The sequence below is a fragment of the Sphingopyxis sp. Geo48 genome (genome assembly GCF_949769155.1).
Taxonomy (GTDB): Bacteria; Pseudomonadota; Alphaproteobacteria; order Sphingomonadales; family Sphingomonadaceae; genus Sphingopyxis.
This window is the reverse complement of the sequence record NZ_CATKPA010000003.1, coordinates 109,656-166,740: the sequence shown is the minus strand read 5'-3', so window position 1 is coordinate 166,740 and position 57,085 is coordinate 109,656. Positions and strand designations below refer to the sequence as shown.

Sequence of the window (57,085 nt, the reverse complement as noted above, 5' to 3'; positions counted from 1 at the left end):
GACGGTGACCCTGCAGGACCTGGCCGAGGGCTTTTCGGCGGTCGGCGTGCCGGTGTTCGTCGCCGACGTGAAGGGCGACCTTGCCGGCATGGCGATGGCGGGCAGCCCGACATCGAAGATGCACGAGATTTTCGCCGCGCGCGCCGCCGAGATCGGCGACAGCGATTGGGCCTATCACGACAATCCGGTGATCTTCTGGGATCTGTTCGGCGAGCAGGGGCATCCCATTCGCACGACGATTTCGGAAATGGGACCGCTGCTGCTCGCGCGGCTGATGGGGCTCAACGAGGTGCAGGAAGGCGTACTCGCGATTGCCTTCCGCGTTGCCGACGAACAGAATCTGCTGCTGCTCGATCTGGGCGATTTGCAGGCGATGCTCGCCTGGTGCGCCGAGAATGCCGACGAACTGACGACCAAATATGGCAATGTGTCGAAGGCCACGGTCGGCACGATCCAGCGACAGTTGCTGACGCTCGAAAGCCAGGGCGGCGACCATTTCTTCGGCGAGCCCGCGCTCGACATCCAGGACATGATCCGCACCGACGAGAATGGCCGCGGCTACCTGAATATCCTCGCCGCCGACAAGCTGATGGCCAGCCCGAAGCTCTATGCGACCTTCCTGCTCTGGCTGCTGTCCGAAATGTTCGAGACGCTTCCCGAGGTCGGCGATCCCGACAAGCCGAAGCTCGTCTTCTTCTTCGACGAGGCGCATCTGCTGTTCGACGACGCGCCGCCCGCGCTGACCGAGAAGATCGAGCAGGTCGTGCGCCTGATCCGTTCGAAGGGCGTCGGGGTCTATTTCGTGACGCAGAACCCGATCGACGTGCCCGAGGATGTCGCGGCGCAGCTCGGCAACCGCGTCCAGCACGCGCTGCGCGCCTTCACCCCGCGCGACCAGAAGGCGGTCAAGGCAGCGGCCGACACCTTTCGCCCCAACCCCAAGGTGAATGTCGAGCGCGAGATCACCGAGTTGAAGGTCGGCGAGGCGCTCGTCTCGTTGCTGATGGCCGACGGTGCGCCCTCGCCGGTCGAGCGCACGCTGATCAAGCCGCCCTGCTCGCGCGCCGGCCCGCTCGACGCGAAGGAGCGCGCGATCATCCAGTCGATCTCGCCTGTTGCGGGCAAATATGACACGGCGGTCGACCGCGAAAGCGCCGAGGAACTGCTTGCCGCCAAGGCCGAGCAGGCGCAGGCGGCGGCGGTCGAGGCGAAAGCGCAGGCCGAGGCCGACAAGCAGGCCGCGATTGCCGCGAAGGAAGAGGCGAAGCGCAAGGCCGCCGAGGAGCGCGTGCGGCTGCAACAGGAAAAGGCGGCGGCGCGCGAGGCTGCGAAGCCGTCGATGGCCGACAAGATGATCCAGTCGGCGGCGCGGTCGGCGGCGACCAGCCTCGGCCGACAGGTCGCGGGCAAGTTCGGCGGGCAGCTGATGCGCGGCATTTTGGGCAGTCTGTTCAAATGAGCGAGGCGGCGGCGATGGAAGCGAGCCTGATCGCCGCCGCCGGCGCGGATATACGCCTGCCGCTGTTCGAGAGCTTCTTCGCGGCCTTTCCCGAGCGGCGCGCGAGCTTCATCTCGGTCGATGCCGCGTCGCGGCGAATGACCGACGAGACGTTCGAAATGATGCTGGGCCTCGCAAAGGGCGAGGCCTGGGTCTGGCCGCTGGTGACCGAACTGGTGTTCACGCACCGCAGCTATGGCGCGTTGCCGATCGCCGAATATGACGCCTTCATCGACATGACAGTCGAGGAGCTTGGCAGCGCGGCCGGGAGCGAATGGACCGCAGAGGCCGCCGCGGCATGGCTGCGCCACGCCGCGGCGCTGAAAGCCATGATCCGCAAGGCGCGCAGCGAATGGAAGAGCGCGATGCCCGCGGGAGCGCCGCAGCTCGCCGAATAGCGATTCCCGTCATCCGCGCGAAGGCGCGGATGACGGGATCGGCCACCCAACCCTAGTTGCCCTTCAGCCAAGCCGCGATTTCGCCCTTGATGCGCGGGCGGCTGGCGCCGCGTTCCTTCAGGCTGGCGATCGTCTTGTCATAGGGCTTGCGGGCGTCGGCGGGCAGCGGCGCCGCAATCGCTTCGAGCTTCGCGATCATCGCCGGGTCGTTCGACCAGGCGGCCAGCGCGGCGACGAAGCGCGCGCGCGACGCGGCGTCGATCAGCCCGTCGACCGCGGCGCGGTTCGCCTGCGCGAAGTCGACCGCCAGTTCGGGGTGGGTGCGCGCGACCGTGCTGATGATCGCGGCGCTGACGGTCTTGCCCGGCTCGTCGGTGAGCGCGAGCGCCAGTGCGCGCTTCGCGAGCGCGGGATCCTTGGCATTGCCGAGCCTCGTGTAGAAGGCGCTGCGTTCGACCGCCGATTTCGATGCTTTCGCCATCGCGCGCAGCTTGTCCCATTCGGCCGCACTGGCGTTGGCTGCGACGATGCCGATCCAGCGCGACTTCAGCGGGCCGTCGAGCGCGGCGGGATCGCGGTCGAGCCATGCGAAGCGGCGCCGCGCCTCCGCCAGCACCGCCGGGTCGCCCATCGCGCCGAGCGAATCGAGCAGGTCGGAGCGCAGGATCGCGTCGAGCGCCGGCTCGCCGGGACGCGGGTCGAAGCCGAGGCGCGCCATCGCGGGCGACAGCGCGGCGCTGGCGCGCGCGGCGACCTGTCCCCGCAGCGCGGGCTGGTCGTCGAAATAGTCGTAGAGGATTTCGTAGCGGCCGGCGGCTTCGGCGAGCACCTTCTGGTTGGCGTCCTTCGGCGTCGCTGCGAGCAGGCCGAGCGCGGCGCCCATCGGCTGGTAACCGGCGTTGGCGAGCGCGAAATTGTCGCCGAGCAGCCCGAGCTGGTCGATCGGGGCGAGCGCCGCGAACCGGCCGCGCAGGGCGGCGAGCGCCGCGGGCGAATAGAGGGTGCGATAATAGCCCGCCTGCCCGGCGTTGATCAGCACCGGTCCGCAGCCGGGCAAGGTCAGCGTACCGGCGCCGCCCGACACCACCTGCCGCGCGATCCCGCCCTCGCCCGCCTGCGCGAGCACGGGCACCTGCCAGCGGCGTCCCTGCGCCTCGATACTGTCCTTGCGGTCGCGCGAAAATTCGCCCTGCGTCAGCGCGACGGTCGTGGTGCCGCCCGTGCAGCTCACCGCGCCGACGCGGAGCAGCGGGATGCCGGGCTGCCCGGTGAAGTCGTGCGCGATCGCCGTCAGGCCCTTGGCGCCTGCGGCCTCGACCGCGTTCCACAGGTCATCGGTGCGCGTGTTCGCATATTTATGCTTCGCCATGTAGGCGCGGAGGCCATCGCGCCACACATTCTCGCCCGCATAGGATTCGAGCATCGTGATGACGGCTTCGCCCTTTTGATAGGTGATCGCGTCGAAAGCCTGATTGGTATCCTCGACGGTGCGGATCGTCTGGACGATCGGGTGCGTCGTCGCGAAGGCGTCGAGCCCCATCGCGCGCTCGCGCCCGCCGACGCGGTCCAGCAGCGGTTGCCAGTCGGGATGGAAGTGGTCGGTCGACTTGGTTTCCATCCAGCTCGCAAAGCCTTCGTTGAGCCAGAGGTCGTCCCACCATGCCATCGTGACGAGATCACCGAACCACTGGTGCGCGACCTCGTGCGATTGCGTCGTGTAGATTTCCTGCCGCGTCGCATCGCTGGTGATCTTCGGGTCGTCGAGCAGGATGCGTTCGAAGGTGAAGATCGCGCCCCAATTTTCCATCGCGCCGAAGAATTGCGACTGGCCGGGCCCCGCGACATTGTCGAGCTTGGGCAGCGGATAGGGCTGACCGAAATAGTCGCTGTAGTAGGTGAGCAGCGGGCCGAGGCTGTCGAGCGCAAAGCGCGCCTGCTCGCCCGAGCCCTTTGGCGAGACGATGCCGACCTCGGCGCCGCTTTCGCTCTTCGCCGCGAGGCGTTCGAACTGGCCCGTCGCGAAGAAGAGGAGGTAGGACGACATTTTGGGCGAGGTCTGGAACACCACCTTTTTCCGCCCGCCTTGGGCCGGGGTTTCGCTTGCCACCGGCATGTTGCTGACCGCGAGGTCGCCCTCGGGCACGGTCACCGCGAGGTCGAAGGTCGCCTTGTAGCTCGGCTCGTCGAAGCTGGGGACGAAGCGGCGCGCGTCGGGCGCCTCGAACTGGGTGAAGAGCCCGCGCACCTCCCTGCCCGTCGCCTTGTCGGGATAGTCGAGCGCGAAGAGCCCGTTCGCCTGCGTGTTGATGACGCCGGTGTAGGCGGTGGTCAGGCGATAGCGGCCGGGCGCGAGCGGCGCGGGGGCAGTGAAGGTCGCGGTCTGCGCCGCGGCATCGGTCGCGACGGTCAGCGGAACCGCCTTGCCGTCGGCGCCGGTGAGCGTCGCGCCGGCGAAGGCGAGGTCGAGCGCGTTGAGCGTCAGCGTCGCCGACGCTTCATAGAGCTCGATGTCGATCGCGGCCTCGCCGGCGAAGGTCAACGCCTGCGCATCGGGGGTCACGCTGATCGCATAATGCAGTGGGCGCGCGATTCGGGGCAGCTGGCTGGGGACGCTGGCGTCGAGCGGGGCGCCGGTGAAGGCGGGCGCGGCGGCGACTGGCGCGGCGGGGGCGATTCCAGGCTGCGCGGCGCAGGCGGCAAGCCCGAGCGACGAGACGGCGGCGACGAGCAGATGGCGAGTCGGATATTTTTTCATGATGGCGATCCCCGATATGGTTTGCGCGCGCCTAAGCCCACGCCCCGCTTTGCGCAAAGACAAGTTTCGGTGGATTCGCGACAAGTCTCGACAGACGACAGGAGTTGGGGCAGTTTTGGTTTCATGACAAAACCTATATTGCCCGGAGAGGTATCCGCCGCCGTCGTCAACCCGGTTGCCTATGGCGATTGGGAACCCCTTCACGAGCAGCTCGCGTGGGCGCGCGCCAACGCGCCGCTCGCGGTGGCCGAAAACCCCGATCACGATCCCTTCTGGCTGGTGACGCGGCACGCCGACATCATGGCGATCAGCCGCGATCCGCAGCGCTTTGCGAACGGCATCCGCCCGACCGTGCTCACCAACCGCGACGGCGAAGCCCTGGCGCGCGCCGCGACGCCCAACAATGACGGCCACCTCATTCGTTCGCTGGTGCAGATGGATGCGCCCGACCATATGAAATACCGCCTGCTGACGCAGAGCTGGTTCATGCCGAAGAATCTGAAGATCGTCGAAGACCGCATCCGCCTTATCGCGCGCGAGACGGTCGACCGGATGCTGGAGGCAGGCGGCGAGACCGATTTTGCCCGCGACGTCGCGGCGCATTATCCGCTGCGCGTGATCATGGATATTCTGGGCGTTCCGCCCGAGGACGAGCCGCGGATGCTGATGCTGACGCAGCAATTGTTCGGATCGACCGATCCCGAACTCAACCGCAACAAGGTCGAGATCACCAGCGCCGAGCAGGCGATCGCGATGCTGCATTATGTGATCGCCGATTTCGAGACCTATTTCCGCGAACTCACGGCCGACCGCCGGACGAATCCGCGCCAGGATATCGCGACGGTGATCGCCAACGCGATGGTCGGCGGCGAGCAGATCCCCGACCGCGAGCTCGCCGGCTATTATATGATCATCGCGACCGCGGGGCACGACACGACGAGCGCCTCGACCGCGGGGGCGATCATGGAGCTGGCGAAGAACCCGGCGCTCTTCGAACGCTTTCGCGATGCCGGGACCGACAAGGCGGGGCTGATCGAGGAAGCGATCCGCTGGACGACCCCGGTGCAGCATTTCATGCGCAGCGCCCGCGAGGACGTCGAGATCGGCGGGCAGACGATCCCTGAAGGCGACTGGCTGATGCTGAGCTATGTCTCGGGCAACCGCGACGAGGAGGTTTTCGCCGATCCCTTCACCTTCGACCCCGACCGCGACAAGAACCCGCAGATCGCCTTCGGCTTCGGCGCGCATGTCTGCCTCGGCCAGCATCTCGCGCGGATGGAAATGCGGATTATGATGGAGGAGCTGTTGCCGCGGCTGAGAAGGCTGGAACTGGCGGGCGAGCCGGCGCGGGTCGAATCGGTGTTCGTCGGCGGGCTGAAGCGGCTGCCGATCCGGTTCGAGGCGGCTTAGACGGAGCGTCGGCGGGTAGTTCAGCGCGGCAGGCGGTCAATCGGGTGGTTGCGCGCGGCCGAAGGTGGTGACGGTCGGCCAGTCGCCGCCGGTCTCGATCCGTGCGTCGATGCCATAGACCGCGCGCAGCAGCTCGGGCGTCAGCACGTCGCGCGGCGTGCCGTCGGCCAGGATCGTGCCCCGGTCGATGACAAGCAGCCGGTCGCAGTAGCGCGCCGCCATGGTGAGATCGTGGAGCACTGCGATCACCAGCTTGCCCGTGTCGGCCTCGGCGCGGAGCAATTCCATTACGTCGATCTGGTGGCCGGGGTCGAGGCTGGCGAGCGGCTCGTCGGCGATCAGCGCCGGCGCCTCGACCGCGAGCGCGCGCGCGAACAGTGTCCGCGCGCGCTCGCCACCCGAAAGCTCGGTCGCGATACGGTCCCTGAGATCGAGCACATCGGCGCGCGCCATCGCGCGTTCGATTGCGGCGACGTCGCCGGCGGCGATCCGCGACATCGGCGCGAGGTGCGGCAGGCGGCCGAGGCCGACGAGCCGCTCGACGGTGAGCGGCCAGTGCAGGGTCTGGCCCTGCGGCAGATAGGCGATGCGGCGCGCGAGCCCGGCGCGAGGCAGCGCCGCCACATCGTCGCCGTCGATCCGCACGGCGCCGGTCGCGGGGACGAGAGCGAGCATCGCGCGCGCCAGCGTCGACTTGCCCGCGCCATTGGGGCCGACGATGCCGGTCAGCGTGCCTGCGGCGAACGCGGCGCTGACGTCGCGGACGACGGGGCGGCGGCCGAGCGCGACGCCGACCCGATCGAGCGTGAGCGTCACCATATCCGCTTCTCCCGCATCAGATGGACAAGGAATATCGGGACGCCGAGGAAGGCGGTGACGACGCCGAGTTTCAGCTCATTCGTCGTCGGGATGATCCGCACCCCGATGTCGGCGAGCACCAGCAGCGCCGCGCCGCCGATCGCCGAGGGCAGCAGGGTCGCCGAGGGGCTGCGGTCGGTGAGCGGCCGCATCAGGTGCGGGACGATCAGCCCGACGAAGCCGATCGCGCCCGCTACCGCGACGGCGCCGCCGACCCCGATCGCGGTACCGACAAGCAGGCGGAGCCGGAGGCGGCGGATATCGACGCCGAGCGCCTGCGCGGCATCCTCGCCCAGCGTCAGCGCGTCGAGCGCACGGCTGTTCCAGAGCAGCATCGCCGCGCCGATGGCGACGCACGGCAGCGCGATCCAGACATGCTCGAACGACCGGTTTTCGAGGCTGCCGAGCAGCCAGGTCATGATCTCCATCGCCGCGAAGGGATTGGGCGACAGGTTGAGCGCGAGGCTGGTTCCGGCAACGGCGAGCGTGCCGACCGCGAGCCCGGCGAGGATCAGCGTCAATGGACTTTCCGAACGCCCGGCGAGCGCGAAGAGCACGGCGAGCGACAGCAGCGCGCCGCCGATCGCAAGCAGCGGCAGCGCGGCGGGGTGGATTTGCGCGAAACCGAAATAGAGCGCGGCGACCCCGCCGAGCGCGGCGGCGTTCGAGGTGCCGAGCACCGAGGGCTCGGCAAGCGGGTTGCGCAGATAGCCTTGCAGCGCTGCGCCCGCGAGGCCGAGGATCGCACCGACGACCAGCGCCAGCACCGTGCGCGGCAGGCGCAGCTCGAAGAGGATCGTGGTCGCGATCGTATCGCCATGACCCGATGCGGCGGCAAGCAACCGGCCGACCGACAGGTCGACGGGGCCGAACAGCAGCGAAGCGATCGCGGCGGCGAGCGTCAGCGCGGCGAGCAGCGCGAGGAGCAGCGAGCGGCTCATTGGCCGCCCCGGTCGATCGCGGCGATTTGCGCGATGATCGCGTGCGCGGCGCTCGCATAGCCGGGACTACCGCACACGGTCCAAGCCTCCGGAATGCTGATGCGCGGAATGTGCTTCAACGCGGGATGATGGAGCATTTCGCTGCCCTGGTCGGTGACGGTGTCGGTCGCGCTTTCGACGATCAGGAAATCGGGCTGCGCGGCGACCATCTCCTCGAGGCTGAGCTGCGACAGCGGCGGCTTGCCGAGTTTTCGGGCGAGGTTGACGAGACCGGCGCGGTCCATCAGTTCGTCGACCAGCGTGCCCGTACCGGTCATATAGCCGCGCCGCTGGTAATAGGCCGCGACGCGGCCGCGCCCGGGCTTCGGCAGGCCCGCGAGCTCGGCCTGCATCCGCGCGACGAGCGCTTCGCCGCGGCCGATGTGGCCGACCGCCTTGGCCGTCTGCCGGATCGAGACGTAGATCTGGTCCAGCGTGGTCGCGTTGTCGACATCGAGCAGCGGGTAGGTCTGGCGCGGCAGCGCGGCGAGCGCGGCGCTGCGGCTCGCGGGCATCCCCACGACAAGGTCGGGATCGATCGCGAGGATCTGCTCGGCCGAATTGCTGAGCAGCGGCAGGCCGCGCGCCGTGATGGCGGCACCCGACATTTCGGGATCGATCGCGTTGCGCGTCAACCCCGCGATCTGGCGCCGGTCGGCGAGCGCAAGGACGAGCTGGTCGGTGCAGAGGTTGATCGAGACGATGCGGTCGGGCGCGGCCGGCGCGGCCGGCGCCTTGGGCGCGCTCGCGGGCACTGCCGCCCAGAGCGCACCCGCGCCGGTCGCCGCCAACAGCGCACCGAGGGCCAGGCGGGTGTGCCTCAAAACCCGAAGCCCGCCTGCGCGCGAACATTCGGTTCGCGGAACGGACGCTTTAACGGCGCCGTTTGGGGGATGAGTCTGCAGCGTCGGTCAACGCCGGGGCGTTGCGGCTTCATCGTCAGAAGCTCAGCCGCACGCCGCCATAGGCAGCGCGTCCGGAGCCGACGAAGCTGAAAACCTCCTCATAATCCTCACCCAGCAGATTCTCGACGCGCCCGAAGACCGAGATCGCGCCGCTGACCTTGTAATCGAGGCCGAGGTTCACGAGGACATATTCCTTCAGCGCGACGGTAACCGGAATATAGCTCGGGTCGATATAGGCGCTGTCGGTGGCGCGGCCGTTGTAGCGCAGCGTCAGCGTCCCCGCGAGGCGCTGGTCGGCGCTGGTGACGGTGGTGTTGAAGCTCGCGACATGCTTCGGGCGGCGGATTTCGGCGACGCCATTCTCGCGCGATTTCAGCCAGGTATAGGCGAGGTCGAAGCGGAGCTGGGGGATCGGCTGCGCGCTCGCGAAGGCTTCGATGCCGTGCTGCTTGCTGTCGGTCGCGCGGTTCGACGGGGTCGCGACGAAATTCGGCGGCGGATAGTCGGTGAAGATCTCGTCGGTCAGCTTCGAATCGAACCAGGTGACGCCGAGCGTCGCCCAATTGTCGGCGCCGAAGCTCTGTTCGACCCCGGCCTCCCAGCCCTCCGACTTTTCGGGCTTGAGGTCGGGGTTGCCGATGTAAACGCCGTCGATGAAGCCATAGAGCTCGTAATAGCCGGGGTTTTTGACCCCGGTGCCATAGGCGGCGCGGATGCGGGTGCCGGTCGGCAGGCGATAGCTGCCCTGCACGCGCCAGGTCGTCGCATTGGCAAAACGGTTGTTGTCGTCGTGGCGCACCGAGGCGCCCAGCGAGAAGGCGTCGCCGATCAGCTCATATTGGCCGACGATGCCGAGATTGTCGGTGTGGCGCTTGCCCTGAAAGGCGAAGGGGCTGAGGCTGCGGAAATTCTCCCGCTCGACGTCGACCGCGGCGGTCAGCCGGTGGGTAAGCGCCGCGGTCCCGAGCGACAGGCTGGACGTGAAGCTGCCCTTGTAGCGCTGGCCCTTGTTGCCATAGTCGAGCCCGACGCTGGTATAGCTCTTGCGCGTCGCGTCGGCGAACTGGCCCGAAAGCGTGCTCACCCAGCGGCCGTCGAGCGCGCTGAACTGCGCCGAGAGCAGGCCGTAGAAGGCCTCGTTCGTGTAATGCACGCCGGGGCTGTCGACCGTATAACCGAAGAGCGGGCTCGTCGGATCGAACTCGCTGTTGTTGGTATCGGCGTCGGTATAGCTGTAGCGGAGCACGCCGGTCAGCTCGAAGGCCTCGCCCGGAGCCCAGCCCAGCTTCGCGGTCGCACCGACGCTGTCCGATCCGACGTCGCGGGTGCCACCGCGCGCGGTCGCATAGCCGTCGGTGCCATAGTAGGAGCCCGACAACGCATAGTCGAAATCGCCCAATGCGCCCGCGGCGCGGGCGCCGCCGCTGATCGTGCCGAAGCTGCCGCCCTCGATGCGCGCGGCATAGCCCGGCGCCTCGCGGCCCGACAGGGTAATATAGTTGATCACGCCGCCGATCGCGTCGGAGCCGTAGAGCGACGATTGCTGGCCGCGCAGCACCTCGATCCGCGCCGCGGGGTCGGCGATCAGCGTGCCGAAATCAAACTCGCCCTGGAAGGGGTCGGCGGCCTCGATGCCGTCGATGAGGACGAGGACGTGATTGGCCTCGGTGCCGCGGATGCGGATCTGCGTCTGGCCGCCGACCGCGCCGATGCGGTTCACGGCAACACCCGGAACGTCGCGCAGGACGTCGGAGACGATGCGCGTCTGGCGCGCCTCGAGCGTATCGGGGGCGATGACGGTTACGGAGGCGCCGAGCTTGTCGGCCTCGATCCCCTCGCCCGATCGCGACGCGGAAACGATGATTTCCTCGCCCGGCCGGTCGGCGATGTCGCCGGTTTCGGCAAGGGCAGGCGTCGCCGCCAGAGTAAGCACGGAAATGGAAATGCTCTTCAACATGGGAATCCCCCGCACGCCAGCAACGAAGGCGGGGCCTGCCGGGCACGTCCTGCGACCGGCCGGCGCAGGGAGCGGGGTGGCGTAAAGAGCCCACGCATCCTGCACCGCGGCGGACCCGCCGCCTGGTCGTCGCTCGACGGAATATCCCGTGCCCCGGTCTTTCCCTGGACCAAAGGCATTGAGCGACCCACGCCGGCAGGTCTCCTGGCTCGCGGGTCATCGCTTGATGCACGCCTTCCCGGGCTGGGCCCAGTGGCTGCCCCGGACGGGTCCGGGGCGGTGCATCGCGCTCACCGCTTACAGTTGCAGGGACAGCCTCGGCTTCGAAGGGCGGCGCGTGCCATCCTTCCTACCGCGTTCCCTATTAAGCCCCTATCGGGGCACCGGCGCGATCATGCGAGGCCAAGGCCCCGCGCCGCCGCCCATAGCGCGATAGCATATTTTGGCAATCGGCTTTCTTATTCGGGTGCGGGCAGGCACCAGGCGCGGCAGAAGGTTTCGACCGCATCGTCGACCTCGGCCGCGAGCCGTTGGGGGTCGTTCCCCCCGGGCAGGCAGAGCAGCGCGAACTGATAGACGCCCGACTGGCAGAGGCCCGAGAAATGCTGCACCGCGCGCATCGGATCGCCCATGCGGATCTCGCCGCGCGCCATCTTGTCGGCGACCCATTCGGCGGCGCGCGCTTTGCCGCGCCGCGGGCCGCGGTCGTAGAAGGTCTCAGCGAGGTGCGGGAAGCGGTCGGCCTCGCCGACGACTAACCGATAGAGCGAAAGCAGCGGGGTCGCGGTGAGTTTGGTCATCAATATGGTGCCGAAGCCGCGGAGCACGTCGGGCACGGGCTGGTCCACCGGCAGGTCGATCGTGAGCATATGGCCGTATTGCTCGACGATGTCGTCGACGACCGCCTCGAACAATTCCTCCTTCGACGGGAAATAGCTCCAGAGCGTGGTTTTCGACCCGCCAACCTTGCTGGCGATCGAGGACATTGTGGTGCCTGCATAGCCGTTCGCGAAAAAGGCCTCGCGCGCCGCGTCAACGAACGCCTTGCGGCGCGCGGCGGCGGCATCGTCGAGGGTGGCCGTACTGGCTGGTATCATTTCGATTGACAACTGAATCTCCAAGGTGCAATGGCGCATGATACCAGCTAGTATCATTGGATGCCATGCCTAATAGGATTCTCCCCTCCGCCCTTGTGCTGAGCCTGCTTGCGGGCTGCGCCAGCGTTCCCGATCTCGGTCCCAGACCGGCCCCGGCTGCCGCCGAGTCGCTTGAATCGTCAGCGACTTTTGCCGATGCACGGGGTGCCTGGCCCGTCGAGGGCTGGTGGCAGGCTCTTGGCGATCCGCAGCTCGACGCGCTGATCGCCGAAGGGCTGAAGGGCTCGCCCGATATCGCGACGGCCGCCGCGCGCGTCCGCGCCGCCGAAGCTATGGCGCAGCAGGCGGGGGCGGCGCTGCTTCCGCGCGCCGGGGTCGAGGGCAGCGCGGGCGGCGTCCAGCAGAGCAAGAATAACGGCATCCCGCCGCAATTCGTGCCCGACGGCATTCAGGACACCGGCCATGTCGCCGCGACCTTCGGTTTCGATCTCGACCTGTGGGGCAAGAACCGCGCGGCGCTCACCGCCGCGACATCGGAGGCCGAGGCGGCGCGCGTCGACGAAGCGCAGGCGCGGCTGATGCTGACCACCGGTATCGCTTCGGCCTATGCCGACCTTGCAGGCTATTACCGGGCGCTCGATGTCGCAGAGGAAGCGGTTCGCGTGCGCAGCGCGAGCGCCGATGTATCGGCCAAGCGCACGCTGGCGGGGATCGAGAACCAGTCGGCCGAGCGGCAGGCCGAAAGCCGCGCCGCGGCGGCACGCGGCGATATCGCGGCGCTCGACGAGGCGATCGCGACGACGCGCAACCGGCTCGCCGCGCTCGTCGGCGCGGGCCCCGACCGCGGCCGCGCGATCACGCGGCCGACGCTTGCCTCGCCCGATATCGACCTGCCGCCGCAGGCGGGCATCGACCTTGTCGGACGCCGGCCCGATATCGTCGCGGCGCGGCTGCGCGCCGAGGCGGCGGCGAAGCGCATCGACGTCGCGAGGGCCGATTTCTATCCGAATATCAACCTCTCGGCGCTCGTCGGGTTCCAGTCGCTCGGCCTGTCGAAGCTGTTCGACAAGGGATCGGACTATGGCAATGGCGGCGTCGCGATCAGCCTCCCGATCTTCGACGGCGGGCGCCTCGCGGGCCGCTATCGCGGCGCCCGCGCCGAATTCGACACGGCCGTGGCGAATTACGACCGGACACTGATCGCGGCGCTGCGCGACGTTGCCGATATCGCCCAGAGCCGCGCCGCGACCGAGCGGCAATTGGGCGACCGGCGCGCGGCGCTCAAGGCGGCGACCGACGCGGCGCAGCTTGCGGGGCTCCGCTATCGCGCGGGCCTATCGACCCAGCTGCCGCAGCTCACCGCCGAAGACAGCATGGCCCAGCTCGCGCGGCAGGTCTCCGACCTCGAAGCGCGCAGGCTCTCCCTCGATATCGCCCTGATCCGCGCGCTTGGCGGCGGTTACCAGACAAACGCAGGAGAATGACGATGGCCGACGATACGGCTGCGGCTACCCCCGAAACGCTTGAGGAAAATGTCGCGCAGCCCGAAAAGCGCAAGCGACTGCTCAGGATTCTCGCCATCGCCATCGTGGCGATCGCGGCGCTCTGGGGCATCTGGTATTTCCTGACGCAAGCGGGGCGCGTGTCGACCGACAATGCCTATGTCGGCGCCGATTCGGCGACGGTGACCGCGCTCGTCGCGGGCCCGGTCAAGGATGTCCGCGTCAGCGGCACGCAGGTGGTGAAGAAGGGCGACATCCTCGTCATCCTCGACGATGCCGACCAGCGGATTGCGGTCGCCGATGCCGAGGCCGCGCTGCGCCAGGCGCGCCAGCGCTATGGTCAGGCGAGCGCGACCGCCGATGCGGCGCGCTCGCGCGTCGCGGCGCGCGGCGCCGATATCGCGCAGGCGCGGGCGCGGCTTCGCGACGCCGACGCGGCGGTTGCCAAGGCGCGCGCCGAACTGGCGCGGCGCGAAAGCATCGCGGGCACCGGCGCGGTCTCCGCCGAGGAACTGACGACCGCGCGCACCGCGCTCGCCTCGGCAATCGCTGCGCGCGACCTTGCGGCGGCGGGAATTTCCTCGGCCGAAGCAACGCGTGGTTCGGCGAGCGGCGATCTCGGCGCCGCCGAGGCGGTGGTGCGCGGCACGACGATCGACACCGCCCCCGACGTCGCCGCAGCGCAGGCGCGGCTGGAGAAGGCCAAGCTCGACCTCGCGCGCACCGTGATCCGCGCGCCGGTCGACGGCGTCGTCACCAACAAGCAGGTGCAGGTCGGCCAGCGGATCGCCGCGGGCGCGCCGATCATGGTGATCGTCCCTGTCGCGACCGCCTATGTCGACGCGAATTTCAAGGAAAGCCAGTTCAGGCGCATCCGCATCGGCCAGCCGGTCGAGCTGACCTCGGACTATTATGGCGGCGATGTCGTCTATCGCGGCAAGGTGATCGGCATCGCGGGCGGCACCGGCGCGGCCTTCGCGCTGATCCCGGCGCAGAACGCGACCGGCAACTGGGTCAAGGTGGTGCAGCGCCTGCCGGTGCGCATCGCGATCGACCCCCGCGATCTGAAAGAGCATCCGCTGCGCGTCGGGCTGTCGATGGAAGCAGTGATCGACACGCGCGGGAAATGAGCTGAAGCATGGCTAGCGCCGCCGCCGTATCCGCCATTCCGGCCGAACCGCAACCGCTGACGGGCGTGCGGCTCATCGTCGCAGCCTTCGCGCTCGCGCTCGCCAATTTCGTCGTCGTGCTCGACACGACGATCGCCAATGTCTCGGTCCCGCATATCGCGGGCGGCCTTGCGGTGTCGCCGACGCAGGGGACATGGGTCATCACCAGCTATGCGGTCGCCGACGCGATCAGCGTGCCGCTGACCGGCTGGCTCGCGATGCGGTTCGGCACGGTGCGATGGTTCATGGTCTCGATCGTCGGCTTTGGCATTTTCTCCTTCCTATGCGGCGTTTCGCGCACGCTCGACGCGCTGGTGCTCTTCCGCGTGCTGCAGGGGCTGTCGGGCGGACCCTTGATGCCGCTGTCGCAGATTCTGTTGCTGCGTATCTTTCCCAAGGAAAAGGCCGGCGTCGGCCTTGCAATCTGGGCGATGACGACGACCACCGCGCCGATCCTCGGTCCGATCCTCGGCGGCACGATCAGCGACAACTGGACCTGGCCTTGGATCTTTTTCATCAACCTGCCGGTCGTTGCGATCTGCGCATTCGGCGTCTTCACCTTGCTTACGCCGTTCGAGACGAAGCGCGCAAAGGCGCGGATCGACGTCATCGGCCTGATCCTGCTCGTCATGTCGGTCGGGGCGTTCCAGATCATGCTCGACACCGGGCGCGAGCATGACTGGTTCGAATCGACGTGGATCGTCGGGCTCGCAATCGTCGCCGCGATCAGCTTCGCCGCCTTCGTGATCTGGGAGCTCACCGACGCCAATCCGGTCGTGAACCTGCGCATCTTCCGCTTTCGCGGCTTTACCTTCGCGACCATGGCGATCTCGCTCGGCTTCGGCGCCTTCTTTGCGCAGGTCGTGCTGACGCCCTTATGGCTCCAGCAGGTCGCGGGTTATACGGCGACCGAGACCGGCTTCATCGTTGCCTGGCTCGGCGTGTTCGCCGTCCTGCTGTCGCCGGTCGCGGCGGGCCTGATGACGAAGGTCGATGTCCGCATCACCATCTCGGGCGGTATCCTCTGGATGGCGTTCATGTCGATCCTGCGGGCGAGCTGGAACGCCGATGTCGGTTACTGGACGCTGGCGCTACCGCACATATTGCAGGGGATGGGCATGCCCTTCTTCTTCGTCGGACTCACCGCGCTCGCGCTGAGCTCTGTGCCCGCGCAACACCAGACGTCGGCCGCCGGGTTGATGAGCTTCCTGCGCACGCTGTGCGGGGCGATCGGGACCGCGGTCGCAACGACCGCGTGGGACGATGCCAGCCGCACCTCGCGCTCCGAACTCGTGTCGTCGCTGAACAATCCCGAGGCGGCGATGACCTCGCTGCAGAATGCCGGGCTCACGCTCGAGCAGGCGCGGGCCGCGATCGAGCGCCTCGTCGATGTCCAGGCCTCGACGCTCGGCGTGCTGCACCTGTTCCTCGCGGCGGCGGTGGTATTCGTGCTGGCCGCGATAGCGGTGTGGTTCGCACCGCGCCCGAAGCAGATATCGATGGGCGGCGGGCACTAGCCGCTATCTGGCGAACAATTGTCCAACGTCGGCGAAGGCCTTGAACTCCAGCGCATTGCCCGCCGGGTCGAGGAAGAACATCGTCGATTGTTCGCCCGGCTGGCCGGCAAAGCGCGTGTGCGGTTCGATGACGAATTCGACGCCATGGCCTTTCAGCCGGTCGGCAAGCGCCTGCCAGTCGGCGGGCGGCAGCACGACGCCGAAATGCGGCACCGGCACCTCATGCCCGTCGACCGGATTGTGCCCCGCGACCGCCGTGCGCCGTTCGACGCGGTGCGCGACGATCTGGTGGCCATAGAGGTTGAAGTCGATCCAGTCCGCGGCGCTGCGCCCCTCGGGGCAACCCATCACCGTGCCGTAGAAATGGCGCGCGGCGGCGAGATCGTCGACGGGAAAGGCGATGTGGAAGGGGGCGAGGTTGCTCATGCGGTCGCTTGTGGCGTGCCGTGCGCCGAAATGCCAGCGTCGGGCTTGGGCTTTCGGGCGCATCATGCTAGGCGCCGCGCCCATGCTGACGATCAACGGCCTAACCGTGCGCCTCGGCGGGCGCACAATCCTCGACCGCGCGAGCGCGAGCCTGCCGCCGAAGAGCCGCGTCGGGCTGATCGGGCGCAACGGCGCGGGCAAGTCGACGCTGATGAAGGTGATGATCGGCCAGCTCGAAGCCGACGAGGGCGGCATCGAAATGCCGCGCCGCACGCGCGTCGGCTATATCGCGCAGGAAGCGCCGAGCGGGACGGCGACGCCGTTCGAGACGGTGCTGGCGGCGGACACCGAACGCGCCGAGCTGCTGGCCGCATCGGAAACCGAGCAGGATCCCGACAGGCTCGCCGACATCCACGAGCGGCTGATCGCGATCGACGCCTATACCGCGCCGGCACGCGCCGCGCGTATCCTGATCGGGCTCGGCTTCGACGAGGAGATGCAAGGCCAGCCGCTCGACAGCTTTTCAGGCGGCTGGAAGATGCGCGTCGCGCTCGCCGCTTTGCTCTTCTCGAACCCCGACCTGCTGCTGCTCGACGAGCCGTCGAACCACCTCGATCTCGAAGCGACGATGTGGCTCGAAAGCTTTCTGCGCGCCTATCCGGGGCAGCTCGTCGTGATCAGCCACGAGCGCGACCTGCTCAACAATGTCGTCGACCATATCCTGCATCTCGAAGGCGGTAAGGTGACGCTCTACGCCGGCGGCTATGACGCGTTCGAGCGCCAGCGCGCCGAGCGCGCGGCGCAGCTTGCGGCGGCAAAGGCCGCGCAGGACGCGCAGCGTGCGAAGCTGCAGGACTATGTCGCGCGCAACAGCGCGCGCGCCTCGACCGCGAAACAGGCGCAGTCGCGTGCGAAGCAGCTTGCCCGGATGCAGCCGATCGCGTCGATCGCCGAGGACCCGAGCCTCGTCTTCGACTTCCCGAGCCCCGGAGACGAGCTGAAGCCGCCGCTGATCACGCTCGACCTCGCGAGCGTCGGCTATGCGCCGGGCAATCCGGTGCTCTCGCGCCTCAACCTCCGCATCGATCCCGACGACCGCATCGCGCTGCTCGGCCGCAACGGCAATGGCAAGACGACGCTCGCGCGGCTGCTCGCGGCGCAATTGAAGCCCGAGGATGGCGCGATGGCCTTCGCCGGCAAGATGCGCGTCGGCTATTTCACCCAATATCAGGTCGAGGAACTCGACGGCAGCGACACGCCGCTCGGTCATATGACGCGCGTGATGGCGGGCAAAACGCCCGGCGCGGTGCGCGCGCAACTGGGGCGCTTCGGCTTCACCGGCAACAAGGCGACGACGGAAGTCGGCAAACTGTCGGGCGGCGAACGCGCGCGGCTCGCACTCGCGCTGATCACGCGCGAGGCGCCGCACCTCCTGATCCTCGACGAGCCGACCAACCACCTCGACGTCGATGCGCGCGAGGCGCTGGTGCAGGCGCTCAACGGCTTCGACGGCGCGGTGCTGATCGTCAGCCACGACCGCCATATGCTCGAGCTTAGCGCCGACCGGCTGGTACTCGTCGACAATGGCACCGCGCGCGATTTCGACGGCAGCATGGACGATTATGTCGCCTTCATCCTCGGCAAGAGCGCCGCGAACGACGATGCGAAGCCCGCCGCCAGATCGAAGGACGCCAAGTCTGCGCGGCAGGAAGCCGCGAAGGCTCGCGAGGCGCAGGCGGTGCTGCGCAAGACCGCGAAGGACCATGAGGCGCGCGCCGCAAAGCTCGCGCAGCAGATCAGCGCGATCGACCGCGCGATGTTCGACCCCGCGAGTGCCGAACCCGCGCTCGCGAAGCTGACGATGGGCGACCTGTCGCAGCGCCGCGGCAAGCTCGCGTCTGAGCTGGAAGGCGTCGAGGCGGCATGGATGGAAGCGCTCGAGGCGATCGAGACGGCGGCGGCCTGATCGGATCCTTTGGGGGATTGCTCTGGATCGCGGGACGGACGACGATGACGGTCCGTTCCGGGATCGAATCATGGAGGAAGAGCCCCGATGTTTCTTGCGACCCTGTTGCTGGCCGCCAATCCCGTCGCCAAGGTTCCGCCCCCGGTGACGACTGCGCCGCGGCCGATCACTTGCAGCGACGATTGCATCTCGCCGGTCGAGGCGGTGACCTATGCCTCCTATCTGGCGCCGAAAGCCGGGATCGCCGGCACCTTCCGGATGGAAGTGAAAGCGGTTGGCGAGCAGAAGGGTATCTACTACCTCAATTCCGAAACCGATTATCGCGACCGCAACTGCCTTACCATCGCAATCCCCGCAGCGGTGATGGCAGAGCTCGCCGAAGGCGAGGGGCTGGCGGCGGCGGAGAAACGCTTCAAGGGCCGGACAATCATGGTGCGTGGCGTCGCGCAGCGGGTGAAGATCGCCTTTTTCGATGACAGTGGAAAGCCGACCGACAAATATTATTACCAGGTCCAGATACGGATCGGGCAGGCCGCCCAGATCGGCCCGCGTGTGAGGCAGCGAGGTGGCTTCACCTATGATGGGCCGGCATCGGCCCAGCCTTGACTTGCCGGGGCGATATGGCGATAATAGTTTCAATTGAAACTAGATGGGATTGATTGCCATGGCCGACCTGTTCGAAAACCCGCTGGGCCTCGATGGCTTCGAGTTCGTCGAATTCTCGGCGCCCGATAAGGGCATTCTCGAGCCCGTTTTCGAACGCATGGGCTTCACGCTGATCGCGCGCCACCGCTCCAAGGATGTCCAGCTGTGGCGGCAGGGCGGCATCAATCTGATCGCCAATTACGAACCGAAATCGCCCGCAGCCTATTTCGCCGCCGAACATGGTCCGTCGGCATGCGGCATGGGCTGGCGCGTGCGCGACGCCGCAAAGGCCTATGAAGAAGCCATCGCGCGCGGCGCCGAGCCCGTTGAGGGCAAGACCGGACCGATGGAGCTTCGCCTGCCCGCGATTCGCGGCATCGGCGGCTCGATCATCTACCTCATCGACCGGTATGGCGACGACCTCAGCATTTACGACATTGATTTCGTCTATGAGGAGGGTATCGATCGTCATCCCGAGGGCGCCGGGCTGAAGGTGATCGATCACCTGACCCACAATGTTTACGGCGGCCGCATGGCGCATTGGGCCGCCTTCTACGAGCGCATCGCGGGCTTCCGCGAAATCCGCTATTTCGACATCAAGGGCGAATATACCGGCCTGACCTCGAAGGCGATGACCGCGCCCGACGGCAAGATCCGCATCCCGCTCAACGAAGAGGGCGCGGGCGGCGGGGGCCAGATCGAGGAATATCTGCGCGCCTATAATGGCGAGGGCATCCAGCATATCGCGTTCGCGTGCGACGATCTTTACGCGGCGTGGGACAAGCTCAAGGCTCTCGGCAACCCGTTCGCTCCGGCACCCCCCGCGACCTATTACGAGATGCTGGCCGACCGCCTGCCGGGTCATGGGGAGCCGGTCGAGGAACTCCAGTCGCGCGGCATCCTGCTCGACGGATCGACCCAGGACGGCGACCCGCGCCTGCTCCTCCAGATCTTCGGCCAGACCGTCATCGGCCCGGTCTTCTTCGAATTCATCCAGCGCAAGAAGGACGAGGGTTTCGGCGAGGGCAATTTCACCGCGCTGTTCAAATCGATGGAAATGGACCAGATCCGTCGCGGCGCGCTCAACGTCGAGGAACCCGCCGAATGACGAGTCCGACCAAAAGCCCGATCAAACTGGGCGGCGTCCACCACGCCGCCTATCGCTGCAAGGACGCGAAGGAGACGGTCGAGTGGTACGAGGCCATGCTCGGCATGACCTATACCACAGCCTTTGCCGAGGATCATGTGCCGTCGACGGGCGAATATGACCCGTACATGCACGTCTTCCTCGACGCGGGTAACGGCAACATCCTGGCCTTTTTCGAGCTTCCGAACCAGCCCGACATGGGGCGCGACGAGAATACGCCGAAGTGGGTCCAGCATCTGGCGTTCAAGGTCGGCAGCTATGACGAACTGGTCGCGGCGAAAGCGCATCTGACCGCGAACGGCATCGACGTGCTTGGGCCGACGCACCACGGCATCTTCAAGTCGATCTACTTCTTCGACCCCAACGGGCACCGGGTGGAACTCGCGTGCGACATCGGCACCGACGAGCAATATGCCGAACTGAAGCGCGTCGCGCCGCTGATGCTCGAGGAATGGAGCCAGACCAAGAAGGCTCCGCGCCACGCGGATTGGCTGCACGCGGCGGCGAACGAATAGACTTCGCAGAGAAGCGGAGTTTTCCTCTTTCGTCATCCCGGACTTGATCCGGGATCCATGGCTCCTACGCTGGCGTAAATTGACCCCGGATCGAGTCCGGGGTGACGAGAAAGAGGGGCGGGCTCACCGCTGCCAGCCTGTTCTTACTCCCGGTCGAGCCCGATGCTTTCCAGCGTCGCGCCGCTGCATTTGTCGACCTTTTTCTCACCCTTGTCGCCCGACAGCGCGCCGATCGCGAGGAACCCCGCGACCACGGCGACGAGGAAGGCGCCGGTGACCCAGATCAGATATTTGTCGATGAACGCCTTGATCGGTGCCCCGAACAGCCGGAACAGGATTCCGACGAGCATGAACGAAAAGGCCCGGCTGGCGAGGCTCGCCCACAGGAAAGTCCAGAAATTCATGTGGATGAAGCCGGCGGTGATCGTCAGCAGCTTGAACGGGATCGGCGTCGCGCCCTTGATCAAGATGATTTCGGCGCCGAATTCGCGCAGATAACAGGCGGCCGGCGGAAAGGCGTCGGTGAGCCCGAGCACCCCGAGCAGCCACAGCCCGACGCTTTCATAGAGGAAATAGCCGATCGAATAGCCGAGCATCCCGCCCGCGACCGACGCGAGCGTGCAGATGATCGCGTAGCGCACCGCCTTCTTCGGGTTCGCGAGGCACATCAGCCCGAGCAGCGGATGCGGCGGGATCGGGAAGAAGCTGGCCTCGACGAACGACACCAGCGCCAGCCAATACTCGGCGTGCGGATGCGCCGATTTCTCCATCGTCCAGATGTAGAGCCGCTGGATCAGGCCGGGGCGATGGGCGGTGGCGGTCATGCAGGTCCTTGTCGTCGGGTCAGGATGACCACCGCCTCCCTATGCCGTTCGTGTCGCGCGAAGTCGAGACGCGCCGAAGCTGTTTCCCGGCGAAAGCCGGGATCCATGCGGCACCGAACGACATGGACCCCGGCTTTCGCCGGGGAACAGGCACATCAGTGGCGGAAGTGCCGCATCCCGGTGAACACCATCGCCAGCCCCGCCTCGTTCGCCGCCGCGATCACTTCGTCGTCGCGGATCGAGCCGCCCGGCTGGATCACGCAGGTCGCGCCGGCCTCGACCGCCGCGAGCAGGCCGTCGGCGAAGGGGAAGAAGGCATCGCTCGCGACCGCGCTGCCGACGGTGCGCGGCTGCGCCCAGCCATGGCTCTCGGCCGCTTCGCGCGCCTTCACCGCGGCGATGCGTGCGCTGTCGCGGCGGTTCATCTGCCCGGCGCCGATGCCCGCGGTCGATCCGCCCTTGGCATAAACGATCGCGTTCGACTTCACATGCTTGGCGATCGTCCAGGCGAATACGGCATCAGCGAGTTCTTCTTCGGTGGGTTCGCGTTCGGTCACCAAATGAAGTTCGCTGCCGATGCTAACATCACGCGAAACTCGCGGCAAACGTCCGGGAGGGCAAATACGCCCATTGTCGCGGCTCTGCGCGAGCCAGCCGCCGGCGATGGTCTTCATCATGAGGCCGCCGCGCGCCGGATCGGGCAGTTCGCCGGTGAGCAGTAGGCGGAGGTTCTTCTTCTTCGCGAACACCGCGCGCGCGTCGGCGTCGGCGTCGGGCGCGCAGACGACTTCGGTGAAGATGGTGCTGATCAGTTTGGCGGTCGCGCCGTCGAGCGGCCGGTTGACCGCGATGATGCCGCCGAAGGCCGAGACATCGTCGCACTTCAGCGCCGCGTCATAGGCCTCGGCGATCGTCGCCGCGGTCGCGACGCCGCAGGGATTGGCGTGCTTGACGATGACGCAGGTCGGATCGGCGTCGCGAAATTCCGCGACGAGTTCGAGCGCGGCGTCGGCGTCGTTGATGTTGTTGTAGGAAAGCTCCTTGCCCTGCACCTGTTCGGCCTGTGCGATGCCGCGCGCTGCGGGGCCGACGGGGAGGTAGAGCGCGGCCTTCTGGTGCGGGTTCTCGCCATAGCGCAGTTCGCTCGCGAGCCTGGTGGTCAGCGGCAGCGTGTCGGGGAAGAATTTGCCCTGATCGGCGAAGGCGAACCATTGCGCGATCATGCTGTCATAGGTTGCGGTGTGCGCGAAAGCGGTCGCAGCGAGGCGCTTGCGCAGCGCGAGCGTCGTCGCGCCGCCATTGGCGTCCATCTCGGCGATGACCGCGGCATAATCCTCGGGTTCGGTGACGATGCCGACGAAAGCGTGGTTCTTCGCCGACGAGCGCACCATCGCCGGGCCGCCGATGTCGATATTCTCGATGATCGTGTCGCGGTCGGCGCCGCTCGTCACCGTCTGGAGGAAGGGGTAGAGGTTGACCACGACGAGGTCGATGCCGCCGATCCCATGCGCCTCCATCGAGGCGACATGCGCCGCATCGTCGCGGACCGCGAGGATGCCGCCGTGAACCGTCGGGTGCAGCGTCTTGACGCGGCCGTCCATCATCTCGGGAAAGCCCGTGAGGTCGGAGACGTCGAGAACGGCATGCCCCGCCTCGCGCAGCGCCTTTGCGGTGCCGCCGGTCGACACCAGCTCGACGCCATGCTTGACCAGCGCGGCGGCAAGCTCGGCAAGCCCCGCCTTGTCGCTGACGGAGAGAAGCGCGCGGCGGACGGGAATCAGATCGGTCATGGGAAGGGGCGGCCTTTGCGAGACAGGAAAGACGCGGACGCCCTAGGCGGGTGCGCCCGCTATCGCAAGCCGCGTTGGCCGATAAACGCATCGCGTCCCCGCGAAGGAGTGACCCATCTCACACCAGTTCTACCTTGCACCCACCGGAGATGCGCCCCTGCCTTCGTAGAGGCGCACAGAGTCCGTGTCGTCCGAAGCTACAGCCCGAGTGCCGCCGCGATCCGGTCCCAGCGCACAAGCTTGAAATTCTGCGCCTTGGGGGCGTTGTCGCCGTCCTGCGCGAGGAAAATGCCATCGGGATAGGCGGGGCCGAAATTGCCCGCGACCGCCTCGATCCCGTCGGTCTCGCTCGTCGCGCCATACTGGCCCGCGGCGACCGCAAAGCGGCCGACATAGTCCATCCCCGGAAGCTTGAAGACCGCATAGGCGTTGTCGCCCTGGCTCGACGCGATGAGGTAGCGCTGGCCCTTGTGATCGATCGTCGCCAGACCCTCGACGTCGGCGACCAGGCGCTGGTTGTCGACCGGCGCGACGAGGCGTGCGGTGGCGGTGGTGCCGCTTTGCACGAGTTGCCAGATGCCGGCGTCTTCCTCGCCCACGTAAAGCGTGTCGCCGTCGAAGACGCAGCCTTCGGACTGGGTCGGGATCTTGTACTCCCACCGGACCGCAAAGGTCGGCGTGCCCTCGGCGGTCAGCGTGCCGACGCGTACCGTGCCGTCCTTGACGATCAGCGCGGCGGTGATCGGTTCGCCCGGCGCGCTCTTCTTCAGGCAAAGGCCATAGGCCTCGCCCACGCCCGCCGCGGCGCGGCCGAGCGAGACGATCGCGGGCTTGTCGGCGTCGAGGCGGAACAGCGCGAGATGCGCGTTCACTCCGTCGTTGCGGTCGCTTGCGACGATGATGTTGCCCGCGACGTCGACATTGTTGACGAGCCCCGCCTGCGCGAAGGCTATGTCCTTGCCCGCCAGGTCATAGACGTGAAGCCCGGCCTTCTTGTCGGTCGCGACGATCAGCGCGCGGTTGGGGTTCGCGGGATCGATCCAGATCGCCGGATCGTCGGCCGCGTCGGCTTTGCCCGTTCCGACCGGCGCGGTCTCGCCGCCCGCGGCGACCTGCACCGGCGGCAGCCCGGAGATGGCGGGTGCCTGCATTCCGGCGCACGCGGTCAACGTCGATGTAAAGGCGAGCAAAGTCAGCAGCTTCCAACGATCGGTTCGGGCCACGCGATTTCCCCCTGTTGCTGTGCGCCGAAAGCGCCTAGGCCGCGCCCCGTTCCAGTAAAGCGGCAGCGCGTCAATCCCACAATATCTCGGTCACTTAAGCGTCATCGAAGCGTCATCTTTGTCGCCGCAAACTGTCACACCCCGCCCCTAGAGGCCCCTGCAACGCAAACAAGGGGGCCCCATCCATGATTCGACCTTTCCGCCTGCATTCCGCCGCAACGCTCGCGATCGTCGCTGCGCTCGTTGCCAGCCCCGCCGCTGCGCAGGATGCCGCGCCGGTCCAGAACGAGGATGGGACGATTACGACGTCGCAGGAAATCGTCGTTCTCGGCGGTATCGGCTATCGCAACCGCAGCGAGAGTGGGGCCGAGCCGGTCGTTTCTTATGACAGCGAGTTTTTCCAGCGCTTCGAGCCGCTGACCGCGGGCGACGCGCTGAAGCGGGTGCCGTCGGTGACCTTCCTCTCCGACGTCATCGAAAGCGACGGCGCGCGGCTGCGCGGCCTGCCGCCGGGCTACACGCAGATCCTGATCAACGGGGAGAAGGTGCCGGGGTCGAACGCCGACCGCAGCTTCTTCCTCGACCGCATCCCCGCCGAACTGATCGACCGCGTCGAGATCGTCCGCTCGTCGTCGGCGCGCCGGACCGGGGACGCGGTGGCGGGCACGCTCAACATCAAGCTGCGCGACGGTTACGAGCTCGACGGCGGCTATCTCCGGGCGGGCGGGCTGCTGTTCGACGACAATGAACTCGAACCCAGCCTCGGCGGTGTGGTCGGCGGCGCGCTCGGCCCCGGCCGCTTCCTGCTCGGCGGCAATTTCCAGGGTCGCCACAACCCGAAGAAGAAGCTGTCGCTGCGCTATGGCGATTCGCCCGAGAACAACCCCGATTTCGCGACCGACGATTTCGACAACCGCGAAGACCAGCGCGACACGCGCGACGGCAAGGACTATTCGTTCAACGCGACGTATGACATCAAGGGCGATACCACCGATTTCTCGGTGAACGGCTTCTATGTTCATACCGACCGCACCGAAGACGAGCGCAGCTTCGAATATAATGATCCGACCGCCGTCAACGGTCCGGTCCGCGCGACGCCGCCGGGCAATCTGACCGTCGACAACGCCAATATCGCAAAGATCAATCAGGACAATTACAGCGTGAACGGCAAGCTCGCGCATCGCTGGTCGGCGGGCGAGACGAGCCTGAAGGTCGGGTACGCCTATTTCGACGAGGATCGCTTCGAGACCGAATATGAGGTCGAATTCGATCGCACGCTGCCGCGCTTTACCGGCGACCAGACGCGCACCGGCATCACCGACAAGGAGTTTTCGGTGCGGCTCGAGCACGAGGTCGAGCTGGGCGACACCGCGAAGCTGGTTTTCGGCGGCTTCTGGCAGGACAAGGACCGCGACACGTCGATCACCGAGGCGCCGCGCGACCGCTACAATCTGACCGCCGCCGACCGTCAGGGCTATGACCAGTTCGCGCGCAACCCGACCGAATTCGTCCGCACCTTCGGCGCCTTCGTGCCCGCGGTGGGCGGGGTGAACATGATCGAGGAAAAGCGCCTCGACGGCTTCGTCCTTGTCGAGGGCGACATGCCGGGCGTGAAGTGGGAGGCCGGGGTTCGCTACGAGACGACCGACCTCACCATCGACGACCTGACCGTGCCCGCGGCGCTGCAGCGCTTCACCAACGACTATGAGAAGCTGCTTCCCTCGGCATCGGTCAAGATCGACGTCGGTCCGCGCGGCCGCATCATCGCATCGGCGGCGCGGACGAGCCGCCGCCCCGAGTTCAATTTTCTCTCGCCCGCCACGCTCGAAGCCGAGCTGGGCGACAACGATCTCCTCGGCAACCCGCTGCTCGATCCCGAAACCGCCTGGGGTTTCGATGTCGGCTACGAACAGCGTCTCGGCCGTTCGGGCATCGCGGGGATCAACTTTTTCTACCGCAAGGTGAACGACCTGATCGAGCTCACCAACACCGGCGAAGAGGGATCGGAAGGGCCGGGCACCTTTGTCTATCAGCCGCAGAACATCGGCGACGGCAAGGTTTATGGTGTCGAATTCGACCTGTCGACCGACCTCGGCTTCGTCGGGCTGCCCGACACCGGCATCTTCGGCAACGTCTCGTGGCTCGACAGCAAGATCACCGACGAATTCGGCAAGCGCCGCTTCAATGGCCAGAGCAAATATGTTTATAACTTCGGCCTGATCCAGGACGTCAAGTCGATCGGCGCGGCGTTTGGCGCGACCTATCGCAAGCAGGGCGGGGCGTTCGACCGCACCGTCGGCGAGGAGGTGTTCACCACCTATGGCGCCGACCTCGAAATCTTCGTCGAAAAGCGCTTCGGGAAGAGCTTCACGATCCGCGCCGTCGGGCAGAACCTGCTGAACGGCGCGAAGCGCGAACGCTTCAACAAGTTCACGACGGTCGAGGATCAGGTCGATCGCAACTTCGACGAATATGAATTGGAGCGCGAGAAGGCCGGGCCGGTGTTCCAGCTGATGGCGCGCTACGCTTTCTAGAAGGTCCGGCGGCCGGCGCTCGCTTGCGGGGCGTCGGCCGCAGGATTCGAATGGGCCGATTGTCTGCTTGGGGGTGGGGAGCGGACGTTAGCACTCCACCCTTGTCATTCCCGCGAAAGCGGGAACCCAGTGTGGGACCAGCCCACGCACGTCCCCGCTTTCGCGGGGATGACAAAATAGGAAAACGTGCGGCGACTACCGGTCGCTTGCAGTTGTAATGTGCACCCCGGCGAAAGCCGGGGCCCATGAAGCAAGCGCAGCGCTCGTTGTCTGGATCCCGGCTTTCGCCGGGAATCACCAAGGCCGCTATCGGCCGATCGCCGACGCGATTCCCTATCCGATATGCTTGAAGATCCAGCCGATGCTCGCGCCGCCCGCCGGCGCGATGCCGGTGACGACGAGCTGTTCGGTCGGGTGCGGGCGGCCGTCGCCGTCGACCCATAGGCTCTCCTCGACGTCGAGCGTGCCTTCGGAGGTGCGGAACTGCCACAGCGGCCCGCCGCTGATGCGCAGCAGCGCGCCGAGCTTGTCGGCGGTCAGGCTGGCCGAGATGTTGCGGCCGAGGTGGAAGCGCAGCGTATAGGGCTTGTCGCCCTTGCGCCGGGTACGCGGGGCCGGGAGCAGCATGTCTTCGCCGCGCAGCTCGCGCCCGTTCGGCGACAGGATCAGGAGGCGGCGGTGGACCAGCCCGTGGCGGCGCGCATAGCCGTCGTGGCTCATCTCGAGCCGGCTGCCCTGCGGCGTCTCGCGCCGGTCGAGTTCGACCTCGGTCACCCCGCGGCCGAGCAGGCCGCTCGCAAGGATCGCGGTCGAATTTGTGTCGCCGATCGTCAGCGTCGAATGCGCCGCGGTGGTGCGCAGGCCGCGCGCGAGGTCGGCGGGGATCGTTGCGCCGGTGAGCGCGGCGCCGCCGCAATTGACGACGATGCGCTCGTCGCCGTCGCTGAGCTCGAAGGCAAGGGTCGAGGCGCAGCCCGCCTCGGTCACGCGGGCGATCGGCGGCGGCGCGGCGTCGGCGAGCAGGACGACGCGGTTTGCGACCATCCGTTGATAGCCCCAGTCGCGGGCCTGCTTGAGCGGACGCGTGCGCACCCCGCTTGCGGCGACGACATATTGGATGTTGAGCGCCGAGGTCGCACCGCTGCCCTGCCAACTGCCCATGCCGCCATCGGCGTGGACGAGGCCGAGCAGCGCCGGAACGGTGCGGGCAAGCGCCTCCTGCAGGAAGGGCGGGACCTCCATGCGGCGCATGTCGTAGATGCGCGCGAGCATCGACAGCGCCATGATCGCGTCGAGCTGCGCCTGCGGCGCGCGCGCGATGTTGCCGCCGTCGGCGTAGAAGCTGGTCTCGATGACCTTGCGCAACCCCGCCTCGCCGAACACCTGACGCGGCTCGCCGCCGGGCATGAGGAGCGAGGCGGCGACGATGCCGATCCACGCGACGAGCTGTCCGGTGCCGGGACGCGTCTTGTCGGCGACACGGTCGAGATGGCGCGCGGCGCGCGCGAGATGGTTGAGCACCGCCGAGCGATAGACGAGGTCGCTCGACGACAGGATCAGCGGCGCGTGCGCGGCCCAGAAGAGGATGCGCCAGCCGGTGTTGTCGGCTTTCCAGGCGGGCTCGCTCACCGCCTCGCCATGCACCGCGAGCCAGTGGCGCACGACCGCCTCGGCGATCGGGGCGCCGTCGGCGCGGGTGCCGGTGGCCGCGAGGTCACGCAGCCAGGCGAAGCTGTGCAGATAGTCGGCGAAGGGCGGCGAAACGTCGAGCGCGGCAAAGTCGAGATCGCCGAGCGAGAGCTTCAGCCCGCGATGCATGAAATGTCCGGCGCGGATCGCGGTCCCCGCGCGCATGTCGCCGGGCACGGGATCGGCGGGGACGCCGAGCAGCTTCAGGGGAAAGCGGCCCTTCAGGCGGAAGGCGTGCAGCGGGGTGCGCCAGGTGAGGCGAGTGACGTAGTTGGCAACCCGGTCGCCAAGCGACAGCCCCTTGTCGTCGGGCAGGCGGATCAGCCGCTTGCCCGGTTCGATGCTGTCGTCGATGGGCGGCGCGTCTTCGCCGGCGTCGGGAATCGGGCTGGACGGGGCAGAGGTCAATGGTCTCCCCTCCATCGATCAGCCGCGCAGGCGGCGGATATTGTCGGCGTAGGCGTCGGGCCCGCCCTTGAAGGTCGCGGTGCCGGCGACAAGGACATCGGCGCCCGCGGCGATCGCCTGCGGCGCGGTCGCGACATCGATGCCGCCGTCAACCTCGAGCCGGATGTCGCGGCCCGATTTGTCGATCATCTTGCGCACCGCCTCGATCTTGCGGAGCTGGCTAGCAATGAAGCTCTGGCCGCCAAAGCCCGGATTGACGCTCATGATCAGGACAAGGTCGATATCGTCGATCAGATAGTCGAGCATCTTCGCGGGCGTTGCGGGATTGAGCGAGACCCCTGCCTGCTTGCCGAGCGACTTGATGTGCTGGACGCTGCGGTGGATGTGCGGGCCGGCTTCGGGATGGACGGTGATGATGTCGGCGCCGGCAGCGGCAAAGGCGTCGAGGAAATGATCGACCGGGCTGATCATCAGATGGACGTCGAAGGGCAGGGTCGAATGCGGGCGCAGCGCCTTCACGACCATCGGGCCGATCGTCAGATTCGGCACAAAATGGCCGTCCATCACATCGATATGCACCCAGTCGGCGCCCGCTTCCTCGATCGCGCGAACCTCTTCGCCCAGCCGCGCGAAATCGGCGCTGAGGATCGACGGGGCGATGCGGACGGGAGGCGCTTCTGTGCTCATGGGGGCGGCGGTCATGGGGACCGGCCTTAACCGTCTAGAAGTGGCGGGGCAAGCGCGGGGGCGTCGCCAGCGCGCGGTGTCCACAAATAAACTTGCGGAGGTCTAGCGCCAGCGCCAGCCGCCCTCGGTTTTGGCCCTGTAGAGAGGCATCGGGGCGAGTGCTGCGAGTATGACCGCGATCGTCATCATCCACGGCCGCTCGCGCAGCAATACCGTCACGCCGGTGATCAGCGCGATATGGACGAGCAGCATCACCCAGCCCTGCCAGGCGATCGGCAGGCCGGTGCCGTAGCCGTGGCGCTTCGGGCGGAACCATGGGCGATCGCCCCGCAAAAGATGCAGCATGTCAGCTCTCCTCCGTCTTCGGCGGCCGGCCGCGTTTCAGGGCTTGCGAAGGTTTGACGCCGACGCCGCGGCGCGTAAGCGCCTCGCGCAGCAATATTTCGATCTCGGCATTGGCGCTGCGCAGCTCGGCCGCGGCCAGCCGCTCGATCGCGGCGTAGAGCGCCGGATCGAGACGGAGGGCAAAGGCTTTCTTGGACGACGCAGCCACCGGACGAACTCAGTAGAGCGACCCGGTGTTGACGACGGGCTGGGTGTCGCGCTCGCCGCAGAGGACGACCATCAGGTTCGACACCATCGCCGCCTTGCGCTCGTCGTCGAGGTGGACGACGTCCTTTTCCGACAATTGGGTCAGCGCCATCTCGACCATCGTCACCGCGCCCTCGACCAGCTTCTTGCGGGCGGCGATGACGGCCTCGGCCTGCTGACGGCGGAGCATCGCGCCAGCGATCTCCTGCGCATAGGCGAGGTGCGTCAGCCCGCATTCGTCGACGGTGATCCCCGCAACCTCGAGCCGCTCGATCAGCGCCTTCCTGAGCTCGATCCCGACCTCGTCGTGATTGCCGCGCAAGGTGATTTCCTGATGCTCGATGTCGTCATAGGGGTAGCGCGAGCCGATCGAGCGCACCGCGGCCTCGATCTGCGCCATCACGAATTCCTTGTAATCCTCGACGTCGAACAGCGCCTGCGCGGTGTCGGTGACGCGCCACACGACCTGCGCCGCCATTTCGATCGGGTTGCCGCGCAGGTCGTTGACCTTGATCTTGTCGGATATGACGTTGTTCGCGCGCACCGCGATCTTCTTGCGGGTCAGCCAGGGAAGGACCCAGCGGAGGCCCTCCTCGCGGTCGGTGCCCTTGTACGCGCCGAACAGCTGGATCGCCGCCGCCTCGTTCGGGTTGATCAGATAGAAGCCGCAGAGGATCACCGTGCCCGCGATCGCCGCTGCGATCAGCACGCCCCATTTCCAGGCGGCCTCGACGCCGTTGATGTTGGTGACGACCGCCCAGGCGGCGACGCCCGCGAGCAGCAGCCAGACCAGCAGCATCAGATAACCGCTCTGCGTCGCGGCCCGCGTCTCGCGGCTGCGGTTCAGCGCCGGCGTTGCACTCTCGACCATGTTTCCCTCCGAATCAGTCGATATAAAGATGATATCATATTTATATCGTTTTCGGTGGCGGTCAATCGCGATTCACGGGGCCCTTCGCATGCCCGTTTCAGAGCGGATATCGGTCATGCCTTGTTTCTTCGCCGCGGCCCGGATTTTTCAAAGTTCAGGAAAGTTCAGCCTTATGCATCCCCGTTTTGGGCCGGCAGGATCGCCGAACCATCCCGCACGCCGTGCCGCGGCCGCAAGCCCGACCGCCTTTGTCCACCGAGCGAAAGAGCGGAAAGAAGGCTGGCATAGCCCGATAATGTAGGAAAGGCCTATTTGAAGGCGTGCCGGCTATGGGGTGGATTCCAGACCGTCCCCTATTTCCGTTCGTGTCGAGCGAAGTCGAGACACCCGGCAGCCTTGCGCCTAGCCCGAGGGGCATCTCGACTTCGCTCGATGCGAACGGATTAGCTTGGGCGCCGTGTCCCCAATCGGTCGATTGCCGACGATCAAGAAAGCATTGCACGCCCCTCCATCCCGCCCCACGTTCAACTCATGTCCCTCCCCGCCCCCTTTGCCGACTGGTTCGCCGCGCGCGGGTGGCGACTTCGGCGGCATCAGGCCGACATGCTCGCGGCTGCGCAGCGGGGCGAGCACGCGCTTCTCGTCGCCGCGACGGGCGCGGGCAAGACCTTGTCGGGGTTTCTGCCGAGCCTCGTCGATCTGGCCGACCATCCTTCCGACCGGCTGCACACGCTGTACGTGTCGCCGCTGAAGGCGCTCGCCGCCGACGTCGAGCGCAATCTCACCGCCCCGATCGCCGAGATGGAGCTCGATATCAGCGTCGAGAGCCGCAGCGGCGATACGAGTTCGGACAAGAAGGCGCGCCAGCGCAGCCGGCCGCCGAACATCCTGTTGACGACGCCCGAATCTTTGTCGCTGCTGCTCTCCTATCCCGACAGCTTCGCGATGTTCGCGGACCTGAAAACGGTGGTGATCGACGAAATTCATGCCTTCGCGCCCGGCAAGCGCGGCGACCTGCTGAGCCTGGCGCTCGCACGGCTCCAGCACATCGCACCGGGCCTCCGCCGCGTCGGACTGTCGGCGACGATCGCCGATCCCGACCAGTATCGCGGCTGGCTGGCGCCCGAGGCCGATGCGAGCCGGGTGACGCTGGTCGAGGGTGAGGCAGGCGCCGATCCCGACATCGACATATTGTTGCCCGCGGGCGCGGTGCCATGGGCGGGGCATTCGGGGCGCTGGGCGGTGCATCAGGTGATGGACGTCGTCGCCGCGAACCGCACGACGATCATCTTCTGCAACACGCGCGGGCTGGCCGAGCTGATCTTTCAGGAGTTGTGGAAGGTCAACGATCTGTCGCTGCCGATCGCGATCCACCACGGCAGCCTCGACCGCGAGGCGCGCCAGCGCGCCGAAGCCGCGATGGCCGAGGGGCGGCTGCGCGCGCTCGTCGCAACGTCGAGCCTCGACCTCGGGCTCGACTGGGGCGACGTCGATTGCGTGATCCAGATGGGGGCGCCGAAGGGATCGTCGCGGCTGCTCCAGCGCATCGGACGCGCGAACCACCGGCTCGACGAGCCGAGCCGGGCGCTGATCGTGCCCGGCAACCGCTTCGAATATCTGGAAGCGCGCGCGGCGTTGGACGCGGTCGAGGCGGGCGAGCGCGACGCCGACCGCTTCCGCCCCGGCGCGCTCGACGTGCTCGCGCAGCATGTCATGGCGCTCGCCTGCGCAGCGCCGTTCAGGGAGGAGGCATTGCTCGCCGAGATCCGCAGCGCGGCGCCCTATCGCTGGGTCGATGCCGGGACCTTCGGCCGCCTGCTCGGCTTCGTGCGCGACGGGGGCTATGCGCTCAAAAGCTACGACCGGTTCCGTCGCCTTGCGCCCGACGGGCAGGGCGGCTGGCGGATCGCGCACCCGCGCCTTGCCGCGCAGCACAGGCTCAACGCCGGGATCATCGTCGATGCCCCGACGCTCGACGTGCGCTTCAAGAACGGGCGCAGATTGGGCAGCGTCGAGGAATATTTCGCGAGCACGCTGGTGACCGGCGACACCTTTGCCTTCGCAGGCCTCAGCCTCGAGGTCGAGGCGATCCGCGACACCGATCTGCTTGTTCGCGCGACGACGCGACCCGCGCGCATCCCCTCATACGTCGGCGCGCGCATGGCGCTGTCGACACGGCTCGCCGAGCGGGTGCGCGGCTTCCTCGCCGATCCGGCAAGCTGGCGGCGCTTTCCCGAGGATGTGCGTTTCTGGCTGGAGATGCAGCAATTGCGGTCGGTGCTGCCGCGCCCCGGCGAACTGCTCGTCGAGACCTTCCCGCACGAGGGGCATCACTATCTTGTCTGCTATCCGTTCGAGGGCTGGAACGCGCACCAGTCGCTCGGGATGCTGATCACCAAGCGGATGGAGCGGGCGGGCTTGCAGCCGCTGGGTTTCGTCGCCTCCGACTATGCGCTCGCCATCTGGTCGCTGCGCCCGGTCGATCATCCCGAAAATCTGTTCGACGCTGAAATATTGTCCGAAGAATTCATCGAATGGGTCGAAAGCTCGCACCTCCTCAAACGCGCCTTTCGCGAGGTCGCGGTGATCGGGGGCCTCATCGAACGCCAGCATCCGGGCAAGCGCAAGACAGGCAAGCAGGTGACCTTTTCGACCGACCTGATCTTCGACGTCCTGCGCAAATACGAACCCGACCATCTCTTGCTCGAAGCCGCCTGGGCCGACGCGCGCGAGCGGCTGACCGATGTCGCGCGGCTCGGCGACCTGCTCGACCGCGCGGCGGGGACGATGGTGCACCAGCGGCTCGACCGGATCAGCCCGCTCGCGATCCCGGTGCTGGTGCTGATCGGGCGCGAGAATGTCGCGGCATCGGATCTCGACGACGCGCTGCTTGGCGAGCTGGCCGACACGCTGGCCGAGGCGGCGATGCGCGCCGATTAGCGCCCCGATCCGGCCCGGCATCGTAACCGGCGTTTCGCTTGCCGCGAAAGGCAAGGAGGCGTAGATTGGCGCAAAACATAGCGAGGATGCCTGCGATGACCCAAGTTTCGAAGCGGTCCGTCCCTTGGGCGCTTTTGCTCGCCGCGCCGTTGCTGGCCGGCGCGTCGCCCACGCCAGCCCCGGCCGAGCCGGCCGCCGCGCCCGCGGTGCCACCCGGCGCAGCGATCGATCCGCCGGTCGTCGTGACCCCGATCGTCCAGCCCTTCGACCTCGACGCGACACGGCGAATGGCGGTGCAGGTCATGGTCGGCGGTCAGGGGCCCTTTTCCTTTCTCGTCGACACCGGCGCCGAGCGCACGGTAATCGCGCGCGAGCTCGCCGAGCGGCTGAAGCTGGTCGAGGGCGAGAAGCTGCGCCTCGCGACGATCGGCGGGTCCGCAACGGTGGCGAGTTACCGCATCGCCGCGCTGCAGATGGCCGACCTTCATCTCGCCGCCGTCGATGCCCCCGCCTTTTCGGGGCGCCACATCGGCGCCGCGGGGCTGATCGGCGTCGACATGCTCGAGGAACGGCGAATCCTGATCGATTTCCGCAAGCAGAGCATGCAGATCCTCGAGACGCGCAAACAGTCGCGGCCGCTTATCCGCGACGACGATGCGATCGTCGTGATGGCGCGCAATTCGGCCGGGCGGCTGATCCTGTCCGACGCGCGGCTCGACGGAAAGCGCATCGACGTGATCGTCGACACCGGCGCGCAGACGAGCGTCGGCAACCTTGCGCTGCAAAAGCTGGTGATGAGCCGCCGCGCGAACCGGCTGCCGCTCATCGAGTCGACGCTCGACGCCGTGTCGGGCGAGGCGGTGCCCGCGTTGCGCACGGCGATCAAGCGCATCGTGATCACCGGCATGGACGTCAACGATCTGCCGGTGAGCTTCGCCGACAGCCAGGCCTTCCGCGCGCTCGGGCTGGAGGACCGGCCCGCGCTGCTGCTGGGGATGGACAGCCTCGCGCTGTTCGACAGGGTCGAGATCGACTTCCCGAACAAGCGCGTCGTCTTCGACCTGCCCGACGGCGCGAGCCGCGACACGAAACTTCGCCTTGCCGCGAATATGGCGGTGCGCGGAAGCTAGCCGCGGACTGGGGAGTTGCCCGTGCGCGCCAGCGGCGCCATAGCGGGGCGATGTCCGTCGCTTTCGATTTTGCTGGCCAAAGCTTTCAGATGCTCCCCGACCGCGCCCTGTTCTGGCCGCGGCACGGCGCACTGATCGTCGCGGACCTGCACCTCGAAAAGGCGAGCTGGTACGCCGCGCACGGCCAGCCGCTGCCCCCTTACGACAGCCACGACACGCTCGACCGGCTGGCCAGGCTGGTCGCCGAAACCGGCGCGCGCCAGCTGTGGTGCCTTGGCGACAGCTTCCACGACCGCGACGCCGCCGCGCGCATCGCGCCCGCGGTCGCCGGGCGGCTGCTCCGCCATGCGGCGGCGACGAAGCTCGTCTGGATCGCGGGCAATCACGACGGCCTTTCGGGCGGCGCGTGGGGCGGCGAGGTCGCCGACGAACTGGTGACGGACGGGATCGTCTTTCGCCACCAGAGCGAGGCACAGGAAACCCGGCCCGAAATCTCGGGGCATTTCCACCCGAAGCTGCGGCTGACCCTGCGCGGGCGCCCCGTATCGCGCCCCTGTTTTGCGGGCGATGCGCAGCGGTTGATCCTGCCCGCCTTCGGCAGCCTGACCGGCGGCCTCGCGGCCGAAGATTCTGCAATCGCCCGCAATTTCCCCGGACCCTATCGCGCGATGCTCGTCGCCCGCGGGCGCTTGCTGTCGATTCCCTGCCGCGGCGCGGGCGATAATGACGTTACGGAAAGCCGGATCGCCGCGCACCGCTGACCCGTCCAGCGTGTGGCGCGCCACTGCCCCGCCTGTGACCAAAAAGCATCACCCCCCGAAAAACGACGCAAATGCAGGCCTCCGGCTGGATCGCCGGGTCAATTTCGATATGTTCGGCGGGCAACAAAAATAATGAAATGTTGAGAGGAGTGCCCGCAATGAAATCTTCTTCCCTTCGTGCCGCGCGCTGGTTGCGCAGCAGCGCGCTCGGCGTATCGATCGCCGTAGCGGCCGTTTCGGTCCCCGCCTTGGCGCAGGATGCCACCGACACCACCGACGACAGCGCCGACGCGCCGATCGTCGTGACCGCGCAAGGCCGCGCACAGCTTCTGTCCGACGTTCCGGTCGCGATCTCGGCGGTCAACGCCGAAGCACTGCAGAACAGCGGTGCGAACGACATCCGCCAGCTCAACCAGGTCGCTCCGTCGCTGCTCGTCTCCTCGACCGGCTCGGAAGCGAACGGCTCGGCGCGTATTCGCGGCATCGGTACGGTCGGCGACAACCCCGGCCTCGAAAGCTCGGTCCCCGTGTTCATCGACGGCGTCTATCGCTCGCGTTCGGGTATCGGCCTCAACGAACTTGGCGAAATCGACCGCATCGAGGTCCAGCGCGGCCCGCAGGGCACGCTCGGCGGCCGCAATTCGTCGGCTGGTCTGATCAGCATCTACTCGAAGAAGCCCGACTTCAATTTCGGCGCCAATGGCGAGATCACCTACGGCAATTATGACTATTGGCGCCTTGCCGGCAGCGTCACCGGCCCGCTCGGCGACACGCTCGCCGCGCGCCTCGACGGCGTGTGGGTAAAGCGCGACGGCTTCTACAACGACACGAACAACAACCGCGACGTCAACAACCGCGACCGCTATTTCCTGCGCGGCCAGCTCTTGTTCGAGCCGACCGACGCGCTGTCGATCCGGTTGATCGCCGACTATACCTATCGCGACGAGGAATGCTGCGGCGCCGTCTATGTCGATGGCAGCGTCAACCCCAATATCGGCAACCTCAACAATCCGGCCAATCCGATCCTGCAACCGGGTGCGAGCCCGGCTCGCGTGAACGACAGCGGCAACAATATCATCAACGTCTTGCGCGACCTTGGCCAGCCGCTGGCCGCGTTCAATCGCGGGTACGATCGAACGCTGTCGGTCACGCCGGGCCGCAGCTATGCCGGCAAGACGAAGGATTACGGTTTCTCGGGCCAGATCGACTATGATCTCGGCGGCGCGACGCTGACCTCGATCACCGCCTATCGCGAGTATCGCTCCGGCCAAGGTGGCGACCTCGATTATGGGACGGTCGACCTGCTCTATCGCACGCCGAGCGACGACGCCTATCGTCAGTTCCATACCTTCACTCAGGAACTGCGTCTGCAGGGGGAAGCCTTCGACGGCAAGCTCGACTGGCTGGTCGGTGGCTTCTATGCTGACGAGCGGCTCCAGATTCGGGAAGCGACCCGGCTTGGTACCCAGTTCGGCCGTTTCGCCTCGTGCCGCGTCATCAGCGGCACATCGCTTGCTGCTTTCTATTCCCCGACCAGCCAGGGCTGCTTGAATGCGACCGGGCGGGGGGCTGCTGCGGGGCTGGGCAATAACCTGCTTGCCGGTCTCGACGCGCTGGACAGCATCAGCGATCGTGGCTCGCTGGGCGACATCTATCGCCAGAACGGCAAGAATTGGGCGCTTTTCACGCACAATATCATTCACATCACCGACAAGCTCGATCTGACGCTGGGCCTGCGCTACACCAATGATCGCAAGAAGTTGGCGGCCAGCTTCACCAACGACAACACCGCCTGTCCGACAATGCAGGGGCTATTGGTTCCCAATCTGCAAAGCACCAACGCAACTGCTCGCGGCCTGTCGCAGCTGATGCTGGCGCTGGGCTGCGTGTTCAATACGTCTTCGGAAATCAACGGCGTTTCGATCAATAACAGCCGTAAGGAAGACCGGTTCACCGGCACCGCGATCCTGTCGTACAAGCCGGTCGACGACCTGATGCTCTATGCCAGCTTCTCGCGAGGCTATAAGGCTGGGGGCTTCAACCTCGATCGAACGGCGCTGAAGGCGCCGTTCCTGCCCTTCGGCTTCCCCGCGGGCACAACGCCGCAGGCGGGTGCGCAGGCGTTGGTCGGAAATCTCGAGTTTGACCCGGAACTCGTCGACAACTACGAGATCGGCGGCAAATATTCGACCGGACCGTTCAGCCTGTCGGCAACGCTCTTCCGTTCGGACTTCCGCAATTTCCAGCTCAACACCTTCAACGGCACAGTCTTCCTGGTCCAGACGATCAACGGTTGCGAAGCCGATCTGGCCGGAGCTGACCGAGACGCCAGCGCCACGACCGGTTCGTGCGACCCCGACAAGGTGGGTTGGGGTGTGCGCGCCGAAGGCGTCGAACTCGAAGCCTCGCTCGTTCCAGCGAGAAACTTCCGCGTGGCAACCGGTCTGACCTATTCCAGGACGAAGTTTCGCAAGAATCTGGTCGGCACCCGGCTCGGCACGCCGCTCGATCCCGCGCTGCGCAAATTGCCGGGCGACAATCTGTCGAACGCACCCGAACTGGTAGCAACCGGCAGCGTCACCTGGACGCCCGAAATTGGCAGCAGCGGCTTGACCGGCCTTGTCTATGTTGATGGCCGCATGACCAGCGACTATAATACCGGGTCCGACCTGTTCCCGCAAAAGGAGCAGAACGGCTACGCGATCTTCAATGCTCGCATAGGCCTGCGCGGCCCCGACGAGAAATGGGGCATCGAATTCTGGGGCCAGAATATCTTCAACAAGCAATATGCCCAGGTCGCCTTCAACTCACCATTCCAGGCCGGTGCGACCAGCGCGCCTTTCACCGACCCGCAATATCCGGGCGGCCGCCAGATCTTCTCGCAGTTCCTTGCCGAACCGCGGACCTATGGCGTGACGCTGCGCGGCAAGTTCTGATCGCGTAGATTGGGTTACGGTAACCGCCCGCTCGCTTGCGCGAGCGGGCGGTTTCTTTTTGTCTCACGCGAAGACGCGAAGATCATGATTCCGGGCCGACAGGCCCCTTATTCGATCGTCGTCGCGTCCCCCGCGACACGGCAGGAAAAGGCCGCTTTGCGGCAGACACAACTTCTTCGCGTCTTCGCGTCTTCGCGTGAAATAATCAGCGCGCCCGCGCAGCCTGATGCGCGATGTCGGTCATCAGCTTGCGGAACAGCACCGCGCCCGCGGTGCCCGAGGATTTGAGCGCGCGCTCGCAATCGAGCAGCCGCGTCATCAGCCGCGCGACGCGGACCGAATCCCAGATGTGGAGCTGCGCGGTCACCGCGTCGCGCTCTTTCCAGAACACGCCGCTGCTCTTCGCCGCGACGACCGTAGCGGGGTGCGCGCCGGCGTCGACCTCTGCCCGCAGCCGCGCGAGCTGCATCGCGCGGATGCCGAGCGCGCGGATGATGCGGATCTCGGCGACGCCGACCGCCGCCGCGGTGCTCAGCATCTCGGGCAGATCGCGCACCTTGCCGCCGAGGGCGACGTTGATGCACGCGCTGACATCCTCCTCGTGCGTCGCGGCGCCGAGCGCGGCGATGTCGGCGGGGGTCACCTGCCGCTGCCGGTCGGGCGCGGCGTCCAGGAAAAGCGCGATCTTCTCGATCTCGCGGCGCATCAGCGCCTGGTCGCCCGAGACGAGGTCGACGAGCAATTGCGCCTCGGCATTGGCGAGCCGCAGCCCCTGCTCCTGCGCCGCCGCCATCGCGATGCCGATCAGCGCGCGCCGGTCGGGCTGGTAGCAGATCGCCGCCACCGCATGGTCCGATCCCTCGACCAGTTTGACGAGCTTCGACTTGGCGGTGATCGATGCGCCGGTCGCGATCACCGGGTTGATGACGGTCTCGGCCGCGAGCAGCGCCTCGACCGCGGCGAGGCTGTCGTCGCCGCTGCCCGAGATTTCGAGCCGGATCACGCGTGCGGGCGAAAAAAGCGACATCGACGCCGCCTCTGCGGCGAGCAACGACGGATCCTGCGAAAGCTGCGCACCGGTGAGGTCGAGCCGTTCGGCGTCCTTCCCCGCCAGCCCGATCAGATGCTGCGCCACCGCGCCCATCGTCGCCTCGTCGGGACCGGTGAGGAGGGCGAAGCGAACCGCGGGATCGAGGCGGGTCTGGCGTTCGAAGTCGGCAGGCTTGACGCTCTTCATGGAATTACCGGGCAATCCTCAGTTTATCCGCATCCCCGAGCGAAGACGAGGGGCTCGTTCGAGCGAGACGAGAACCGGAACGCACGGCCTCGACTTCGCTCGGCATAGTCCCTCGTCTTCGCTCGGGAAAGCGGATTAATCCCTGATCTGCCTAGCCGCCGGGCGCCGCCGGCGGGTCGGCGGACTCGCCGCCGCCGCGGTTCGCGAACACCGCGAGCCGTGCGACGATCTGGTCGGCGACGCCCGAGGCGAGCCGTTCGAGCGCGGTCGATTCGGCCGCGATCGTCGCATATTCGCTGCCGACGACATCGATTCCCGAGTCTTGCGCCGCGGTCGCGTCGAGCAACACCTCGCCCGACGCAGCGTTGACGAGCTGATAGCGCGCGCGCAGCGTCCGCCGCTCGCGCGTCACCGCATCGTCGGCGCGGACGCCGAAGCCGGTGATCGAATCCTCTAGCCGCACGTCGAGCCGCAGCCGTTTGCCCGCGCCATGTCCGGCCTGCGTCGCCTGCAACCGGTCGCGGAGCGCGTTGCGGACGAGCCAGCCCGAATGTCCCTCGATCGGCGCGACATCGACGTCGGCGAGCACCTGCGCCACCGCCCCCTTGCTGCCGTTCGCATAGAGCGGGCGCAGGCCGCAGCCGCCAACGGCGAGCGAGGCTACGACAAGGGCGGAGACGAAAAGGCTGCGCATCAGGGAACGATATTCACCAAACGGTCGGGGACCACAATCACCTTCTTCGGCGCGGCCCCGCCAAGCAGCTCTACGATGCGCGGGCGCGCGAGCGCCGCGGCTTCGGCGGCGCCCTTGTCGATCCCCTTCGCGAGCGTCATCGTGTCGCGCAGCTTGCCGGCGACCTGGATCGCGATCGTCACCTCGTCGTCGACGAGCAGCGCGGGATCGGCGGCGGGCCATGCGGCGTCGGCGATCATCGCGGTCGTGCGTTGGCCCTCCGGCAGCGCCGCCCACGCCTCTTCGGCAAGGTGCGGCATCATCGGCGCGACGAGCAGGATCAGCGTCCGGCACGCCTCGGCGCGGGTCGCCGAGGGCGGGGCCTTCTCGATCTCGTTCGCGAGCGCGTGGATCTTCGCGACCGCCTTGTTGAAGCCGAGCGCCTCGATATCGGCTGCCACGCCGGCGATCGCCTGATGCAGCTTGCGCGCCAGCCCCTTGTCCTCGCCGCCGTCGCCGGCATTTTCGGTCTCGCCAAAGATGCGCCATAGCCGCTGGACGAAGCGCCACGCGCCCTCGATCCCGGCCTCGCTCCACGGCAGGTCGCGCTCGGGCGGGCTGTCCGAGAGCATGAACCAGCGCGCGGCGTCGGCGCCATATTGGTCGAGGATAGCGTCGGGATCGACGACATTCTTCTTCGACTTCGACATCTTGATCACGCGGCCGACATCGACCGGCGCGCCATCGGCCGCCAGCGTCGCGCCGTCGGCGGTGCGGACGATCTCGTCGGGGGTGAAGAAGACCGGTGCATGGCCCTCGCCCAGATCGCGGCTGTAGGTTTCGTGCGTCACCATCCCCTGCGTGAACAGGCTGGCGAACGGTTCGGCGATCTCGATCATCCCCAGCTTCTTGAGCGCGCGGGTCCAGAAGCGCGCGTAGAGCAGGTGCAGAATCGCATGTTCGATGCCGCCGATATACTGGTCGACCGGCAGCCAGCGGCGGATGACATCGGGGTCGAAGGGCTTGTCCGCGGGCGCCGAGGCGAAGCGCAGGAAATACCAGCTCGAATCGACGAAGGTGTCGAGCGTGTCGGTCTCGCGCACCGCCTCGCCGCCGCAGCTTGGACAGGCGACATGCTTCCACGTCGGATGGCGGTCGAGCGGATTGCCGGGAACCGAGAAATCGGCGTCCTCGGGCAGCACGACGGGAAGCTCGCTCTTCGGCACCGGCACCAGCCCGCAGGCGTCGCAATGGATAAAGGGGATCGGCGTGCCCCAATAGCGCTGGCGCGAAACACCCCAGTCGCGCAGGCGCCACACGGTCGTGCCCTTGCCCCAGCCCTCATGCTCCGCGCGCGCGATGATCGCGGCTTTGGCTTCCTCGATCGTCATCCCGTCGAGGAAATGGCTGTTCACCAGCTTGCCGGGACCGACATATGCCTCGTCGCCGTGGAAGACCTGTCCGGTCTCGTCGCCGTCGGCGATCACGCGGTGGACGGGCAGGCCGTATTTGCGCGAGAAATCAAGGTCGCGCTGGTCGTGCGCCGGGCAGCCGAAGATCGCGCCGGTGCCATAGTCCATCAGCACATAGTTCACGACCCAGACGGGCATATGCCAGTTGGGATCGAGCGGGTGCTCGACCGACAGGCCGGTGTCGAAGCCCATCTTCTCTGCGGTGTCGAGCTGTTCGGCGGCGGTGCCCTGACGCCGGCATAGCTCGATGAACGCGGCCAGTTCGGGCGAATCCTTGGCCAGCCTCTCGGCGAGCGGATGGTCGGGCGAGATCGCCGCGAAGCTCGCGCCATAGAGCGTGTCGGGGCGCGTCGTGAAGACGTCGAAGCCCGGCGCGCCGCCGGCCATGCGGAAGCTGAATTCGAGCCCCTGCGACTTGCCGATCCAGTTTTCCTGCATCAGCCGCACCTTGTCGGGCCACTGGTCGAGGCCCTTCAGCCCTTCGAGCAGTTCGTCGGCAAAGTCGGTGATCTTCAGGAACCACTGCGACAATTTCTTCTTCTCGACGAGCGCGCCCGAGCGCCAGCCGCGGCCGTCGATCACCTGCTCGTTCGCGAGCACGGTCATGTCGACCGGATCCCAGTTGACGTAGCTTTCCTTGCGCGTGACGAGCCCTGCGGCGTGCATGTCGAGGAACAGCGCCTGTTCCTGCCCGTAATAATCGGGTTCGCAGGTCGCGAGTTCGCGGCTCCAGTCGATCGCGAGGCCGAGGCGCTTCAGCTGCGCGCGCATCGACGCGATATTGTCGCGCGTCCAGCCGCCCGGCGCGACGCCCTTTTCCATCGCGGCATTTTCCGCGGGCATGCCAAAGGCGTCCCAGCCCATCGGGTGAAGCACATCGTGGCCGGTCATCTTCTTGAACCGGGCCAGCACATCGCCCATCGCATAGTTGCGGACATGGCCCATATGGATGCGCCCCGAGGGATAGGGGAACATCTCGAGGATATAGGCTTTCGGCTTGTCAGCGCTGTCGGTGGTGACGAAGCTGTTCGCGGCGTCCCAGGCGGCCTGCCAGCGGGCATCGGCGGCGAGAGCGCCAAAGCGCGTTTCGCGGGTCATTGGTCAGTTACCCCGTTGATGTCAGTCGGCGCGCATCCGCGCCGGGAATTAGCCTTCGATGGCCGAGCGGCGGAGGTCGCGGGCGCGGGTAAGGATGATTTCCTCGAGCTTCTGCACCGTCGCCGCCTGCACCGGCGCGTCGACCCAGGCGCCGCCCTGCGACACCTGGCGCGATGCCGCGACACGCAGCGCATCGGCGCGCAGGTCGCGGTCGAGGATCGACACGGTGACCTTCATCCGTTCGCCGGGGTTCGACGGGTTGGCGTACCAGTCGGTGATGATCACCCCGCCCGACGAGTCGGCCTGGAGCAGCGGCATGAACGACAGCGCGTCGAGCGACGCGCGCCACAGATAGGAGTTCACGCCGATCGTCGTCACCTGCGACGCGGCGAGGTCGGCCTTCGGCTTTTCCTTGCCGGCGCAGGCCGACAGGCCGAGCGCGGCGAGCCCGAGCAGCGCCAGCGCGGCCGGACGACGGCCGAACGTGGCAGGGACGGGAAGCTGGAACATGCCGGAACACCTTATATTTGGGCGTCGCCTCCCCGATCGGGGCACGGACGCGTGCGGAATTTGCAAGCGTCTCTATCGCCCTTGTTCCCGTGCCGCAAGCGCGGCAATCGCCTCTTTTCCGCCATTCATCGCGCGGTCATCAAAGCGTCGCACTGTGGTGTCAACGCAACAGCTTCGGCGAAAAGCCGGAAGGGCGGGATCATTCGTTCGCGAATCACTGGAAATATTGGGGCCGCAGGCCTATCTGGGGATTCGATTGGGGTTGGAGTCGCAGTTTAATGGCGCGGACATCGCGACATCTCTGGAAGTCTGGGCTGGTCGCCGCTGCGGCGATTTCGGTCGCGCTTCCGCCTGCGCTCGCGGCGATGACCCGCGCCGACCGCATCCGCGACACGCAGCTTTCGGAAACGCTGCTCGGCCAGTTCACCCCGGCCTCGGGCGACCCGCGGCTGATCGCGCGCTACGCCAAGATGTCGGCCGAAGCGCGCAGCAGCTTCAGCTTCACCCCTGCCTTGACCGACGAGGGCCGCCGGAACCGGGCGATCACCGTCGTGATCCGCAGCCGCGACGACACGTCGAGCGCCGCGCGCACCTCCGCGCTGACCGCCGGCCGCGCCAAGGCGCCGATCGCGGTCGCGCCCGTCGCCTATGACCTTGGCGCGTCGGTCGGCTTCCAGAAATTCGTCACCCCGGCGCTGCCGCGCGGCATCGACCTCAAGAATCTGCCGGTCGCGCGCGAACCCGAACAGCTCGCCGAGAAGAAATCGCGCTTCGCGACGCGCGTCCTCAGCCGGCCGAGCGATCCCGCCGGCGCGACCGACCGCGTCACCGCGCCCGGCGACGACCAGAATGTCGATGTCGTCAGCAGCTATCGCCTGACGAAGAACATCGATGTGACGGCCGGCGTCCGCTATCGCACCGACGACCGCGCGCAGCCGCTGACCGACGCGCGCCGCGACAGCCAGGCGGTCTATGTCGGCACGGCGTTCCGCTTCTGACGTCTCCGGCGTTTCGCCGCTTTCTCATCCCACGCATCGATTGCTGCCCAGCCGGGTTTGATGCCGCTTGCGCGCTGGAGCGCGCGCGCGCGGGCGGATGTCATTCCACCGAGCGCGATGGCTTTCCCGCCCGCGAGCCGCGCCAGTCGCAGCCAGGCGAAGCGGCCCAGCGCGGGGGCTCCGGCATGGGACCGCGTCGGGTAGAGCGGAGAAATGAAGGCCCCATGCGCGGCCGCGCGCCGCGCCGCGCGCGCCTCGCCCGCATCGTGAACCGGCATGGTGACGACAAGGCCGAGGCGGTGCGCCTGCCGCGCGCGCCGGGCCATCGGCTGGCGGAGATGAACGCCGTCGGCGCCCCACCGCCGCGCAAGCGCAGGCGATCCCGCGAGCAGGACCATCAGCTTGCGGGTCCGCGCAATGCGCAGGAGCCGCCGGACAAGCCGCCAGCGCAATCCCGTCGGCAGCGCGTCGTGGCGCACGACGATCCCGCTGCCGGGCGGCACGATCGCTGCCAGCGCGCGCATCCCGGCCGCGAGCCGCTCGTCGCTGAACAGCCATGTCGCAGGCAGGTTTCGGGGGCGGGAGGGGTGGCGTCCGACCATCGCCCTTCCTATAGGCACGTCGCGGGCGCGCGCAACGCGCCGATCGAGGATCGAATATGAGCGACGCTGCTGACAGGCTGGCCGAAGTACGGGCGAATATCGTGGGTGCGGCGAAGCGCGCGCAGCGGGAGCCCGCCGGGATCGAACTGATCGCGGTGTCGAAGACGCACGAGGCCGAGGCGATCCGTCCGCTGATCGCCGCGGGCCAGCATCATTTCGGCGAGAATCGCGTGCAGGAAGCGGCGGCCAAATGGCCCGCGCTGCGCGCCGAGACCCCCGACGTCGTGCTGCATCTGATCGGCCAGCTGCAATCGAACAAGGCCGAGGAAGCGGTCGCGCTGTTCGACGCGATCCATTCGGTCGACCGCTCGTCGCTGGTCCAGGCGCTCGCCAAGGCCTGCGCCAAGGCGGGCAAGCAACCGCAACTCTTCGTGCAGGTCAATATCGGCGACGAGGAGCAGAAGGGCGGCTGCGCCGTTTCCGACCTGCCGGCCTTGCTCGCCGAGGCGCGCGACGCGGGGCTCAAGATCGACGGCCTGATGGCGATTCCGCCCGCAACGCAAGAACCCGCGCCCTATTTCGCATTGCTCGACGAACTTGCCGAACGCCATGGCCTTCCGCTGCGCTCGATGGGGATGAGCGGTGATTATGAAACCGCGGTGATGCTGGGCGCGACGCATGTCCGCGTCGGCACGGCGCTGTTCGGCGCGCGTTGAGGTTGGCGCGAATCGGCTGGCACCCGGCATATCTTTCATCGTCGTCCCGGACTCGAAACCGGGATCCATTCCTTCAGCGCTGCGTGAATGGACCCCGGGTCAAACCCGGGGTGAAGAACGACGAGAACGTCGGCTTCCTACCCCAAAACCGTCCTTCAAGCGCATATCGACACCGTCCGCAGACTGTATTATGTTAACAGTACAGTTCGGAGTGTCGATGCCGCGTGCTTTAGAAAATCCCCGACGCCACCCCCTCCGCCAATGCGGCGCCAAGATCGCGCGCTTCGGCGAGGCGGTTCGCGGGGATCGTCTTGGGGGCGAGGATGGCTTCGGGCGTCTGCGCATCGGTGTTCACGATCACCGGATCGGCGACGCGTCTGAGCCGCCAGCCGGTCGCGATGCGGTCGAGCTGGCGCTGGGCACCCTCACCGTCGGAGCCGGCGCAGATGATCGTCGCATAGGGGCGCCCTACGAGCCTGCCGAGGCAGGGATAATAGCAACGGTCGAACATCTCCTTCATCGCGCCCGACAGTGCCGCAAGATTTTCTGGGCCGACAAAGAGATAGCCGCTCGCCGCGAGCAGATCCTCCGGTACAACCCGGTTCGCCGCGATGAGCGACGCGCTCCCCGCCCCATCGGCGGCCGCGCGCGCAAGCGCTTCGCTACCGCCGGTGCGGCTGTGCCAAGCGATCAGCAGGTGCGGCGCGTCGGTCATACCGCGATGCTTGCCAAGCCCGGCGGCGCGGCGCAAGCTGCCTGGAAACAGGGGAGGATAACATGCGCCGACTGACCGCCGTGCTGCTTGCCAGCTCTATACCGTTCGCCGCGATCGCACAGGATGCCGCGAGCGACGCCACGCGCACCGCGCAGGCCGAGATCGCGAGGCGCCTGCCGCTCGACGACCCGCGCGACGAAGCCAATGTTCGGCGCGGCAAGCTCGCCGAGATTCCGGGCGGGGTGATTCTCGACAAGCAAGGCAAGACGGTGTGGGACCGGCGGCCCTATGAATTTCTGCAATCGAAGGACGCGCCCGACACGGTGAACCCGTCGCTGTGGCGGCAGGCGCGGCTCGACGCGGTGCACGGATTGTTCGAGGTCGTGCCGGGCAAGATCTGGCAGATCCGCGGCTACGATATTTCGGTGATGACGATCATCCGCGGCAAGAGCGGCTGGATCGTCGTCGACCCCTTGCTGTCCGAAGAAACGGCCGCCGCGGGGTGGAAGCTGTTCGCCGATACGGTCGAGGCGAAGGACAAGGTGCTGCCGATCAGGGCGGTGATCTTCAGCCACAGCCATAGCGACCATTTCGGCGGGGTCGGCGGGATCGTCACACCCGAACAGGTGAAGGCGGGCAAGGTGCGGATCATCGCGCCGCACGGCTTCTCCGAAGAAGCGACGTCGGAGAATGTCCTCGCTGGGACCGCGATGGGGCGGCGCGCGCTCTACATGTTCGGGTCGATCCTGGCGCCGGGCGAGCGGGGGCAGGTCGATACCGGGCTGGGGCCGAAGCTGTCGTCGGGGACGATCGGCTATATGGAGCCGACCGAGACGGTGTCGGACAAGGGCGGAACGCTGACGATCGACGGACTGGCGTTCGACTTCATGGACGCGGGCGGTACCGAGGCGCCAGCCGAGTTCGTCTTTTATATTCCTGCTTACAAGGCGCTGCACACGACCGAGGTCGTGACCCACAATCTGCACAATATCCTGACGCTCCGTGGCGCGCAGGTGCGCGATGCGCTGCGCTGGTCGAAGGTGATCGACGCGATGCTCCTGAAATGGGGCGGCAGCGCCGAGGTCGCGATGGGATCGCATCATTGGCCGACCTGGGGGACGGGCGAGGTCAGCGAGCTGCTGGCGAACCAGCGCGACGCCTATCGCTATGTCCACGACCGGACACTGTTCCTCGCGAACAAGGGCGCGACCTTGCACGAGCTCGCCGACCAGACCGCCGAGGCGCCGGTACAGGGCAAGGATTTCGGGACACGCGGCTATTACGGGACGCTCAACCACGACATGAAGGCGACGTACCAGCGCTATTTCGGCTGGTGGGACGGCAATCCGGCGAATTTCAACCCACTGCCGCCCGAGCAGTCGGCGCCGAAATATGTCGCGCTCGCCGGCGGGGCGGACAAATTGCTCGCGGCGGGCAAGGCGGCAATCGCGGCGGGCGATTACCGCTGGGCGGCAGAGCTGCTCAACAAGCTCGTCTTTGCGCAGCCGGACAACAGGGACGCCCGCGCGGCGCTCGCCTCGGCCTATGACCAGATGGGGTACCAGGCCGAATCGGGCGCCTGGCGGAACTATTATCTCGCCGCCGCGGCGAGCCTGCGCGGCAATGCGGTCGAAAGCATTTCGGGCAACGGGCAGAGCCGCAGCTTCGTGAGCGCGATCCCGACTGGCGTCTTCTTCGATGCGCTCGCGACGCGTTTCGATGCCACCAAGGGCGCGGGCCTCAAAGGCACCTTCCAATTCATCCTGCCCGATAGCAAGGAAGCCGTCGCGGTGGTCGTCGGCGGCGGGGTCGAGTTCCCGCGCTATGGCGTCACCGACCCGGCACCGACAGCGACGATCACCATCGACCGGGGGACGCTCGACGATGTGATGCTGGGGCAAGCACAATTCCCGGCGCTGATGCAGTCGGGCGCGATCAAGATCGACGGCGACCGGATGGCGTTCCTGTCGTGGTTCGCGCTGCATCCGCCGCAGGACCCGCGCTTCAATATAGTTGTGCCCTGACACGCCAACCGACTAACGGAGGATCATGACCGACACCGCTGCCGCGCCCACCGACCCCTTCGCGCCCGACGCGCTCAACGCGAGCGAGGGGCTGGGTCCGGTCGATCCCGCCTATGGCCATGTCCTGCGCATCACGACCGCGCTCAACATGCTGCCCCTCGCGATCGGCGCCACGGTGTTCGACCTGCTCGTGATGCCGCGGATCGGCGGACCGACCGGGCTGGTCAGCGTCGCCGCGTGGCTGTTTGCGGCGATAGCGATCGTCACCTTTCCGGCGCGCCGCGTTTCGCGCTGGGGCTACCGGATCGGCGAGGGGCAACTCCGCGTCGCGCGCGGCTGGCTGTTCCGCACCGACACGATCGTCCCCTTCGTCCGCGTCCAGCATATCGACGTCGGGCAGGGGCCGGTCGAGCGCTGGTTCGGCCTCTCGCACCTCGTCGTCCACACATCGGGCACGCACAACAGCACCGTCACCCTGCCCGGCCTGCGCAGCGACCTTGCCGCCGCGATGCGCGAGACGATCCGCCGGCATATCCAGACCGACTTCGCATGAGCGACGCCGCCGCCCTTCCCGCGGCCGCCGACGAGCCGCATTGGCAGCGGCTGCACCCGGCGACGCTGGCCCTCGCGCTTCTCCGGATCGGGCCGCGCTCGCTGCAGTTTTTGCCCGCAGTCGCGGCGCTTGGCTTCACCGGCAACTGGGTCTGGATTGTCCCGGCAATCCTCGCCTATCTGCTGATCGCGTTCGCCGCCGCCTGTCTGCAATGGATGCGATTTCGCTTCATCGTCGGCGACGACGCGGTGGTGATCGAAAGCGGCGTGCTGTCGCGCCAGCATCGCACCATCCCCTTCGACCGCATCCAGGACGTCAGCATCGAACAGGGGTTGGTGTCGCGCGCGCTCGGCATCGCCAAGGTCGGGTTCGAGACCGGCGCGGGCGGCAAGGAGAATGATGCGCATCTCGACGCCATCGGGCTCGACGCCGCGCAGGCGCTGCGCACGACGATCCGCGCGCATCGCAGCGCGCCCGTCGCAGCACCGACGGCGGATGCGCCTGACCCAGCCCCCGCGCTCGCCGAGGACCGGCTGCTCTTCGCAATGGGCCCCCGCCGGCTGCTCGTCGCCGGGCTGTTCAACTTCTCGCTCGCCGCGCTCGCAGTCGTCGGCGGCGGCATGCAATTCTTCGACAATCTGCTGCCGTTCGACTTCAACATCTTCAATCCCGCCGACTGGATCGACGTCGCGGGGCGCTACGGGCTCGACAGCTGGCTGCTCGCGCACCGCTGGATCGCCGGGATCGGCGCCGCGATCTCGCTGCTGTTCATCGGTTTCGCGAGCGGCATCGCGACGATGGTGTTCGCCAACTGGGGTTTCCGCCTGACGCGCGAGCCGCGCGCGCTCCGCCGCACGCGCGGCCTGACGACGCGCACCGACGTCGCGGTGCCGGTGAAGCGCGTGCAGGCGGCGATCCTTGTCACCGGCTGCCTGCGCAAACGCTTCGGCTGGCACGAGCTCCGCCTGCAAAGCCTTGCGAGCGACGGCGAGAAGGAACGCGACCATCAGGTCGTTCCCTTCGGTCGGATCGAGGAGATCGACCCGGTGCTGGACGAGGTCGCGATCCGCCGCCCCGACGCCGCGCAGGCGTGGCAGCACAGCCACCATATCGTCGCGCTCGGCCCGGTCATCGGCGCGACCGCCGCGACGATCGGCGGCATCGTCGCCCTCTCGCTCGGCAATGCGGTCGGCTGGCTCGGTATCGTCGCTGCGCCGCTGATCGCGCTGATCGCCTTCTGGGCGGCGCGCTATCATCTGTGGGCCGATATCGGCGACCAGGTCGCGATCCGCCGCGGCTGGTGGAAGCCGAAGATGACCTTGCTGCCGCACGCATCGGTGCAGAGCGTCGACCTAAAGACCGACTTCATCCTCCGCCCCTTCGGCCTCGCGACGCTTGTTTTCGGGGTGCCGGGCGGAAGCAGCCTTGCCAGCCACGAGATTCCGGCGATCCCGCTCGGCGTCGCACAGGATCTGCGCGCGCGCATCCTGACGGCAGGGCTGCGGCAATGACCGAAGCCGCGCTTGGCATCACCCACTCGATCAGCGGCCAGCCCTGGCACTGGCGGCGCACGAGCGCCGAAATGGGCGGCGAAAGCCTCGCTCCCGACGATCTCGTCACCCAATTGCTGATGGCGCGCGGGGTGCCGCGCGACGATATCGAGCGCCAGCGTACCCCGACCCTGCGCGGATTCATGCCCGACCCGTCGCTGTTCCGCGACATGGACGCCGCCGCCGCGCGGCTCGCCGATGCGGTCGAGGCCCGCGAGGCGGTGACGATCTTCGGCGACTATGACGTCGACGGAGCGACCTCGGCGGCGCTGCTCGTCCGCCTGCTCCGCGCGCTCGACGTGCCGGTGGGCGCCTATATCCCCGACCGGCTGATGGAGGGATATGGTCCGTCGGGCGCCGCGCTGGTCAGGATCGGCGAGGCAGGATCGAAGCTGATCGTCACCGTCGATTGCGGCGCACAGGCGTTCGACGCGATCGCCGAGGCCCGCGCGGCAGGCGTCGAAGTGATCGTCGTCGACCATCACCAGTGCGCGACGACGCTTCCGCAAGCCTTTGCGGTGGTGAACCCGAACCGGCTCGACGAGGAACCCGACGCGGCGATCCACGGCAATCTCGCCGCGGTCGGGGTTGCCTTCCTGCTCGGCGCGGCCTTGCTGCGCACCCTGCGCGCACGCGGCCATTTCGGCAGCCGCGCCGAGCCGCAGCTGATCGAGCTGCTCGACCTTGTCGCGCTCGGCACGGTCGCCGACGTTGCGCGGCTGACGGGTTTCAACCGCGCGCTGGTGACGCAGGGGCTGAAGGTGATGGCGAAGCGCGCCAATATCGGCATGGCCGCGCTGATGGACGCCGCGCGGTTGACCAGGCCGCCGACCGCCAGCGACATGGGCTTTGCGCTGGGGCCGCGCATCAACGCCGGCGGGCGGGTCGGAAAGTCGGACCTCGGCGTCCGGCTGCTGACGACGACCGATCCGCAGGAGGCGGCCGATATCGCGCAGGAACTGGGCCGCCTCAACGAGGAACGCCGCGCGATCGAGGCGGCGGTGCTCGACCAGGCGATCGAGGCGAGCGCGGCCTGCGCCAACGCCCCCGTCGCGATCGTCGCGGGCGACGGCTGGCACCCGGGGGTGATCGGCATCGTCGCGGGGCGGCTCAAGGAAAAGCTGCACCGCCCGGCGATCGTCATTGCAGTCGATGCGGATGGCGTCGGCAAGGGTTCGGGACGCTCGATCTCGGGCGTCGACCTGGGCGCCGCGATTCTCGCTGCGAAGGAGACGGGGCTGCTCGTCGCGGGTGGCGGCCATGCCATGGCGGCGGGGCTGACCGTCGAAAGGAACAAGGTCGACGCGCTCGGCGCCTTCCTGAACGAGCGATTGGCGGCGGACGTCGAGCGCGCGAGCGGCGACAAGTCGCTGCTGATCGACGCGGTGCTCGCGCCGCGCGGGATCAATCCCTTGTGGTGCGACGCGATCGAAAGCGCCGGGCCATATGGCGCCGGCTGGCCCGCGCCGCGCGTCGCGACGGGACCGGTGCGAATCGTCGAATCGGGGATCGTCGGCACCGATCATCTCCGCCTGATCGTCGCGGGAGAGGATGGCGCGCGGTTCAAGGCGATCGCCTTTCGCGCCGCCGAGACCGAGCTGGGGCAGACGCTGCTGAACGCGCGCGGGCGCAAATTGTGGCTCGCGGGGCGCGCCAAACGCGACGACTGGGGCAGCCGCCCCGCCGCCGAACTCCACCTCGAGGATGCCGCGTGGGCCGACTGACGGCTGGCTCCTGCCAGCCTGGGGGCGGACGGACGACTGGAGGACCAGCGATGGCGCAATAAATTTGCGCGCGCGCTTGACCGCACGGGAACGCCCGTCTAAGGCCCCGCTTCACCGATTTGACGGCCCCTTCGTCTAGCGGTCTAGGACGTCGCCCTTTCACGGCGAAAACACGGGTTCGAGTCCCGTAGGGGTCACCACGGTAAAGACGGGCAGGGTGCAGCCGGGCGGTCGGCCCTTTCTCTCCCGATACATCCGACCGACAAGGCCCCTTCGTCTAGCGGTCAGGACGCGGCCCTCTCACGGCTGAAACACGGGTTCGATTCCCGTAGGGGTCACCATCCGGCGATATTTCAGGCTCGCTCGCCGGCGCCGGCGCGGCAAGCTCGTCCGTGCATGCCGGATCGCGACGATGCGGGGCAAAGGCGTCCCGAAACAGGAAAAGAGTGGCATTCCCTTGAAAAATATCGAAACTCGCGCGCCGGGACATCATTCCCGCCTCGCTGGCGGAGTGACATCCATCGGGCGCGACCGGGGCGGAGCTTTTCTATGCCGATTCTCACCTTGAACAGGATCGACGACTATCTCTTTTTCGATGAAGACGAATGCCGCGCGGCGGGGCGGAAGCTGGCGGCGGACTATCAGAACGCCGACCCCTTTCCGCACATCGTCCTCGACGAGCTGATCGACCCGGCAATCCTGCGCAGCGTCGCAGAGCGCTACCCCTCGCTCGAAGGCCAGACCTTCTTCGACCGCGACCAGGAACGGTTCAAATATCAGTTCAAGCCCGAGGCAGTGCCCAGCGGGCTGACCCGCAACCTGCTCGCCGAGCTGAACAGCCGCGCGTTTCTGGCCTTTCTGGAAGAAATGACGGGCATAGCAGGACTGATTTCGGACCCCTATTACAGCGGCGCCGGGCTGCACATCACGCGCGCCGGCGGCCACCTCAGCGTCCACGCCGATTTCAACGTCCACGGCGACATGAAGGTCGAGCGGCGGCTGAACCTGCTCGTCTATCTGAACGAGGACTGGGATCCGGGATATCGCGGCGAGCTCGAGCTTTGGGACCGGCAGATGAAGGGCTGCGTCAGGTCGATCGCGCCGCTTCTCGGCAAGGCGGTCGTGTTCAACACCTCGCTCGACAGCTTCCACGGCCAGCCCGACCCGCTCGCCTGCCCGCCCGACCGCGACCGCCGTTCGATCGCCACCTATTATTACACCGCTTTCACTGAAGGCCTCGAGAATATCCCGGAGCGATCGACGACCTTCCAGACCCGGCCGGGAACCACCGACCGAACCGACTGGCGCACGCGCACGAGCCATTTCATCAAGGACTGGGTGCCGCCGCGGCTGCAGCGTTACGCGAACCGGCTCAATCCGTTTTGATGCGCGTGTGGCCGGACGTACCAATTCGCCTTCGTTCTTGGAAAGAAGAGGCCGGAACGGCCAAGCCGCCCCGGCCCCACCACCGAACTGTCCTGACCCGGGTCGCAGAAGATCAGAAGGCAATTCGTGCGGTTAACTGACGGACCGGTCGCGGCCTCCCTCACCGGCCGGCCCGTCGCGTCACGATGTCGTTGCGCCCCCGCGCGCCGGCCGGTCGCGGATGCGCCGCCGAGCTTTGAACGACCGCCTAGGTCAGCGCCGCGCGAGGCGCTACCCAATGTTTGTTGGGGTGGCCGACGCGCGAACCCGATCGTCCAATGCCCGTCCGGCTCGTTTCGCGCCCTTGAAAGGCAACGCAAAAATTGACTTTGCCGACCGCGCACGCGACACCGGTCGGCGCATGTCGATCGTCGCGCGGATAGGCTTCGGCCTCTGGCTGATGGCGGCGCTGCTGGCGCCCGCCGCAGCGTCGGCACAAGCGTCGGTACAGCCGATCCCGACGATCGAACTCCGCGCCGGCGCCGACGGCCCGGCGGTCGCACCCTATGTCCGCTATACGAAGGATCCCGGCGCGCCCGACGAACGGGGCCTTGCCGCGCTCCTGGAGGCGCCGCTCGAAGCCATAGAGGGGCAGAGCGTCCATTTCGGTCCGCCGGGCGCCCGAACGATCGTCGCGGTCAAGGTTCGTAACGCAAGCAACGCGCAGGGGAGCTGGATATTCACCACCGGGCGCGGATCGCTCAAATATTTCCGCCTCTTCGAGGTCGCCGACGGCAAGGTCGACCTGCTCGTCGACGGCACCGACGCCAGGGCTGCGCGCGAGAATCTGCTCAGCTATCAGGCGTTCAGCACCGAATTCGTGCTCGACCCCGGACAGGAAAAGCTGCTGCTGATCGACTTCGTCTCCGAAAATTCGACCTATATGCCACTCAAGATCCAGACCTATGGCAGCTTCTTCAAGGACCGGCGCGCCAACATCGCGCTGGTGTCCGGGGTCGTGCTGGGGCTCGCGGTCCTGATCTTCCTGAACTTCCTCTTCTTCTCGATCACCGGGCACCGCGACTTCGTGTGGCTCGCGGTCGCGCAGGCCTTTTTCGCCATCAACACGATCCATTCGGAGGGCTATGTCACCATCTTCTTCCTCTCCGACAATCCGCTGACCAGCGTCGGGATCGAGGATATGTTCAAATGCGGCTTCGCGGGCGCGATGGCGCAGTTCGCGCGCAGTTTCGTCGGGACGGCGACGCGCTTTCCGAAGACCGACCTTGCGCTCCGCATCCTGATCGGCGCGGCGCTGGTGCTGATGGCGCTGCAGCCCGGCCTCGCGCTCTATCCGCCTGTCTTCCGGCACAGCCTGCACATCGGTTGCTGGATCATCGCGGTCGCCGGCGCGCTGTTCCTGCCGTTCGTCGGCCATGCCGCGATGAAGCGCGTCGGGCGCCAGCTCTGGCCGCTGTTCGTCGGCTGGGCGAGCCTTGCGCTCTTCATCGTCTATGCCGCGATCGCCTCGATGGGCGTGTTCGTCTGGCTGCCGATCAACTGGCACCTCGCGGGGCCGGTCGGGCTGTTCGAATCGCTGATGGCGACGCTCGCGCTCGGCCTCAACCTCAAGAAGATCCAGGCCGACAAGATCGCCGCCGACGAGGCCTATGCCCGCGAACTCGCCGGACGCCTCGCGGTCAGCGAGCGCGCCGCGCGGCTGGCGGAGGAAAAGGCTTTCGCGCTCGAAACCGTGCACAGCCAGAACGCGCTGCTCCATGCCTCGGGGCATGACAGCAAGCAGGTCATCCTCGCGCTCAACAGCGCGGTCGACGCGTTGAAGCGCGACCCGGCGGCGAACGGCGAATTGACCGCGATGCTGCAAAGCTCGGCCGATTATCTGGGCGAAATCGTGTCGACGACGATGTCCGGCGCCAACATCGTCGGCAGCGAGGATGATTTCGTCGCCCTCGGCGCTTTCGGCGGCGCAGCGCTCGTCGAGCCGCTGCAGATGATGTTCCGCGCCCCCTTTGCCGCCAAGGGGCTGACGCTCGCGGTCCGGGTCGACGCCGACATCATGCTTGTTTCGGACAAGCCGCTGTTGATGCGGGTGCTCGCGAACCTGATCAGCAACAGCTATCAATATACGGCGAAGGGCGGCGCGACGTTGACGCTCGACCGCGAAGGCGAAGAGGCCGTGATCCTCCTCTCCGACACCGGCAGCGGGATGCCCGCCGACATCGTCCGCGCCCTTAACGCAGCGGACGGCCGGCGCGTCCGCGCCGACGCGCGCGCGGCGGGCTCGGGGTCGGGGTTCCATTCGGCGAAGCGGCTGATCGGGGCGCTCGGCGGGTCGCTGGCGATCACCGCCTCGGACGCCGGCGGCACGACGATCGCCGTCCGGCTTCCTGCCGCCTATGACGCGATCACGCCCTGTCCGGCGGAGGAACTCCAGGCGGGCCTGCCCGGCTGGCGCATCCTCGACTTCGACGAGCGCGCCGCGTTCGACGCCGCGCTCGCCGCGGCCGAAGGTTCCAGACGCCGCATCGCCGCGCTGACCTATGACGACACGACGGTCACGCGCGGACGGCTGAGCGAGCTTGTCGGGCTGATGATCTTGAAACCGCCGTGCCGCGAGCTGATGCGCCACCCGCTCGTCGTGCGCGGGTCAGAGCAGCTTTAGCTCCTGCGCGCGCTCGACGATCTTGCGATTGTTGGG

General features: G+C 67.2%; 45 protein-coding genes, 2 tRNA genes and 1 riboswitch (2 of these 48 only partly in view). Of the genes, 25 read left to right on the top strand and 22 right to left on the bottom strand.

The features are described 5' to 3' along the window. Both QOL79_RS12280 and QOL79_RS12275 read left to right on the top strand, forming a co-directional pair. Positions 1-1,459 carry the 3' portion of a helicase HerA-like domain-containing protein gene (locus QOL79_RS12280; RefSeq protein WP_502957488.1) on the top strand. The gene continues 137 nt to the left of window position 1, outside the view, so only the last 1,459 of its 1,596 coding nucleotides appear in the window; its start codon lies beyond the left edge, outside the window; the stop codon is at positions 1,457-1,459. Continuing rightward, positions 1,456-1,896, top strand: a complete 441-nt coding sequence (locus QOL79_RS12275) for a hypothetical protein (protein WP_283419776.1) — start codon at positions 1,456-1,458, stop codon at positions 1,894-1,896. Before QOL79_RS12280 ends, QOL79_RS12275 begins: the two co-directional genes overlap by 4 nt. A 52-nt stretch (positions 1,897-1,948) precedes the next feature. Here the strand turns inward: QOL79_RS12275 and QOL79_RS12270 are convergent, their stop codons facing one another. After that, positions 1,949-4,651 carry a M1 family metallopeptidase gene (locus tag QOL79_RS12270; protein ID WP_283419775.1) on the bottom strand — a complete coding sequence of 901 codons (2,703 nt, stop codon included), beginning with the start codon at positions 4,649-4,651 and terminating at the stop codon, positions 1,949-1,951. 123 nt (positions 4,652-4,774) lie between these two features. Between QOL79_RS12270 and QOL79_RS12265 the strand changes: the two genes are divergently transcribed. Then, the gene (locus tag QOL79_RS12265) at positions 4,775-6,061 is read left to right on the top strand and encodes a cytochrome P450 (RefSeq protein WP_283419774.1); all 1,287 of its coding nucleotides are present in this window, start codon (positions 4,775-4,777) and stop codon (positions 6,059-6,061) included. Between the two features lie 36 nt (positions 6,062-6,097). On the opposite strand, the gene QOL79_RS12260 is transcribed toward QOL79_RS12265, so the two are convergent. The 5 genes from QOL79_RS12260 to QOL79_RS12240 form a co-directional block, all read right to left on the bottom strand. Next, entirely contained in the window at positions 6,098-6,880 is a 783-nt protein-coding gene (locus tag QOL79_RS12260) for an ABC transporter ATP-binding protein (RefSeq protein ID WP_283419773.1), read from the bottom strand. Continuing rightward, a complete protein-coding gene (locus tag QOL79_RS12255) occupies positions 6,874-7,860 on the bottom strand; it encodes a FecCD family ABC transporter permease (RefSeq protein ID WP_283419772.1) in 987 nt (328 codons plus the stop codon). Before QOL79_RS12255 ends, QOL79_RS12260 begins: the two co-directional genes overlap by 7 nt. After that, positions 7,857-8,723, bottom strand: coding sequence for an ABC transporter substrate-binding protein (locus QOL79_RS12250; protein ID WP_283419771.1), 867 nt, complete (start codon positions 8,721-8,723; stop codon positions 7,857-7,859). Before QOL79_RS12250 ends, QOL79_RS12255 begins: the two co-directional genes overlap by 4 nt. A gap of 115 nt (positions 8,724-8,838) precedes the next feature. Further along, positions 8,839-10,761, bottom strand: a complete 1,923-nt coding sequence (locus QOL79_RS12245; protein WP_283419770.1) for a TonB-dependent receptor plug domain-containing protein — start codon at positions 10,759-10,761, stop codon at positions 8,839-8,841. A gap of 177 nt (positions 10,762-10,938) precedes the next feature. After that, a riboswitch (cobalamin riboswitch) is annotated at positions 10,939-11,163 on the bottom strand. A gap of 56 nt (positions 11,164-11,219) precedes the next feature. After that, positions 11,220-11,858: a TetR/AcrR family transcriptional regulator gene (locus QOL79_RS12240; protein ID WP_283419769.1), complete on the bottom strand. Its 639-nt coding sequence runs from the start codon at positions 11,856-11,858 to the stop codon at positions 11,220-11,222. A gap of 65 nt (positions 11,859-11,923) precedes the next feature. Between QOL79_RS12240 and QOL79_RS12235 the strand changes: the two genes are divergently transcribed. Genes QOL79_RS12235 through QOL79_RS12225 form a run of 3 tightly spaced genes read left to right on the top strand, consistent with a single transcriptional unit; the run spans position 11,924 to position 16,046 of the window. After that, positions 11,924-13,342 (top strand): efflux transporter outer membrane subunit, encoded by a 1,419-nt coding sequence (locus QOL79_RS12235; protein WP_283419768.1) that lies wholly within the window; start codon positions 11,924-11,926, stop codon positions 13,340-13,342. A 2-nt stretch (positions 13,343-13,344) separates the two neighbouring features. Beyond that, entirely contained in the window at positions 13,345-14,490 is a 1,146-nt protein-coding gene (locus QOL79_RS12230) for an HlyD family secretion protein (protein WP_283419767.1), read from the top strand. An 8-nt stretch (positions 14,491-14,498) separates the two neighbouring features. Next, positions 14,499-16,046, top strand: a complete 1,548-nt coding sequence (locus QOL79_RS12225) for a DHA2 family efflux MFS transporter permease subunit (protein ID WP_282949287.1) — start codon at positions 14,499-14,501, stop codon at positions 16,044-16,046. Between the two features lie 3 nt (positions 16,047-16,049). Here the strand turns inward: QOL79_RS12225 and QOL79_RS12220 are convergent, their stop codons facing one another. After that, on the bottom strand, positions 16,050-16,472 hold the full coding sequence (locus QOL79_RS12220) for a VOC family protein (RefSeq protein WP_283419766.1): 423 nt from the start codon (positions 16,470-16,472) through the stop codon (positions 16,050-16,052). Positions 16,473-16,554: 82 nt separating this feature from the next. On the opposite strand from QOL79_RS12220, the gene QOL79_RS12215 reads away from it, so the two are divergent. From QOL79_RS12215 to QOL79_RS12200, 4 genes are all read left to right on the top strand, one after another. Then, positions 16,555-18,438: an ABC-F family ATP-binding cassette domain-containing protein gene (locus tag QOL79_RS12215; RefSeq protein ID WP_282949285.1), complete on the top strand. Its 1,884-nt coding sequence runs from the start codon at positions 16,555-16,557 to the stop codon at positions 18,436-18,438. 87 nt (positions 18,439-18,525) lie between these two features. After that, positions 18,526-19,044 carry a hypothetical protein gene (locus tag QOL79_RS12210; RefSeq protein WP_058454175.1) on the top strand — a complete coding sequence of 173 codons (519 nt, stop codon included), beginning with the start codon at positions 18,526-18,528 and terminating at the stop codon, positions 19,042-19,044. A gap of 58 nt (positions 19,045-19,102) precedes the next feature. Next, positions 19,103-20,191, top strand: a complete 1,089-nt coding sequence (gene hppD / locus QOL79_RS12205; protein ID WP_283420009.1) for a 4-hydroxyphenylpyruvate dioxygenase — start codon at positions 19,103-19,105, stop codon at positions 20,189-20,191. Further along, complete coding sequence (locus QOL79_RS12200) at positions 20,188-20,745, top strand: VOC family protein (protein ID WP_282949283.1); 558 nt, start codon at positions 20,188-20,190, stop codon at positions 20,743-20,745. The genes hppD and QOL79_RS12200 overlap by 4 nt, the downstream gene beginning before the upstream one ends. Before the next feature lie 143 nt (positions 20,746-20,888). On the opposite strand, the gene QOL79_RS12195 is transcribed toward QOL79_RS12200, so the two are convergent. From QOL79_RS12195 to QOL79_RS12185, 3 genes are all read right to left on the bottom strand, one after another. Continuing rightward, positions 20,889-21,542 carry a YqaA family protein gene (locus QOL79_RS12195; RefSeq protein WP_282949516.1) on the bottom strand — a complete coding sequence of 218 codons (654 nt, stop codon included), beginning with the start codon at positions 21,540-21,542 and terminating at the stop codon, positions 20,889-20,891. A gap of 182 nt (positions 21,543-21,724) precedes the next feature. Beyond that, positions 21,725-23,359 (bottom strand): bifunctional phosphoribosylaminoimidazolecarboxamide formyltransferase/IMP cyclohydrolase, encoded by a 1,635-nt coding sequence (gene purH, locus QOL79_RS12190; RefSeq protein WP_283419765.1) that lies wholly within the window; start codon positions 23,357-23,359, stop codon positions 21,725-21,727. A gap of 197 nt (positions 23,360-23,556) precedes the next feature. Then, positions 23,557-24,582: a phytase gene (locus QOL79_RS12185; RefSeq protein WP_283419764.1), complete on the bottom strand. Its 1,026-nt coding sequence runs from the start codon at positions 24,580-24,582 to the stop codon at positions 23,557-23,559. 185 nt (positions 24,583-24,767) lie between these two features. Here QOL79_RS12185 and QOL79_RS12180 point away from each other — a divergent pair, with 185 nt between their 5' ends. Continuing rightward, positions 24,768-27,116 carry a TonB-dependent receptor plug domain-containing protein gene (locus tag QOL79_RS12180; protein ID WP_283419763.1) on the top strand — a complete coding sequence of 783 codons (2,349 nt, stop codon included), beginning with the start codon at positions 24,768-24,770 and terminating at the stop codon, positions 27,114-27,116. 333 nt (positions 27,117-27,449) lie between these two features. Here QOL79_RS12180 and QOL79_RS12175 read toward each other — a convergent pair whose 3' ends face one another. From QOL79_RS12175 to QOL79_RS12155, 5 genes are all read right to left on the bottom strand, one after another. Beyond that, positions 27,450-29,228, bottom strand: a complete 1,779-nt coding sequence (locus QOL79_RS12175; protein WP_283419762.1) for a heparinase II/III family protein — start codon at positions 29,226-29,228, stop codon at positions 27,450-27,452. Positions 29,229-29,231: 3 nt separating this feature from the next. After that, the gene (gene rpe, locus QOL79_RS12170) at positions 29,232-29,915 is read right to left on the bottom strand and encodes a ribulose-phosphate 3-epimerase (RefSeq protein ID WP_283419761.1); all 684 of its coding nucleotides are present in this window, start codon (positions 29,913-29,915) and stop codon (positions 29,232-29,234) included. 87 nt (positions 29,916-30,002) lie between these two features. Then, a complete protein-coding gene (locus tag QOL79_RS12165) occupies positions 30,003-30,245 on the bottom strand; it encodes a hypothetical protein (RefSeq protein ID WP_283419760.1) in 243 nt (80 codons plus the stop codon). A gap of 1 nt (position 30,246) precedes the next feature. Further along, on the bottom strand, positions 30,247-30,453 hold the full coding sequence (locus QOL79_RS12160; RefSeq protein WP_283419759.1) for a type II toxin-antitoxin system antitoxin: 207 nt from the start codon (positions 30,451-30,453) through the stop codon (positions 30,247-30,249). A gap of 9 nt (positions 30,454-30,462) precedes the next feature. Next, positions 30,463-31,362: an SPFH domain-containing protein gene (locus QOL79_RS12155; protein WP_282949277.1), complete on the bottom strand. Its 900-nt coding sequence runs from the start codon at positions 31,360-31,362 to the stop codon at positions 30,463-30,465. 531 nt (positions 31,363-31,893) lie between these two features. Between QOL79_RS12155 and QOL79_RS12150 the strand changes: the two genes are divergently transcribed. The 4 genes from QOL79_RS12150 to QOL79_RS12135 all read left to right on the top strand — a co-directional run bounded on the left by QOL79_RS12150 (position 31,894) and on the right by QOL79_RS12135 (position 39,129). Beyond that, the gene (locus QOL79_RS12150; RefSeq protein ID WP_283419758.1) at positions 31,894-34,302 is read left to right on the top strand and encodes a ligase-associated DNA damage response DEXH box helicase; all 2,409 of its coding nucleotides are present in this window, start codon (positions 31,894-31,896) and stop codon (positions 34,300-34,302) included. 95 nt (positions 34,303-34,397) lie between these two features. Further along, positions 34,398-35,432, top strand: a complete 1,035-nt coding sequence (locus tag QOL79_RS12145) for an aspartyl protease family protein (RefSeq protein WP_204994286.1) — start codon at positions 34,398-34,400, stop codon at positions 35,430-35,432. A 50-nt stretch (positions 35,433-35,482) separates the two neighbouring features. Then, positions 35,483-36,193 (top strand): ligase-associated DNA damage response endonuclease PdeM, encoded by a 711-nt coding sequence (gene pdeM / locus QOL79_RS12140; RefSeq protein WP_283419757.1) that lies wholly within the window; start codon positions 35,483-35,485, stop codon positions 36,191-36,193. Between the two features lie 158 nt (positions 36,194-36,351). Continuing rightward, a complete protein-coding gene (locus tag QOL79_RS12135; RefSeq protein WP_283419756.1) occupies positions 36,352-39,129 on the top strand; it encodes a TonB-dependent receptor in 2,778 nt (925 codons plus the stop codon). A gap of 205 nt (positions 39,130-39,334) precedes the next feature. Here the strand turns inward: QOL79_RS12135 and holA are convergent, their stop codons facing one another. The 4 genes from holA to QOL79_RS12115 all read right to left on the bottom strand — a co-directional run bounded on the left by holA (position 39,335) and on the right by QOL79_RS12115 (position 44,119). Then, entirely contained in the window at positions 39,335-40,366 is a 1,032-nt protein-coding gene (holA, locus tag QOL79_RS12130) for a DNA polymerase III subunit delta (protein WP_283419755.1), read from the bottom strand. A 151-nt stretch (positions 40,367-40,517) separates the two neighbouring features. After that, a complete protein-coding gene (gene lptE / locus QOL79_RS12125; protein WP_283419754.1) occupies positions 40,518-41,060 on the bottom strand; it encodes an LPS assembly lipoprotein LptE in 543 nt (180 codons plus the stop codon). Then, entirely contained in the window at positions 41,060-43,609 is a 2,550-nt protein-coding gene (leuS, locus tag QOL79_RS12120) for a leucine--tRNA ligase (RefSeq protein ID WP_283419753.1), read from the bottom strand. The genes lptE and leuS overlap by 1 nt, the downstream gene beginning before the upstream one ends. Positions 43,610-43,657: 48 nt before the next feature. Beyond that, complete coding sequence (locus tag QOL79_RS12115; RefSeq protein ID WP_204994280.1) at positions 43,658-44,119, bottom strand: DUF3576 domain-containing protein; 462 nt, start codon at positions 44,117-44,119, stop codon at positions 43,658-43,660. Between the two features lie 278 nt (positions 44,120-44,397). Here QOL79_RS12115 and QOL79_RS12110 point away from each other — a divergent pair, with 278 nt between their 5' ends. Continuing rightward, positions 44,398-45,117: a hypothetical protein gene (locus QOL79_RS12110; RefSeq protein ID WP_283419752.1), complete on the top strand. Its 720-nt coding sequence runs from the start codon at positions 44,398-44,400 to the stop codon at positions 45,115-45,117. Here QOL79_RS12110 and QOL79_RS12105 read toward each other — a convergent pair. Continuing rightward, positions 45,090-45,719, bottom strand: a complete 630-nt coding sequence (locus tag QOL79_RS12105; protein ID WP_283419751.1) for a thiamine phosphate synthase — start codon at positions 45,717-45,719, stop codon at positions 45,090-45,092. The two genes, QOL79_RS12110 and QOL79_RS12105, sit on opposite strands and share 28 nt — an antisense overlap. Positions 45,720-45,775: 56 nt before the next feature. Here QOL79_RS12105 and QOL79_RS12100 point away from each other — a divergent pair, with 56 nt between their 5' ends. Continuing rightward, positions 45,776-46,435: a YggS family pyridoxal phosphate-dependent enzyme gene (locus QOL79_RS12100; protein ID WP_283419750.1), complete on the top strand. Its 660-nt coding sequence runs from the start codon at positions 45,776-45,778 to the stop codon at positions 46,433-46,435. A 229-nt stretch (positions 46,436-46,664) separates the two neighbouring features. Here the strand turns inward: QOL79_RS12100 and QOL79_RS12095 are convergent, their stop codons facing one another. Beyond that, a complete protein-coding gene (locus QOL79_RS12095) occupies positions 46,665-47,150 on the bottom strand; it encodes a flavodoxin family protein (RefSeq protein WP_283419749.1) in 486 nt (161 codons plus the stop codon). Positions 47,151-47,212: 62 nt separating this feature from the next. Here QOL79_RS12095 and QOL79_RS12090 point away from each other — a divergent pair, with 62 nt between their 5' ends. The 8 genes from QOL79_RS12090 (at position 47,213) to QOL79_RS12055 (ending at position 57,049) form a co-directional block, all read left to right on the top strand. Beyond that, the gene (locus QOL79_RS12090) at positions 47,213-49,174 is read left to right on the top strand and encodes an alkyl/aryl-sulfatase (protein ID WP_283419748.1); all 1,962 of its coding nucleotides are present in this window, start codon (positions 47,213-47,215) and stop codon (positions 49,172-49,174) included. A 25-nt stretch (positions 49,175-49,199) separates the two neighbouring features. Next, entirely contained in the window at positions 49,200-49,727 is a 528-nt protein-coding gene (locus QOL79_RS12085; protein ID WP_282949266.1) for a PH domain-containing protein, read from the top strand. Continuing rightward, positions 49,724-51,238 carry a PH domain-containing protein gene (locus QOL79_RS12080; protein WP_283419747.1) on the top strand — a complete coding sequence of 505 codons (1,515 nt, stop codon included), beginning with the start codon at positions 49,724-49,726 and terminating at the stop codon, positions 51,236-51,238. Before QOL79_RS12085 ends, QOL79_RS12080 begins: the two co-directional genes overlap by 4 nt. Continuing rightward, on the top strand, positions 51,235-53,001 hold the full coding sequence (recJ, locus tag QOL79_RS12075; RefSeq protein ID WP_283419746.1) for a single-stranded-DNA-specific exonuclease RecJ: 1,767 nt from the start codon (positions 51,235-51,237) through the stop codon (positions 52,999-53,001). The genes QOL79_RS12080 and recJ overlap by 4 nt, the downstream gene beginning before the upstream one ends. A gap of 124 nt (positions 53,002-53,125) precedes the next feature. Continuing rightward, a tRNA-Glu gene (locus tag QOL79_RS12070) sits at positions 53,126-53,201 on the top strand. A gap of 66 nt (positions 53,202-53,267) precedes the next feature. Further along, positions 53,268-53,342, top strand: a tRNA-Glu gene (locus tag QOL79_RS12065). A gap of 208 nt (positions 53,343-53,550) precedes the next feature. Further along, positions 53,551-54,387 carry a 2OG-Fe(II) oxygenase gene (locus tag QOL79_RS12060; protein WP_283419745.1) on the top strand — a complete coding sequence of 279 codons (837 nt, stop codon included), beginning with the start codon at positions 53,551-53,553 and terminating at the stop codon, positions 54,385-54,387. Positions 54,388-54,787: 400 nt separating this feature from the next. Then, positions 54,788-57,049: a sensor histidine kinase gene (locus QOL79_RS12055; protein WP_283419744.1), complete on the top strand. Its 2,262-nt coding sequence runs from the start codon at positions 54,788-54,790 to the stop codon at positions 57,047-57,049. On the opposite strand, the gene QOL79_RS12050 is transcribed toward QOL79_RS12055, so the two are convergent. Then, positions 57,035-57,085 carry the 3' end of a response regulator gene (locus tag QOL79_RS12050; RefSeq protein WP_058454220.1) on the bottom strand. 567 nt of this gene lie beyond the right edge of the window, so the window shows 51 of its 618 coding nt (coding positions 568-618); its start codon lies off the right edge, out of view; the stop codon is at positions 57,035-57,037. The genes QOL79_RS12055 and QOL79_RS12050 overlap by 15 nt on opposite strands.

Excerpts from the sequence above, each read along its gene's own strand:
- QOL79_RS12275 (WP_283419776.1), top strand. The coding sequence starts at position 1,456 with ATGAGCGAGGCGGCGGCGATGGAAGCGAGCCTGATCGCCGCCGCCGGC.
- QOL79_RS12270 (WP_283419775.1), bottom strand. The coding sequence starts at position 4,651 with ATGAAAAAATATCCGACTCGCCATCTGCTCGTCGCCGCCGTCTCGTCG.
- QOL79_RS12265 (WP_283419774.1), top strand. The coding sequence starts at position 4,775 with ATGACAAAACCTATATTGCCCGGAGAGGTATCCGCCGCCGTCGTCAAC.
- QOL79_RS12260 (WP_283419773.1), bottom strand. The coding sequence starts at position 6,880 with ATGGTGACGCTCACGCTCGATCGGGTCGGCGTCGCGCTCGGCCGCCGC.
- QOL79_RS12255 (WP_283419772.1), bottom strand. The coding sequence starts at position 7,860 with ATGAGCCGCTCGCTGCTCCTCGCGCTGCTCGCCGCGCTGACGCTCGCC.
- QOL79_RS12245 (WP_283419770.1), bottom strand. The coding sequence starts at position 10,761 with ATGTTGAAGAGCATTTCCATTTCCGTGCTTACTCTGGCGGCGACGCCT.
- QOL79_RS12240 (WP_283419769.1), bottom strand. The coding sequence starts at position 11,858 with ATGATACCAGCCAGTACGGCCACCCTCGACGATGCCGCCGCCGCGCGC.
- QOL79_RS12235 (WP_283419768.1), top strand. The coding sequence starts at position 11,924 with ATGCCTAATAGGATTCTCCCCTCCGCCCTTGTGCTGAGCCTGCTTGCG.
- QOL79_RS12230 (WP_283419767.1), top strand. The coding sequence starts at position 13,345 with ATGGCCGACGATACGGCTGCGGCTACCCCCGAAACGCTTGAGGAAAAT.
- QOL79_RS12225 (WP_282949287.1), top strand. The coding sequence starts at position 14,499 with ATGGCTAGCGCCGCCGCCGTATCCGCCATTCCGGCCGAACCGCAACCG.
- QOL79_RS12220 (WP_283419766.1), bottom strand. The coding sequence starts at position 16,472 with ATGAGCAACCTCGCCCCCTTCCACATCGCCTTTCCCGTCGACGATCTC.
- QOL79_RS12215 (WP_282949285.1), top strand. The coding sequence starts at position 16,555 with ATGCTGACGATCAACGGCCTAACCGTGCGCCTCGGCGGGCGCACAATC.
- QOL79_RS12210 (WP_058454175.1), top strand. The coding sequence starts at position 18,526 with ATGTTTCTTGCGACCCTGTTGCTGGCCGCCAATCCCGTCGCCAAGGTT.
- hppD (WP_283420009.1), top strand. The coding sequence starts at position 19,103 with ATGGCCGACCTGTTCGAAAACCCGCTGGGCCTCGATGGCTTCGAGTTC.
- QOL79_RS12200 (WP_282949283.1), top strand. The coding sequence starts at position 20,188 with ATGACGAGTCCGACCAAAAGCCCGATCAAACTGGGCGGCGTCCACCAC.
- purH (WP_283419765.1), bottom strand. The coding sequence starts at position 23,359 with ATGACCGATCTGATTCCCGTCCGCCGCGCGCTTCTCTCCGTCAGCGAC.
- QOL79_RS12180 (WP_283419763.1), top strand. The coding sequence starts at position 24,768 with ATGATTCGACCTTTCCGCCTGCATTCCGCCGCAACGCTCGCGATCGTC.
- QOL79_RS12175 (WP_283419762.1), bottom strand. The coding sequence starts at position 29,228 with ATGGAGGGGAGACCATTGACCTCTGCCCCGTCCAGCCCGATTCCCGAC.
- rpe (WP_283419761.1), bottom strand. The coding sequence starts at position 29,915 with ATGACCGCCGCCCCCATGAGCACAGAAGCGCCTCCCGTCCGCATCGCC.
- QOL79_RS12165 (WP_283419760.1), bottom strand. The coding sequence starts at position 30,245 with ATGCTGCATCTTTTGCGGGGCGATCGCCCATGGTTCCGCCCGAAGCGC.
- QOL79_RS12155 (WP_282949277.1), bottom strand. The coding sequence starts at position 31,362 with ATGGTCGAGAGTGCAACGCCGGCGCTGAACCGCAGCCGCGAGACGCGG.
- QOL79_RS12150 (WP_283419758.1), top strand. The coding sequence starts at position 31,894 with ATGTCCCTCCCCGCCCCCTTTGCCGACTGGTTCGCCGCGCGCGGGTGG.
- QOL79_RS12145 (WP_204994286.1), top strand. The coding sequence starts at position 34,398 with ATGACCCAAGTTTCGAAGCGGTCCGTCCCTTGGGCGCTTTTGCTCGCC.
- pdeM (WP_283419757.1), top strand. The coding sequence starts at position 35,483 with ATGTCCGTCGCTTTCGATTTTGCTGGCCAAAGCTTTCAGATGCTCCCC.
- QOL79_RS12135 (WP_283419756.1), top strand. The coding sequence starts at position 36,352 with ATGAAATCTTCTTCCCTTCGTGCCGCGCGCTGGTTGCGCAGCAGCGCG.
- holA (WP_283419755.1), bottom strand. The coding sequence starts at position 40,366 with ATGAAGAGCGTCAAGCCTGCCGACTTCGAACGCCAGACCCGCCTCGAT.
- lptE (WP_283419754.1), bottom strand. The coding sequence starts at position 41,060 with ATGCGCAGCCTTTTCGTCTCCGCCCTTGTCGTAGCCTCGCTCGCCGTT.
- leuS (WP_283419753.1), bottom strand. The coding sequence starts at position 43,609 with ATGACCCGCGAAACGCGCTTTGGCGCTCTCGCCGCCGATGCCCGCTGG.
- QOL79_RS12115 (WP_204994280.1), bottom strand. The coding sequence starts at position 44,119 with ATGTTCCAGCTTCCCGTCCCTGCCACGTTCGGCCGTCGTCCGGCCGCG.
- QOL79_RS12110 (WP_283419752.1), top strand. The coding sequence starts at position 44,398 with ATGGCGCGGACATCGCGACATCTCTGGAAGTCTGGGCTGGTCGCCGCT.
- QOL79_RS12105 (WP_283419751.1), bottom strand. The coding sequence starts at position 45,719 with ATGGTCGGACGCCACCCCTCCCGCCCCCGAAACCTGCCTGCGACATGG.
- QOL79_RS12100 (WP_283419750.1), top strand. The coding sequence starts at position 45,776 with ATGAGCGACGCTGCTGACAGGCTGGCCGAAGTACGGGCGAATATCGTG.
- QOL79_RS12095 (WP_283419749.1), bottom strand. The coding sequence starts at position 47,150 with ATGACCGACGCGCCGCACCTGCTGATCGCTTGGCACAGCCGCACCGGC.
- QOL79_RS12090 (WP_283419748.1), top strand. The coding sequence starts at position 47,213 with ATGCGCCGACTGACCGCCGTGCTGCTTGCCAGCTCTATACCGTTCGCC.
- QOL79_RS12085 (WP_282949266.1), top strand. The coding sequence starts at position 49,200 with ATGACCGACACCGCTGCCGCGCCCACCGACCCCTTCGCGCCCGACGCG.
- QOL79_RS12080 (WP_283419747.1), top strand. The coding sequence starts at position 49,724 with ATGAGCGACGCCGCCGCCCTTCCCGCGGCCGCCGACGAGCCGCATTGG.
- recJ (WP_283419746.1), top strand. The coding sequence starts at position 51,235 with ATGACCGAAGCCGCGCTTGGCATCACCCACTCGATCAGCGGCCAGCCC.
- QOL79_RS12060 (WP_283419745.1), top strand. The coding sequence starts at position 53,551 with ATGCCGATTCTCACCTTGAACAGGATCGACGACTATCTCTTTTTCGAT.
- QOL79_RS12055 (WP_283419744.1), top strand. The coding sequence starts at position 54,788 with ATGTCGATCGTCGCGCGGATAGGCTTCGGCCTCTGGCTGATGGCGGCG.